55 protein-coding genes and 2 tRNA genes (1 of these 57 running past the window's edge) are annotated in these 55,810 nt (G+C 63.5%); 34 read left to right on the top strand and 23 right to left on the bottom strand.

Annotation, left to right across the window (positions count from 1 at the left end; genetic code table 11):
- The 4 genes from JVX98_RS21555 to JVX98_RS21540 form a co-directional block, all read left to right on the top strand.
- Window positions 1-759, top strand: partial view of a DNA polymerase III subunit gamma/tau gene (locus JVX98_RS21555; protein ID WP_205237367.1) — the 3' end only. Its footprint begins 1,110 nt before the window's first position; only the last 759 of its 1,869 coding nucleotides appear in the window; the start codon falls outside the window, past its left edge; its stop codon occupies window positions 757-759.
- A gap of 39 nt (window positions 760-798) precedes the next feature.
- Entirely contained in the window at window positions 799-1,122 is a 324-nt protein-coding gene (locus tag JVX98_RS21550; protein ID WP_205237366.1) for a YbaB/EbfC family nucleoid-associated protein, read from the top strand.
- A gap of 143 nt (window positions 1,123-1,265) precedes the next feature.
- Complete coding sequence (recR, locus tag JVX98_RS21545) at window positions 1,266-1,871, top strand: recombination mediator RecR (protein WP_029742358.1); 606 nt, start codon at window positions 1,266-1,268, stop codon at window positions 1,869-1,871.
- Window positions 1,872-1,881: 10 nt separating this feature from the next.
- On the top strand, window positions 1,882-3,177 hold the full coding sequence (locus JVX98_RS21540; protein ID WP_205237365.1) for a lytic murein transglycosylase: 1,296 nt from the start codon (window positions 1,882-1,884) through the stop codon (window positions 3,175-3,177).
- Window positions 3,178-3,292: 115 nt separating this feature from the next.
- Here the strand turns inward: JVX98_RS21540 and JVX98_RS21535 are convergent, their stop codons facing one another.
- Window positions 3,293-4,927 (bottom strand): MFS transporter, encoded by a 1,635-nt coding sequence (locus tag JVX98_RS21535; protein WP_205237364.1) that lies wholly within the window; start codon window positions 4,925-4,927, stop codon window positions 3,293-3,295.
- 273 nt (window positions 4,928-5,200) lie between these two features.
- Here JVX98_RS21535 and rimP point away from each other — a divergent pair, with 273 nt between their 5' ends.
- The 12 genes from rimP to JVX98_RS21475 all read left to right on the top strand — a co-directional run bounded on the left by rimP (window position 5,201) and on the right by JVX98_RS21475 (window position 19,304).
- Entirely contained in the window at window positions 5,201-5,821 is a 621-nt protein-coding gene (rimP, locus tag JVX98_RS21530) for a ribosome maturation factor RimP (protein ID WP_043611825.1), read from the top strand.
- Between the two features lie 45 nt (window positions 5,822-5,866).
- Window positions 5,867-7,486 (top strand): transcription termination factor NusA, encoded by a 1,620-nt coding sequence (gene nusA, locus JVX98_RS21525; protein WP_192448181.1) that lies wholly within the window; start codon window positions 5,867-5,869, stop codon window positions 7,484-7,486.
- Between the two features lie 5 nt (window positions 7,487-7,491).
- Window positions 7,492-8,199: an RNA-binding protein gene (locus tag JVX98_RS21520; RefSeq protein WP_043611830.1), complete on the top strand. Its 708-nt coding sequence runs from the start codon at window positions 7,492-7,494 to the stop codon at window positions 8,197-8,199.
- A 105-nt stretch (window positions 8,200-8,304) separates the two neighbouring features.
- Window positions 8,305-11,004 (top strand): translation initiation factor IF-2, encoded by a 2,700-nt coding sequence (gene infB / locus JVX98_RS21515; RefSeq protein WP_205237363.1) that lies wholly within the window; start codon window positions 8,305-8,307, stop codon window positions 11,002-11,004.
- Window positions 11,004-11,456, top strand: coding sequence for a hypothetical protein (locus tag JVX98_RS21510; protein ID WP_205237362.1), 453 nt, complete (start codon window positions 11,004-11,006; stop codon window positions 11,454-11,456). Before infB ends, JVX98_RS21510 begins: the two co-directional genes overlap by 1 nt.
- Window positions 11,457-11,536: 80 nt before the next feature.
- Complete coding sequence (gene rbfA, locus JVX98_RS21505) at window positions 11,537-11,941, top strand: 30S ribosome-binding factor RbfA (protein ID WP_043611838.1); 405 nt, start codon at window positions 11,537-11,539, stop codon at window positions 11,939-11,941.
- An 8-nt stretch (window positions 11,942-11,949) separates the two neighbouring features.
- The gene (truB, locus tag JVX98_RS21500; protein WP_034804752.1) at window positions 11,950-12,885 is read left to right on the top strand and encodes a tRNA pseudouridine(55) synthase TruB; all 936 of its coding nucleotides are present in this window, start codon (window positions 11,950-11,952) and stop codon (window positions 12,883-12,885) included.
- Window positions 12,886-13,068: 183 nt separating this feature from the next.
- Window positions 13,069-14,781, top strand: coding sequence for a sensor histidine kinase (locus tag JVX98_RS21495; protein ID WP_371826529.1), 1,713 nt, complete (start codon window positions 13,069-13,071; stop codon window positions 14,779-14,781).
- A 271-nt stretch (window positions 14,782-15,052) separates the two neighbouring features.
- Window positions 15,053-15,322, top strand: a complete 270-nt coding sequence (rpsO, locus tag JVX98_RS21490) for a 30S ribosomal protein S15 (RefSeq protein WP_029742369.1) — start codon at window positions 15,053-15,055, stop codon at window positions 15,320-15,322.
- Between the two features lie 356 nt (window positions 15,323-15,678).
- Window positions 15,679-17,829, top strand: a complete 2,151-nt coding sequence (pnp, locus tag JVX98_RS21485) for a polyribonucleotide nucleotidyltransferase (RefSeq protein WP_043611841.1) — start codon at window positions 15,679-15,681, stop codon at window positions 17,827-17,829.
- 81 nt (window positions 17,830-17,910) lie between these two features.
- On the top strand, window positions 17,911-18,927 hold the full coding sequence (locus JVX98_RS21480) for a class I SAM-dependent methyltransferase (protein ID WP_192448176.1): 1,017 nt from the start codon (window positions 17,911-17,913) through the stop codon (window positions 18,925-18,927).
- A gap of 155 nt (window positions 18,928-19,082) precedes the next feature.
- Complete coding sequence (locus JVX98_RS21475) at window positions 19,083-19,304, top strand: hypothetical protein (RefSeq protein WP_205237361.1); 222 nt, start codon at window positions 19,083-19,085, stop codon at window positions 19,302-19,304.
- Window positions 19,305-19,337: 33 nt separating this feature from the next.
- Here JVX98_RS21475 and JVX98_RS21470 read toward each other — a convergent pair whose 3' ends face one another.
- Complete coding sequence (locus tag JVX98_RS21470) at window positions 19,338-20,450, bottom strand: MFS transporter (RefSeq protein ID WP_371826573.1); 1,113 nt, start codon at window positions 20,448-20,450, stop codon at window positions 19,338-19,340.
- 100 nt (window positions 20,451-20,550) lie between these two features.
- The gene (locus JVX98_RS21465; RefSeq protein ID WP_205237359.1) at window positions 20,551-20,802 is read right to left on the bottom strand and encodes a DUF1127 domain-containing protein; all 252 of its coding nucleotides are present in this window, start codon (window positions 20,800-20,802) and stop codon (window positions 20,551-20,553) included.
- A gap of 139 nt (window positions 20,803-20,941) precedes the next feature.
- Between JVX98_RS21465 and JVX98_RS21460 the strand changes: the two genes are divergently transcribed.
- Entirely contained in the window at window positions 20,942-22,447 is a 1,506-nt protein-coding gene (locus tag JVX98_RS21460; RefSeq protein WP_205237358.1) for a winged helix-turn-helix domain-containing tetratricopeptide repeat protein, read from the top strand.
- 93 nt (window positions 22,448-22,540) lie between these two features.
- Here JVX98_RS21460 and fabI read toward each other — a convergent pair whose 3' ends face one another.
- From fabI to fabA, 3 genes are read right to left on the bottom strand one after another with little or no spacing between them, the layout of a single operon-like run.
- On the bottom strand, window positions 22,541-23,347 hold the full coding sequence (gene fabI, locus JVX98_RS21455; protein ID WP_043611851.1) for an enoyl-ACP reductase FabI: 807 nt from the start codon (window positions 23,345-23,347) through the stop codon (window positions 22,541-22,543).
- Window positions 23,348-23,351: 4 nt separating this feature from the next.
- Window positions 23,352-24,575 (bottom strand): beta-ketoacyl-ACP synthase I, encoded by a 1,224-nt coding sequence (fabB, locus tag JVX98_RS21450; protein ID WP_192448172.1) that lies wholly within the window; start codon window positions 24,573-24,575, stop codon window positions 23,352-23,354.
- Window positions 24,576-24,622: 47 nt separating this feature from the next.
- Window positions 24,623-25,138: a 3-hydroxyacyl-[acyl-carrier-protein] dehydratase FabA gene (fabA, locus tag JVX98_RS21445; RefSeq protein ID WP_043611857.1), complete on the bottom strand. Its 516-nt coding sequence runs from the start codon at window positions 25,136-25,138 to the stop codon at window positions 24,623-24,625.
- A gap of 321 nt (window positions 25,139-25,459) precedes the next feature.
- On the opposite strand from fabA, the gene irrA reads away from it, so the two are divergent.
- Window positions 25,460-25,882 carry an iron response transcriptional regulator IrrA gene (irrA, locus tag JVX98_RS21440; protein ID WP_043611882.1) on the top strand — a complete coding sequence of 141 codons (423 nt, stop codon included), beginning with the start codon at window positions 25,460-25,462 and terminating at the stop codon, window positions 25,880-25,882.
- A 45-nt stretch (window positions 25,883-25,927) separates the two neighbouring features.
- Here irrA and JVX98_RS21435 read toward each other — a convergent pair whose 3' ends face one another.
- The 3 genes from JVX98_RS21435 to JVX98_RS21425 all read right to left on the bottom strand — a co-directional run bounded on the left by JVX98_RS21435 (window position 25,928) and on the right by JVX98_RS21425 (window position 27,986).
- On the bottom strand, window positions 25,928-26,353 hold the full coding sequence (locus JVX98_RS21435) for a plastocyanin/azurin family copper-binding protein (RefSeq protein ID WP_205237357.1): 426 nt from the start codon (window positions 26,351-26,353) through the stop codon (window positions 25,928-25,930).
- A gap of 104 nt (window positions 26,354-26,457) precedes the next feature.
- Window positions 26,458-27,093, bottom strand: coding sequence for a trimeric intracellular cation channel family protein (locus tag JVX98_RS21430; RefSeq protein WP_077962782.1), 636 nt, complete (start codon window positions 27,091-27,093; stop codon window positions 26,458-26,460).
- A 107-nt stretch (window positions 27,094-27,200) separates the two neighbouring features.
- Window positions 27,201-27,986: a YdcF family protein gene (locus JVX98_RS21425; RefSeq protein WP_205237356.1), complete on the bottom strand. Its 786-nt coding sequence runs from the start codon at window positions 27,984-27,986 to the stop codon at window positions 27,201-27,203.
- A 59-nt stretch (window positions 27,987-28,045) separates the two neighbouring features.
- On the opposite strand from JVX98_RS21425, the gene JVX98_RS21420 reads away from it, so the two are divergent.
- The gene (locus JVX98_RS21420) at window positions 28,046-28,486 is read left to right on the top strand and encodes a hypothetical protein (protein ID WP_192448168.1); all 441 of its coding nucleotides are present in this window, start codon (window positions 28,046-28,048) and stop codon (window positions 28,484-28,486) included.
- 32 nt (window positions 28,487-28,518) lie between these two features.
- Here the strand turns inward: JVX98_RS21420 and JVX98_RS21415 are convergent.
- Window positions 28,519-28,594, bottom strand: a tRNA-Ala gene (locus tag JVX98_RS21415).
- A gap of 200 nt (window positions 28,595-28,794) precedes the next feature.
- Window positions 28,795-29,187 (bottom strand): TIGR02300 family protein, encoded by a 393-nt coding sequence (locus JVX98_RS21410; protein WP_043611865.1) that lies wholly within the window; start codon window positions 29,185-29,187, stop codon window positions 28,795-28,797.
- Window positions 29,188-29,485: 298 nt separating this feature from the next.
- Between JVX98_RS21410 and aroA the strand changes: the two genes are divergently transcribed.
- From aroA to rpsA, 4 genes are all read left to right on the top strand, one after another.
- On the top strand, window positions 29,486-30,832 hold the full coding sequence (aroA, locus tag JVX98_RS21405; RefSeq protein WP_205237355.1) for a 3-phosphoshikimate 1-carboxyvinyltransferase: 1,347 nt from the start codon (window positions 29,486-29,488) through the stop codon (window positions 30,830-30,832).
- A 23-nt stretch (window positions 30,833-30,855) separates the two neighbouring features.
- Window positions 30,856-31,662: a hypothetical protein gene (locus JVX98_RS21400; protein ID WP_205237354.1), complete on the top strand. Its 807-nt coding sequence runs from the start codon at window positions 30,856-30,858 to the stop codon at window positions 31,660-31,662.
- Window positions 31,659-32,297, top strand: coding sequence for a (d)CMP kinase (gene cmk / locus JVX98_RS21395; RefSeq protein WP_192448166.1), 639 nt, complete (start codon window positions 31,659-31,661; stop codon window positions 32,295-32,297). Before JVX98_RS21400 ends, cmk begins: the two co-directional genes overlap by 4 nt.
- Window positions 32,298-32,445: 148 nt before the next feature.
- Entirely contained in the window at window positions 32,446-34,170 is a 1,725-nt protein-coding gene (rpsA, locus tag JVX98_RS21390; RefSeq protein ID WP_082005877.1) for a 30S ribosomal protein S1, read from the top strand.
- A 133-nt stretch (window positions 34,171-34,303) separates the two neighbouring features.
- Here the strand turns inward: rpsA and JVX98_RS21385 are convergent, their stop codons facing one another.
- Window positions 34,304-35,893: a hypothetical protein gene (locus tag JVX98_RS21385; RefSeq protein ID WP_205237353.1), complete on the bottom strand. Its 1,590-nt coding sequence runs from the start codon at window positions 35,891-35,893 to the stop codon at window positions 34,304-34,306.
- Between the two features lie 341 nt (window positions 35,894-36,234).
- Between JVX98_RS21385 and JVX98_RS21380 the strand changes: the two genes are divergently transcribed.
- Window positions 36,235-36,576: a DUF6665 family protein gene (locus JVX98_RS21380; protein WP_205237352.1), complete on the top strand. Its 342-nt coding sequence runs from the start codon at window positions 36,235-36,237 to the stop codon at window positions 36,574-36,576.
- On the opposite strand, the gene JVX98_RS21375 is transcribed toward JVX98_RS21380, so the two are convergent.
- Window positions 36,565-37,323 (bottom strand): hypothetical protein, encoded by a 759-nt coding sequence (locus tag JVX98_RS21375; RefSeq protein WP_205237351.1) that lies wholly within the window; start codon window positions 37,321-37,323, stop codon window positions 36,565-36,567. The two genes, JVX98_RS21380 and JVX98_RS21375, sit on opposite strands and share 12 nt — an antisense overlap.
- A gap of 226 nt (window positions 37,324-37,549) precedes the next feature.
- Window positions 37,550-38,074 carry a BA14K family protein gene (locus tag JVX98_RS21370; RefSeq protein ID WP_205237350.1) on the bottom strand — a complete coding sequence of 175 codons (525 nt, stop codon included), beginning with the start codon at window positions 38,072-38,074 and terminating at the stop codon, window positions 37,550-37,552.
- 224 nt (window positions 38,075-38,298) lie between these two features.
- On the opposite strand from JVX98_RS21370, the gene JVX98_RS21365 reads away from it, so the two are divergent.
- The 3 genes from JVX98_RS21365 to JVX98_RS21355 all read left to right on the top strand — a co-directional run bounded on the left by JVX98_RS21365 (window position 38,299) and on the right by JVX98_RS21355 (window position 41,123).
- The gene (locus JVX98_RS21365) at window positions 38,299-39,726 is read left to right on the top strand and encodes a phosphomannomutase (protein ID WP_205239498.1); all 1,428 of its coding nucleotides are present in this window, start codon (window positions 38,299-38,301) and stop codon (window positions 39,724-39,726) included.
- Window positions 39,727-39,803: 77 nt separating this feature from the next.
- A tRNA-Leu gene (locus JVX98_RS21360) sits at window positions 39,804-39,890 on the top strand.
- A 279-nt stretch (window positions 39,891-40,169) separates the two neighbouring features.
- Complete coding sequence (locus tag JVX98_RS21355) at window positions 40,170-41,123, top strand: adenylate/guanylate cyclase domain-containing protein (RefSeq protein ID WP_192448161.1); 954 nt, start codon at window positions 40,170-40,172, stop codon at window positions 41,121-41,123.
- Window positions 41,124-41,126: 3 nt separating this feature from the next.
- On the opposite strand, the gene JVX98_RS21350 is transcribed toward JVX98_RS21355, so the two are convergent.
- From JVX98_RS21350 to JVX98_RS21340, 3 genes are all read right to left on the bottom strand, one after another.
- Entirely contained in the window at window positions 41,127-43,124 is a 1,998-nt protein-coding gene (locus JVX98_RS21350; RefSeq protein ID WP_205237349.1) for an adenylate/guanylate cyclase domain-containing protein, read from the bottom strand.
- A gap of 153 nt (window positions 43,125-43,277) precedes the next feature.
- Window positions 43,278-44,306, bottom strand: a complete 1,029-nt coding sequence (locus tag JVX98_RS21345; protein ID WP_205237348.1) for a hydroxyacid dehydrogenase — start codon at window positions 44,304-44,306, stop codon at window positions 43,278-43,280.
- A 213-nt stretch (window positions 44,307-44,519) separates the two neighbouring features.
- The gene (locus JVX98_RS21340; protein ID WP_192448158.1) at window positions 44,520-44,831 is read right to left on the bottom strand and encodes a hypothetical protein; all 312 of its coding nucleotides are present in this window, start codon (window positions 44,829-44,831) and stop codon (window positions 44,520-44,522) included.
- Between the two features lie 107 nt (window positions 44,832-44,938).
- On the opposite strand from JVX98_RS21340, the gene JVX98_RS21335 reads away from it, so the two are divergent.
- A complete protein-coding gene (locus JVX98_RS21335; protein ID WP_192448157.1) occupies window positions 44,939-45,565 on the top strand; it encodes a ribonuclease D in 627 nt (208 codons plus the stop codon).
- 14 nt (window positions 45,566-45,579) lie between these two features.
- Here JVX98_RS21335 and JVX98_RS21330 read toward each other — a convergent pair whose 3' ends face one another.
- Window positions 45,580-45,924: a YqaA family protein gene (locus JVX98_RS21330; RefSeq protein WP_205239497.1), complete on the bottom strand. Its 345-nt coding sequence runs from the start codon at window positions 45,922-45,924 to the stop codon at window positions 45,580-45,582.
- A gap of 83 nt (window positions 45,925-46,007) precedes the next feature.
- Window positions 46,008-46,289 (bottom strand): SelT/SelW/SelH family protein, encoded by a 282-nt coding sequence (locus tag JVX98_RS21325; RefSeq protein ID WP_205237347.1) that lies wholly within the window; start codon window positions 46,287-46,289, stop codon window positions 46,008-46,010.
- 213 nt (window positions 46,290-46,502) lie between these two features.
- Between JVX98_RS21325 and JVX98_RS21320 the strand changes: the two genes are divergently transcribed.
- Window positions 46,503-46,958 carry a DoxX family protein gene (locus JVX98_RS21320; RefSeq protein WP_029742404.1) on the top strand — a complete coding sequence of 152 codons (456 nt, stop codon included), beginning with the start codon at window positions 46,503-46,505 and terminating at the stop codon, window positions 46,956-46,958.
- 97 nt (window positions 46,959-47,055) lie between these two features.
- Here JVX98_RS21320 and rnk read toward each other — a convergent pair whose 3' ends face one another.
- A complete protein-coding gene (gene rnk, locus JVX98_RS21315; protein WP_205237346.1) occupies window positions 47,056-47,460 on the bottom strand; it encodes a nucleoside diphosphate kinase regulator in 405 nt (134 codons plus the stop codon).
- 354 nt (window positions 47,461-47,814) lie between these two features.
- Between rnk and JVX98_RS21310 the strand changes: the two genes are divergently transcribed.
- The 4 genes from JVX98_RS21310 to JVX98_RS21295 are packed head-to-tail and all read left to right on the top strand — an operon-like array spanning window position 47,815 to window position 50,144.
- Window positions 47,815-48,570 carry a type 1 glutamine amidotransferase gene (locus tag JVX98_RS21310; protein ID WP_192448332.1) on the top strand — a complete coding sequence of 252 codons (756 nt, stop codon included), beginning with the start codon at window positions 47,815-47,817 and terminating at the stop codon, window positions 48,568-48,570.
- Window positions 48,567-49,046, top strand: coding sequence for a GFA family protein (locus tag JVX98_RS21305; RefSeq protein ID WP_192448154.1), 480 nt, complete (start codon window positions 48,567-48,569; stop codon window positions 49,044-49,046). The genes JVX98_RS21310 and JVX98_RS21305 overlap by 4 nt, the downstream gene beginning before the upstream one ends.
- Window positions 49,043-49,606 carry a sugar O-acetyltransferase gene (locus JVX98_RS21300; protein ID WP_246764926.1) on the top strand — a complete coding sequence of 188 codons (564 nt, stop codon included), beginning with the start codon at window positions 49,043-49,045 and terminating at the stop codon, window positions 49,604-49,606. Before JVX98_RS21305 ends, JVX98_RS21300 begins: the two co-directional genes overlap by 4 nt.
- Before the next feature lie 25 nt (window positions 49,607-49,631).
- Window positions 49,632-50,144 carry a GNAT family N-acetyltransferase gene (locus JVX98_RS21295; RefSeq protein ID WP_246764925.1) on the top strand — a complete coding sequence of 171 codons (513 nt, stop codon included), beginning with the start codon at window positions 49,632-49,634 and terminating at the stop codon, window positions 50,142-50,144.
- Window positions 50,145-50,334: 190 nt separating this feature from the next.
- Here the strand turns inward: JVX98_RS21295 and JVX98_RS21290 are convergent, their stop codons facing one another.
- On the bottom strand, window positions 50,335-50,937 hold the full coding sequence (locus tag JVX98_RS21290) for a TetR/AcrR family transcriptional regulator (protein ID WP_246764924.1): 603 nt from the start codon (window positions 50,935-50,937) through the stop codon (window positions 50,335-50,337).
- 141 nt (window positions 50,938-51,078) lie between these two features.
- Between JVX98_RS21290 and JVX98_RS21285 the strand changes: the two genes are divergently transcribed.
- Window positions 51,079-52,545 carry an MFS transporter gene (locus JVX98_RS21285; RefSeq protein WP_205237344.1) on the top strand — a complete coding sequence of 489 codons (1,467 nt, stop codon included), beginning with the start codon at window positions 51,079-51,081 and terminating at the stop codon, window positions 52,543-52,545.
- A gap of 99 nt (window positions 52,546-52,644) precedes the next feature.
- Here JVX98_RS21285 and lepA read toward each other — a convergent pair whose 3' ends face one another.
- Together lepA and JVX98_RS21275 are read right to left on the bottom strand one after the other, a co-directional pair.
- Entirely contained in the window at window positions 52,645-54,471 is a 1,827-nt protein-coding gene (gene lepA, locus JVX98_RS21280; protein WP_371742535.1) for a translation elongation factor 4, read from the bottom strand.
- Between the two features lie 70 nt (window positions 54,472-54,541).
- Complete coding sequence (locus JVX98_RS21275; protein ID WP_205237343.1) at window positions 54,542-55,783, bottom strand: MFS transporter; 1,242 nt, start codon at window positions 55,781-55,783, stop codon at window positions 54,542-54,544.
- Window positions 55,784-55,810 lie beyond the last annotated feature (27 nt).

The following is a 55,810-nucleotide window of genomic DNA, read 5'->3' as shown; positions in this document are numbered from 1 at the left end:
ATGGTGCTGATCCGCCTGGCGCATGCGGCGCATCTGCCGGCGCCGGAAGAGGCTGCGCGGCGCTTGCTGGAGCTTTCCGGCAATGAAGGCGGCGGCGCTCGTCCTGGACCTTCGGGTGGAAGCGGCGGCGGCGCTCAGGCCCAGGCTTCCGTGTCCGTGTCGGCCCAGGCATCGCAGCCGATGCCGGTGCAACGCCCGACGAGCAATGGCGCGACCATGCTGCGCGCCGTGCCGGACGTAGCACCCCAGGCGGTTGCCGTCGGCCGCATCGAAGAACGCCCGATGGCGGCGCCTGCGGCCAAGCCGCAGCCGTCGGTGCCGGTCAATTCGATCGCCGACATCGCCGATCTCTGCGCCAAGAACCGCGACATCAAGCTGAAGACGCTCGTGCGCGGTTTCCTGCGGCTCGTGCGGATCGAGCCCGGTCGTCTCGACGTCAACGTCTCGGACGACGCGCCTAAGACCCTGCTTGGCGAAGTTGCGGTCAAGCTCAAGGAATGGACCGGTATCCACTGGATCGTCAGCTACAGCCGCGAGGCCGGCGAGCCGACACTGATCGAGGCGGAACAGCGGGCGCAGGAGCAGCGCGTCAACGACGCACGCCAGGATCCCGATGTCGCCGCCATTCTCGCCCGGTTCCCGGGCGCCAAGATCACCGACGTGCGCATTCGCGCCGTTGAAGAAGAGGTCGAGAGCCAGGCTCCGGCCACAGCCGAATCCGCCGACGGCGATATCGTCCCTGGCGACGACATCGAATAATCCCGTCTGCGAGCAGAAACAGAAGAACAGGAGACGACGATGCGCGACATCATGGGGATGATGGGCAAGGTCAAGGAAATGCAGGCCAAGATGGAGAAGATGCAGGCGGAAATCGCCGCACTCGAAGTCGACGGCACCTCCGGCGGTGGCCTCGTCATGGTTCGCCTCGACGGCAAGGGCACCCTCAAGAGCCTGAAGATCGATCCCTCGCTGTTCAAGGAAGACGACGTCGAGATCCTCGAAGACCTGATCGTCGCCGCCCACAAGGACGCCAAGGACAAGGCCGAGGCCGTGCAGGCGGAAAAGACCCGCGAGCTGACCGCCGGCCTGCCGATCCCGCCCGGCATGAAGCTGCCGTTCTGATCGCTTCCAGGCGTTAAGTTCAGGAAGCGGGCGGTCTTGCCGACCGCTTCCTTTGCATGCCGACGATGAGAGCCGCCGGATGCCGCGTTGACGGCGTTTCGAAGGCGATTCCGTTTCGGGCCGATATGGGCTAAAAGCGCCGCATGGCAAAACGAGTCACCGGCCCCGAAATCGAAAAACTCATCCAGCTCCTGGCGAAAGTCCCGGGGCTTGGGCCACGCTCCGCACGGCGTGCCGCCCTCCATCTCGTCAAGAAGAAGGACCAGTTGCTGGGTCCGCTCGCCGACGCGATGGGCGAAGCGCACCGCAAGGTCCGCATCTGCTCTTGCTGCGGCAATGTCGATACGATCGATCCCTGCACCGTCTGTTCCGACGAGCGTCGCGACCACTCCGTGCTCATCGTTGTCGAGGACGTCTCCGACCTCTGGGCGCTGGAGCGCGCCGGCGCGATGAACGCCGCCTATCACGTGCTCGGCGGCACGCTCTCGCCGCTCGACGGCGTCGGTCCCGACGACCTCAACATCAAGGGCCTGGTGCAACGCGTCGCCAATGGCGGTGTGCGCGAACTGATCATCGCCGTCAACGCCACCGTCGAGGGCCAGACCACGGCGCACTACATCACCGACCAGCTCGAAGGCATGGAGGTGAAGATCACCCGGCTTGCCCATGGCGTGCCCGTCGGTGGCGAGCTCGACTATCTCGACGAGGGCACGCTGGCAGCTGCCCTTCGTGCCCGCACGTCGATCTGAAGGGATGCCGATGCGTTTGAAGTCTCTGGTTCGTTCGCTGTTTTCCGGTCGTGCAGAGGGAGGCAATCTCCGTGCACACCTCCTCGCCGCCGTCGCAGCGTTCCTCGCTCTCAGCCTCCCCGCCCACGCCGCCACCAAGGCCGATGTGGAGGCGCAATTCCGCACCTGGTTGCAGAATGACCTGTGGCCGGAAGCGAAGAAGGCGGGCATTTCGGCGGGATCCTTCAAGGCGGCGTTTTCCGACGTGAAGCTCAACTGGGATCTGCCGGATCTGGCGCCCCCCGGCTTCCCGAAGCCGAAGGAGCAGAAGCAGAGCCAGGCGGAGTTTTCCTCGCCCGGAAACTACTTCTCGGAAAAGCGCCTGCAGGGGCTCGCCGGCACCGGCCGCAGCCTGGCGTCCACCCATGCCTCGACGCTCAAGAAGATCGAGCGCACCTATGGCGTACCGGCCCCGGTGATCGTGGCGATCTGGGGCAGGGAGTCCGGCTTCGGTCGCGCCAAGATCCCCTATCCGGTGGTCGATGTGCTGGCGACCAAAGCCTTCATGTCGACGCGGCCGGACCTCTTTCGCCGCGAGCTGATCGCGGCGCTGCACATTCTCGACAGCGGCGACGTCGACGAGGCGGCGATGCGCGGCTCCTGGGCCGGCGCGATGGGCCAGCCGCAGTTCATGCCGTCGAGCTTCCTGCAATACGCCGTCGATTTCGATGGCGACGGCCGCCGCGACATCTGGAATTCGGTGCCCGACAGTCTGGCGTCGATCGCCAATTATCTCGTCAAGAAGGGCTGGCAGCGCGAGCGTGACTGGGGCTTTGAGGTGTCGATCCCGGAAGCGGTCTCCTGTGCGCAGGAAGGCCCGGATCTCGCCCAACCCCTGTCGAATTGGGCGAACAAGGGCATTACCCGGATTTCCGGCAAGGCCTTCCCGTCGCACGAACTGTCGGCATCCTCGATGATGCTGGTGCCGGCCGGCCGGCACGGGCCGGAGTTCATCGTCACGCCGAACTTCTACGTGCTCAAGGAATACAACAACTCCGACCTCTACGCGCTGTTCATCGGCAACCTTGCCGACCGCATCGCCACCGGCGGCGGCGCCTTCCGCGGCACCTGGGGCGACGTCGGCAACATGCTGCGTTCGGACGTTCTCAAGATGCAGAAGGCGCTGGTTGCCAAGGGTTACGACGTCGGCAAGGTCGATGGCCTTCCCGGCTACAAGACGCGCCGCTCGCTCGGCGACTGGCAGGCAAAGAGCGGCCTTGCCGCCACCTGCTTCCCGGATGCCTCGCTGAAGGCGAAGCTGCGGTAAAGCCAATTGCAGCCGGAGGCGCCGGCGTGCCGATTGCCGAAACGAAAAAGGCCCCGGTGACGGGGCCTCTTTCGTCGCATGATCCCCATGTCGGCGCAAGAGCCGGCAACAGTACCTAATGCATGTCCACATTCACCTGTCGCTTGTAGCGCTCGTAATGCGTCGGGACGATCGTCTGGCGCTCGATCATCCGGTGCACCCGCGGTGGTGTCTTGCCGCTATGCAATGCCGTCAGCCGGTCGCCGACGGCGGCGTCGGCCTGGGTGCGGCGCTGGTTGTGGCGCACATATTCGACCCAGGTCGGCACGTGATAGGTCTCGGTCCAGGTGGTCGGGTTTTCGAGGTCGCGCATCAACGCCCAATGTCCCGCCCCGTCGCGAATGCGGATGCGCCGCCGTTCCGCCATCGTCGTCAGGAACTCCGGGATATCGTCGTCGGCGATCTCGTAGTCGATCATGATGACGATCGGGCCGCTGCGCGGCTTCAGGTCCAGTTCGAGCGGCGGCTCGTTGAAGCGGTTGAGCGGATCGAGGTTGAGCGAGGTGAACTCCGGCAAGGGCAGGCGGAAGCCGACCACGACCCCGGCGAACATCAGCAGACAGGAGCCCATCAACGCGTTGGCCGCGCCATATTGCTCGGCGGCCGTACCCCAGAGCCAGCTGCCGCCGGCAATGCCGCCGAAGGTCATGGTCTGGTAGAGCGACAGCGCCCGGCCGACCACCCAGCGCGGCGTCGAAAGCTGCACGGTGGTGTTGAACAACGACAGCGCCAGCACCCAACAGGCGCCGGAGATAAGCAGCACGAGACAGCTCAGCCAGGCATAGGTGCTCCAGGCCGTGATCGCGGCGCTGGCGGCAAAGCCGGTAAAGGCGATGCGCACGATCGCCTCGCTCGAAAGCTTCTCGCGCAGCCGGGCAGAGAGCAGCGCCCCGCCGATCGCGCCGAGGCCGAAGGCGCCGAGCATCAGGCCGTATGTGAGCGGCCCGCCCTGGACGAGGTCGCGGGCAACGAGCGGCAGAAGCGCGAGGATGGCGCTCGCCGAAAGGCCGAAGAGGAAGCCGCGCAAGAGCACCTTGCCGATGTTGGGCGACATCGCGACATAGCGCAGGCCAGCCGAAATGGCGCGACCCAGCGTCTCGCGCGGCAGCGTGTTCGTCGGCACCTCGCGACGCCAGCGCACCAGCGCAAAGAGGATGGCGAAATAGCTGAGCGTGTTGGCGAAGAAGGCCGCCGCCGCGCCGAGTGCCGCAACGATGGCACCGCCGATCGCCGGGCCGACGCTGCGGGTGATGTTGAAGCCCATGCTGTTGAGCGCGACCGCCGCCGGCAGGTCTTCGCGCGGAACTATGTCGCCGACCGATGCCTGCCAGGACGGGTTGTTGAGCGCCGTGCCGCAGCCGATGAGGAAGGTGAAGAGCAGGAGCAGCCAGGGTGTGATCAGCCCGACATAGGCAAAGATCGTCAAGAGTGCCGAGACGAAGAGCATGAAACACTGCGCCACCAGCATGATCCGCCGCCGGTCGAAATTGTCGGCAAGCGCGCCGGAGACGAGCGAAAAGAGCATGATCGGCAGTGAGGTGGAAGCCTGCACCAGCGCCACCATGTTCGCTGATGAGGAAATGGAGGTCATCAGCCAGGCGGCGCCGACCGATTGAATGAGGCCGCCGAAATTGGAGGCGAGGCTCGCGATCCAGATCGTGCGGAAGATGTCGTGCTTGAAGGGGGCAAGCGGCGAAATACGGGTGGGCACCTCGTCTTCTCTCTTCGTTTCTTGATTGTCGTCTCGAAGCGGTTCGTTACCTGTTATAGGCCGGGCAACGCGAAGTGCCACCCGCTGAAACTGACCTTGTTGGCGAAGATGCTCGCCGGCGGATCGTCCGGCGATTTGCGTCGGGCGGCCCAACGCCTTGCAATTTGCGGCGATGGGGCGTATATGAGCCTCAAATTCTTGATCGGTAGATGAAGAGTGGGCCCGTCAGGACCCGCTCTTTTTTATTAGCCGGTCCGATGAGGAGATGATCGTTTGTCCGATACGACAACGGCTGAAAATGCACATGAACCCCGCCTGATCACCGAAACCGGTCTCGACCAGCGCGTCGCCGACATCATCGAGCCGGTCATCGTGCCGATGGGTTACCAGCTCGTGCGCGTGCGCATGTCCGGCCAGAACGGCCTGACGCTGCAGATCATGGCCGAGCGCACCGACGGCACGATGACCGTCGAGGACTGCGAAGAGATCTCCAAGGCCATTTCGCCGGTTCTCGATGTGGAAGATCCGATCGACAAGGCGTATCATCTCGAAGTGTCGTCGCCGGGCATCGACCGCCCGATGGTGCGCAAGTCCGACTTCTTCCGCTGGCAGGGTCACCTGCTGAAATGCGAGACGTCGGTTTTGGTCGACGGCCGCAAGCGGTTCCGCGGCAAGATCGTTTCCGTCGATGACGACGGTTTCCGGCTCGAGCGCGACCAGGTTGCCTATGGCGAGGAGCCCGTCGTCGTTATCCCGTTCACCACGCTTTCCGAGGCGCGGCTGATCCTGACCGACGATCTGATCCGTGATGCGCTGACCGCCGACAAGAAGGCGAAGGCAGCACGCGCTGCGAATGAAAATTTCGAAGACGAAGATTCACCTATTGAGGAATAAGTCGGGCGGAGCGTGAAGCCCCCTGCAACCCAACGGAGACAAGACATGGCAGTCAGTGCTAACCGGCTCGAGCTTCTGCAGATCGCGGATGCTGTCGCGCGTGAAAAGGTGATCGACCGTGAGATCGTTCTGGCCGCGATGGCCGACGCGATCCAGAAGGCCGCCCGCTCGCGCTATGGGTCGGAATCGAACATCCGCGCCGACATCAACTCCAAGACCGGCGAAATCCGCCTGCAGCGTCTTCTGGAAGTGGTCGAGAAGGCTGACGATTACTCCACGCAGATCCCGCTCGAGCTTGCTCGCGATCGCAACCCGGATGCCAAACTCGGCGACTTCATCGCCGATCCGCTGCCGCCGATGGATTTTGGCCGCATCGCCGCCCAGTCGGCCAAGCAGGTCATCGTGCAGAAGGTTCGTGAAGCCGAGCGCGATCGCCAGTTCGACGAGTTCAAGGATCGCGTCGGCGAAATCGTCAACGGCACGGTCAAGCGCGTCGAATACGGCAACGTCATCGTCGACCTCGGTCGTGGCGAAGGCATCATCCGCCGCGACGAGATGATCCCGCGCGAAAACATGCGCTACGGCGACCGCGTCCGCGCCTTCGTCTACGACGTTCGCCGCGAACAGCGCGGCCCGCAGATCTTCCTGTCGCGTACCCATCCGCAGTTCATGGTGAAGCTCTTCACCATGGAAGTGCCTGAGATCTACGACGGCATCATCCAGATCAAGTCGGTTGCCCGTGATCCGGGTTCGCGCGCCAAGATCGCCGTTGTCTCCAACGATAGCTCGATCGATCCGGTCGGCGCCTGCGTCGGTATGCGCGGTTCGCGCGTTCAGGCCGTCGTCGGCGAACTGCAGGGCGAAAAGATCGACATCATTCCGTGGTCGCAGGACCCGGCATCGTTCATCGTCAACGCGCTGCAGCCGGCGGAAGTCGCCAAGGTCGTTCTCGACGAGGATGCAGAGCGCATCGAAGTGGTCGTTCCGGACGAGCAGCTGTCGCTCGCCATCGGCCGTCGCGGTCAGAACGTTCGCCTTGCCTCGCAGCTGACCGGCTGGGATATCGACATCCTCACCGAGCAGGAAGAGAGCGAGCGCCGCCAGAAGGAGTTCACCGAGCGCACCAACCTGTTCATGGACGCGCTCGACGTCGACGAAATGGTCGGCCAGGTTCTGGCTTCCGAAGGCTTTGCCGCCGTCGAGGAGCTCGCCTATGTCGATCTCGACGAAATCGCCTCGATTGACGGCTTCGACGACGAGACCGCGACCGAAATCCAGACCCGCGCCCGCGAGTTCCTGGAAAAGCTGGAAGCCGAACTGGATGCCAAGCGCAAGGAACTCGGCGTTGCCGACGAACTGCGCTCGATCGACGGCCTGACGAGCCAGATGCTCGTTGCGCTCGGCGAAGAAGGCATCAAGACGGTCGAAGACTTTGCCGGTTGCGCCGCGGACGATCTCGTCGGCTGGAGCGAACGCAAGGACGGCGAGACCAAGCGTTTCGAGGGCACCTTCTCGAAGTTCGAAGTTTCGCGCGCCGAAGCCGAAGCCATGATCGTTCAGGCCCGCCTTGCGGCTGGCTGGATCACGGAAGAGGACCTGGCAAGCGACGAGGTCGAAGGTGAAGAGCCGATCGACGTTGCCGAAGGCGCCGAGCAGGACGCTTAAGGGCGATGACCGTCTCTGATGAGGCCGACAGCCTGCCTTCGGACACCCTGCCTGTAGATGGGGGTCCGAAGGATCGCAGCGGCAGCACGCGGACCTGCATCGTCACCCGCGAAAGCGGATCGCCCGACGAGCTGATCCGCTTCGTGGCCGGACCCGACGGTCGCGTCGTTCCGGATCTGAAGCGTCAGCTTCCGGGGCGCGGCTGCTGGGTGAAGGCCGAGCGGGCGCTGATCGAGAAAGCGGTGGCGAAGAAGTTCTTCGCCCGCGCACTCAAGGCGGACGTCAAGGCTGACGCGACGCTCGCCGACGATGTCGACCGGCTGCTCGGTGAGCAGCTGGCCGGAATGATGAACTTGGCGCGCAAGGCGGCCCAGTTCATTTCCGGTGCGACGAAGACGGAGCAGGCCGTGCGCGGTCTGGCAGCGCTTGCCGTGTTCCACGCGGCCGATGCTGCCGCCGACGGCGTGCGCAAGATAGACCAGGCCCGCAAGGCGATGAGCTTCGTGGCCGACGACGAAACGGAAATACCTTCGTTCCGTCCCTTCACCGGGGCGGAAATGGAGGGCCTTTTAGGAAGTAATGCTTTTATCCATGCCGCAGCGCTTGCAGGGCAGGCGGGTGAGGGTGTAGTGAAGCGCGCAATCATGCTCGAAAAGTACCGAGGATCCGTCCCGGTCCGGGCCGAAGGCGGCGCTGGCAAGCCACAGCAATGACCCGAGTCACCGGCACAGTCTGGCATCGCGTACATTGTTTGAGACAATTTGGAAGACAGGGTCAGGTGATACGCATCCGGCCCTGATCGCTAGGAACGGAACGGAATGACCGACAACAACGACGACAAGACAGGCAGCGCAGCAGGCAAGAAGACGCTGACCCTGAAGCCCCACGGGGTTTCGCAGGGGACCGTGCGTCAGGACATGGGCCGTGGCCGCACCAAGGCGGTCGTGGTCGAAACCAAGAAACGCCCCTTCCATCGCCCTAAGGACGAGCGCCCGATCACGCCGGTTGCCGCGGCTCCCGCCGCACGCCCGGTCGAGCAGCGTCCGGCTCAGCCGCAGCCTTCCGGCCGCCCGGCCCCGCAGCCGCAGCAACACTCGACGCGCCAGGAAGCCAACCAGGCCAACCGGCCGCGTGTGGGTGTCGTTCTGAACCAGCTTTCAGCCGGTGAGATCGACGCACGCCGCCGTGCTCTGGCCGAAGCGCAGATCCGCGACGCCGAAGAAGCGGTCATCCGCGCCGAGAACGAAGCGCGCCGCAAGCGCGAGGAAGAAGCCCGTCTCCTTCAGGAGAAGGAAGAAGCCGCACGCCGCGCCGCTGAAGAAGCAGCCCGTCCGGCAGTCGAGCCCGAAGCAAAGGTCGAAGAGGTTGTCGAAGAGCGCCCCGCGGCAGCTCGCACACCCGCTTCCACCGAGCGTCGCGCCGACAGCCGCCCGCAGGCTGGACGGTCTGCGGAAGCTGCAACTGGACTTCCGACCCCGGCACCGGCCGGCGCTCTGCGCGGCCGCAAGGTCGACAACGAAAAGGATGAGGATCGTGGTCCGCGTCCTGGCGCAGGACCGGTTCGCGGCAAGGTCGTGCGTCCGGAGCCGGCAAAGGTTCCGGCCCGCCCGAAGGGTGACGATGGTCGCCGCCAGGGCAAGCTGACGCTGAGCACCGCGGGCGATGAGGATGCCGGCCAGCGCGCTCGCTCGCTGTCGGCCATGCGTCGTCGCCAGGAGAAGTTCAAGCGCAGCCAGATGCAGGAAACCCGCGAGAAGATTTCTCGCGAAGTCATCCTGCCCGAAACCATCACCATTCAGGAACTGTCGCAGCGCATGTCTGAACGCGCCGTCGATGTCATCAAGTACCTGATGAAGGAAGGTCAGATGATGAAGCCCGGCGATCTGATCGACGCCGACCTGGCTGAACTCATCGCTGGCGAATTCGGCCACACGGTCAAGCGCGTTTCGGAATCCGACGTCGAGGAAGGCATCTTCAACGTTTCGGACTCGGACGAAGAAATGGAGCCGCGTCCGCCGATCGTTACGATCATGGGACACGTCGACCACGGCAAGACTTCGCTGCTCGACGCCATCCGTCATGCCAACGTGGTTGCCGGCGAAGCCGGTGGCATCACCCAGCATATCGGCGCCTACCAGGTCGAGCAGAACGGCAACAAGATCACCTTCATCGACACCCCCGGCCACGCGGCGTTCACCGCCATGCGTGCCCGTGGTGCCCAGGCGACCGACATCGCGATCCTCGTGGTTGCGGCTGACGACAGCGTGATGCCGCAGACGATCGAATCGATCAACCACGCCAAGGCGGCGGGTGTTCCGATCATCGTGGCGATCAACAAGGTCGACAAGCCGACGGCAAACCCGCAGAAGGTTCGCACCGAACTGCTGCAGCACGAAGTCTTCGTCGAATCCATGGGCGGTGAAGTTCTCGACGTGGAAGTCTCCGCGAAGAACGGCACCAACCTCGACAAGCTTCTGGAAGCGATCCTGCTCCAGGCGGAAATTCTCGACCTGCGCGCCAATCCGAACCGGACGGCAGAAGGTACGGTGGTCGAAGCCGAGCTTGACCGTGGCCGTGGTGCGGTTGCGACCGTGCTCGTTCAGAAGGGCACGCTGCGTCCGGGCCAGATCATCGTCGCCGGTGATCAGTGGGGCCGTGTACGCGCGCTCGTCAACGACAAGGGCGAACACGTCAAGGAAGCTGGCCCGTCGATGCCGGTCGAGGTTCTCGGCCTGTCGGGTACGCCGGCTGCCGGTGACAAGTTCGCCGTCGTCGAAAACGAAAGCCGCGCTCGCGAGATCTCCGAATACCGCCAGCGTCTCGCCCGCGAGAAGCAGGTTGCCCGTCAGTCCGGCTCGCGCGGCTCGCTCGAGCAGATGATGACCCAGCTCCAGACCTCCGGGCTCAAGGAGTTCCCGCTGGTCATCAAGGGCGACGTGCAGGGCTCGATCGAAGCGATCGCCGGTGCGCTCGACAAGCTCGGAACCGACGAAGTGCGTGCACGCATCGTGCATTCGGGTGCCGGTGGTATCACCGAGTCCGATATCTCGCTCGCCGAGGCATCGAACGCCGCGATCATCGGCTTCAACGTCCGTGCAAACTCGCAGGCCCGTTCGGCCGCCGAGCGTGCCGGCATCGAGATCCGCTACTACAACATCATCTACGATCTGGTGGATGACGTGAAGGCGGCGATGTCGGGTCTGCTCTCGCCGGAGCGCCGCGAAACCTTCCTCGGCAACGCCGAGATCCTGGAGGTGTTCAACATCACCAAGGTCGGCAAGGTCGCGGGTTGCCGCGTCACCGAAGGCAAGGTCGAGCGTGGCGTCGGCGTCCGTCTGGTTCGCGACAACGTCGTTATCCACGAAGGCAAGCTCAAGACCCTCAAGCGCTTCAAGGACGAAGTCTCGGAAGTCAATGTCGGTCAGGAATGCGGCATGGCCTTCGAGAACTACGAAGACATCCGCGCCGGCGATACGATCGAGTGCTTCCGCGTCGAGCATATCACCCGGACGCTCTAATGGGGCTGAAAGCCCGGCAAATCTGCACAACGGCGGCCTTGGCCGCTGTTGTGTCGTTTTGGCGGACGCCGGCTTTCGCGGAAGTCTGCGACAAGATCTATCCCGGATGGGATGGGCAGAATTTCTCGGTTTTCAACGAGGTGGCCGCTTTTCTGACCAATTGGGTCGGCCTGGCGGCGCTTTTCTGTCTGTTGATCGGTTCAGTGGTTTTGCGCCTTCGGGCGCTGCTTTGGGTCGGGAGTCTTCTCGGCGGCCTCCTCCTGCTGATGGCCATCACATCCTGGGGAGATGCCGAGCACGGGGTATGGCAGTCGGCCATCAATGAGGGTTGCGCTCATCCGCAGTTCGAACTGATCCATCTGCTGTCCGCGCTCGTGTTGACCGCTACGGGCGTCTTTCTGGGGCTGCGTCAAAGAAAGCGGGCGCAGGCAATCAGGGCTACCCGTGCCTGAGGCAGGGACGCTATATTACGCTTAAGAATAAAACGGATTGCCGCCCTGGGCGGGCGCAATACCTTGGAAAGCCAACGACCATGACCAAAGCCACATCCTCTGCCCCTTCCCAGCGCATGCTGCGTGTCGGTGAACAGGTGCGTGCTGCGATCACGCAGGTTCTGCAGCGCGGCGAAGTTCGCGATCCCGTGATCGAGAAGACCGTCATCGCGATCTCGGAAGTGCGCATGTCGCCGGATCTGAAGATCGCCACCGCCTACGTGACTCCGCTCGGCGTACCCAACCATGACGAAGTCATCGACGCGCTGAACCGCAATGCCAAGTACATTCGGGGCCGCCTCGGCCCGCAGCTCAGGCAGATGAAATACATGCCCGACGTTCGTTTCCGCGACGATACGAGCTTCGACAACTACAAGAAGATCGATGAACTCCTGCGTTCGCCGGAAGTCAGCCGCGATCTCGACCAGACCGAAGACGAAGAATAGTAGATTTCATGTCCAAACCGCGTAAGCCCAAGGGCCGCCCGATCTCGGGCTGGCTGATCCTCGACAAGCCGCTCGACTTCGGCTCCACCGAAGCCGTCTCGAAGATCAAGTGGCTGTTCAAGGCCCAGAAGGCCGGCCACGCCGGCACCCTCGATCCGCTCGCCTCCGGCATGCTGCCGATTGCGCTCGGCGATGCGACGAAGACCGTCCCTTACGTGATGGATGGACGCAAGATCTACGAATTCACCGTCGCCTGGGGCGAGGAGCGCTCCACGGACGACCTCGAAGGCGAGGTCACCCATTCCTCGGCCGAGCGGCCGAACGAAGAGGCGATCCGCGCGCTTCTGCCGAAATACACAGGCGTCATCAGCCAGGTCCCGCCGCAGTTCTCGGCGATCAAGATCGATGGCGAGCGCGCCTATGATCTCGCCCGCGACGGCGAGACGGTCGAAATCCCGGCCCGTGAGGTCGAGGTACACCGGCTGACGCTGCTGGGTGCTGCACCCAATCTCGCCCATTTCGAAATCGAATGCGGCAAGGGCACCTATGTGCGCTCGCTCGCCCGCGACATGGGCCGCGATCTCGGGTGTTTCGGCCACATCGCGTCGCTGCGACGTACCTTCGTCGCCCCTTTCGGGGAAGAGGACATGGTGCCGCTTGCCGACCTGGTGGCTTTGGAAAAGATCGAGGACGACCAGGAACGTCTGGCGGCACTCGACGCCTATCTGATCGAGACCGGCGAAGCGCTTTCCAGCCTTCCGCACGTGCCTGTCAACGACGACCAGGCGCACCGTCTCAGAATGGGCAATCCCATCATCCTGCGCGGCCGCGACGCACCGCTGGCGACGCCCGAGGCCTATGCCACGGCGCGCGGCAAGCTGGTCGCTATCGGTGAGATCGCCGAGGGCGAATTCCGCCCCAAGCGTGTCTTCGCCGGAAGCTAAGCGCCCGGAACCATTTGCCTTTGCTTGATCCTTGACGCATGATCCCGGCATGGGTTCCCAGTCCATCCGAGGTGATTCCGTTTCCGTATCGCGTTTCGTTGCCGTTTGGCGGTTGCGCCATTTGCGGCGACGTGCGCCCAAGGCGTTGATGCCGCCGGCAGGGAACGGAAAGGGACGTTGCAGGTGACCGGTGTGACGGAGGAAGGAAAACGCAGGGCAAGCAATCGCCTGGCGGCGATGGTCGATCGCGCCCGCCATCGGCTGACCCGCCCGTTCAGTTTCTATCTGACGTCGCTGCTGCTGGTCGCCATCGTTCCGGCCTTCATCTTTTCGCTTGTTGTGCTGAAGCGCAGCGTCGATGCGCAGGAGCAGGTTATCACCTCGCTGCTGCAGGCCTCGACCGGATCGGTGACGCGCATCGTCGAGCGCGATATCGAGGGCATGCTGACGACGCTGAAGGTGCTTTCGACCTCGCGGGCGATCGAGGAAACCAATTTGCAGGCCTTTTACGAGAGAGCCTCGACAGCGCTGGCGCAGACCGATTCCTACCTGATCGTCATCGATCGCAAGCACGAGCAGCGGCTCAACACCCGCGTTCCCTTCGGCACCCAGCTCGGCAAGGGGTCCGATCCGGACTCCATCGAGCGCGCCTTCACCAACAACGGCGCGCCGCTCGTCTCCAATGTCTTCTTCGGCAAGACCGCCGGAAAATGGGTGTTCAACGTCTATCTGCCGGCAAAACTCTCGACCGGTGAGGAATACCTGCTGGCCTTGACGCAAAACGCCGAGAACATGGCCAAGGCCGTTAACCGTGATACGCTGACGCCTGGCTGGAACGCGGCCCTCGTCGACGGCGCGGGAAAGGTCATCATCTCCTCGGATGCGACGGTCAAGGCCGGCAAGCCGTTCTTTCTCGACAAGGTCCCAGCGATCAGCATCGGCGTTCGCAACATCAAGGAGAACGGCACGGAATATCGGGTGGCGACCGAATTCTCGGTGATCACCGGCTGGCGGATCATCGCCTGGGCCCCGCGCTCGATCGTCGATGCGCCCGCCGTCTGGTCGTTCCTGTGGCTTTCTCTCGGTGGCATCATCTTTGCCGGCATCGCGATCGCCGGTTCGCTGGCCATCGCGCGGCTCCTGTCGCAGGGTGTGAAGCTCGTGGCGCAGGATGCGCGCCGCCTTGGCGCCGGCGAGCGGATCGAGCCGCGCCCGCACATGATCGCCGAGGTCGAGCAGGTTTCGGCGGCACTGGCGCGGGCGGCAGCCGCGCGCACCAAGGCGGAGAGCGAAATCCGGTTCCTGATGCGCGAGGTGGCGCACCGCTCGAAGAACCAGCTGACGGTGATCCAGTCGATGTTGAACCAGTCGGTCTATTCGGCCGAGAGCGCCGCCGATTTCGCCGACAGTTTCCGCAAGCGCATCGCCGGGCTCGCCCGCTCCACCGACCTGATGATCGCCAATGCCGCCCAAGGGGTCGATTTTCGGGAACTGGCCCAGAACCAGCTGCAACCGTTCACGCCTGACGATCCGAGGCGGGTGATCCTGTCCGGCCCGCCTTTGCGGCTCGAGACCCAGATCGCCCAGACGCTCGGCATGGCTCTGCACGAACTCGCCACTAACGCCACCAAATACGGCGCGCTCGCCAATACCACCGGGGTCGTCAAGCTGAGCTGGTCGCTGGAGGATGAGGGCATCGCCATTCGCTGGCGGGAGGAGGGGGCCAATCTCGCAGGCAAGCCCTCAGATCCGATCCGCAAGGGTTTTGGCACGCTCGTGCTCGAACGCATGCTCGGCATGGCCCTGAATGCGGTGCTGGAGCGGACGATGCATGCCGACGGTATCGAGTGGCGGATCACAGTGCCGCGACAGGCCGGCGAAGACGACGCGCCATGACCGGCCGCCGGCGGGTTTTCTCCGCCGATCCGAGCCGCACACCTGCCGATCGCGGCCGGATAAAATCGCCCCCGATGGAGCCGGGCCCGACCGGTTATTGAGGCCATCCGCCGGCCTTCGCGAGCGCCGGTCCATGACCCTTTCCTTTTTCATCCAATTCGTTTATAGGCACGCCAGCAAAAGGCTAAATGCCCGTTGCATTCACGGCCGCAGCTGGACGACATCCCGGCTGACGGCGTCCCTAAATCCTCGAAATCGAAAGGATCATCCGATGTCGATTGCTGCAGAGCGTAAGGCTCAGCTCATCAAGGAATTTGCAACCGTTGAAGGCGACACCGGTTCTCCGGAAGTCCAGGTTGCTATCCTGACGGAACGGATCAACAACCTGACCGAACACTTCAAGGGCCACAAGAAGGATAACCATTCCCGCCGTGGTCTGCTCGCGATGGTTTCCAGCCGTCGTTCGCTCCTCGACTATCTGAAGAAGAAAGACGAAGCGCGCTACACCAAGCTGATCGGTGCCCTGGGCATCCGTCGCTAAGCGACTTATCCGGCGGGTCTTTGCGGCCCGCCGGCTTTTTTATGGAGCGTTGAACGCTCGACGATTAAACTCTCCAGCCGCATAGGAAACGTGGCTAAACGAGAGCGTCCAGCGAGCCGGATGGGCCGGTATCGCGGATCAACCGATGGCCCGTCATGGGGCAGGATTGCAGGATGCTTCGGCCCCTGCTTGCCGGAAACGCCGCTTCAAAGCGGGTGAATGGGCAAAGCGGAAACCAGCCGATTGAAGCGTGAAGCCTCCCGTTGTCTTGCCCGTGATGCGCCATTTCATGCGGCCCTTCGACCGCCCGCGCTGCAACAGCCGCGGAGAGGTCCGCCGCACACGAAGGACAGAACATGTTCGATACCCACAAGGTTGAAATCGAATGGGCTGGGCGTCCGCTCAAGCTCGAAACCGGTAAGGTCGCCCGTCAGGCTGACGGCGCCGTTCTCGCCACCTACGGCGAAACCGTCGTTCTCGCCACCGTCGTTTCGGCCAAGGCGCCGAAGCCGGGCCAGGACTTCTTCCCGCTGACCGTCAACTACCAGGAAAAGACCTACGCCGCCGGCAAGATCCCGGGTGGCTACTTCAAGCGCGAAGGCCGTCCGAGCGAAAACGAAACGCTTGTTTCGCGCCTGATCGACCGCCCGATCCGCCCGCTGTTCCCCGAGGGCTACAAGAACGACACCCAGGTCGTCGTCACGGTCATGCAGCATGACCTCGAAAACAACCCCGACGTCCTGTCGATGGTTGCCGCTTCTGCTGCGCTGACGCTGTCGGGTGTCCCGTTCATGGGCCCGATCGGCGGCGCGCGCGTCGGCTACATCAATGGCCAGTACGTGCTGAACCCGCATCTCGACGAGATGGACGAATCGACCCTCGACCTCGTCGTCGCCGGCACGCAGGAAGCGGTGCTGATGGTCGAATCGGAAGCCAAGGAACTGGCGGAAGACGTCATGCTCGGCGCCGTCGTATTCGGCCAGAAGGGTTTCCAGCCGGTCATCGACGCGATCATCAAGCTCGCTGAAGTTGCCGCCAAGGAGCCGCGCGACTTCCAGCCGGAAGATCATTCCGCGCTCGAAGCCGAAATGCTCGGCATGGCCGAAGCCGAACTGCGCGACGCCTACAAGATCACCGAGAAGGCTGCCCGCTACGCTGCCGTCGACGCCGTCAAGGCAAAGGTGAAGGCACACTTCTTCCCGGAAGGCGCCGAGCCGAAGCACACTGCCGAAGTCATCGGCGCCGTCTTCAAGCACCTGCAAGCCAAGATCGTTCGCTGGAACATCCTCGACACCAAGAGCCGCATCGACGGCCGCGATCTGGAAACCGTTCGGGCGATCGTTTCCGAAGTCGGCCTTCTGCCGCGCACCCACGGTTCGGCCCTGTTCACCCGCGGTGAGACGCAGGCGATCGTCGTTGCCACGCTCGGCACCGGCGAAGACGAACAGTACGTCGACAGCCTGACCGGCATGTACAAAGAACGCTTCATGCTGCACTACAACTTCCCGCCCTACTCGGTCGGCGAAACCGGTCGCATGGGCTCGCCGGGCCGTCGCGAAATCGGTCACGGCAAGCTCGCATGGCGCGCTATCCGCCCGATGCTGCCGGAAGCCGAGCAGTTCCCCTACACGCTGCGCGTCGTTTCCGAGATCACCGAATCGAACGGCTCGTCCTCGATGGCTACCGTCTGCGGCACCTCGCTCGCCCTCATGGACGCTGGCGTTCCGCTTGCAAAGCCGGTTGCCGGTATCGCCATGGGCCTGATCAAGGAAGATGAGCGCTTCGCCGTTCTCTCCGACATCCTCGGCGACGAAGACCACCTCGGCGACATGGACTTCAAGGTCGCTGGTACCGACGCCGGTATCACCTCGCTCCAGATGGACATCAAGATCGAGGGCATCACCGAAGAGATCATGGGCATCGCGCTCAACCAGGCCAAGGGCGGCCGTCTCCACATCCTCGGCGAAATGGCTAAGGCCATCTCCGAAAGCCGTGGCCAGCTCGGCGAATTCGCCCCGCGCATCGAAGTCATGAACATCCCGGTCGACAAGATCCGCGAAGTCATCGGTTCGGGCGGCAAGGTCATCCGCGAAATCGTCGAAAAGACCGGCGCCAAGATCAACATCGAAGACGATGGCACCGTGAAGATCGCCTCTTCGTCGGGCAAGGAAATCGAAGCGGCCCGCAAGTGGATCCACTCGATCGTTGCCGAGCCGGAAGTCGGCCAGATCTACGAAGGCACCGTTGTGAAGACCGCCGACTTCGGCGCCTTCGTCAACTTCTTCGGCGCCCGTGACGGCCTCGTCCACATCTCGCAGCTCGCTTCCGAGCGCGTCGCCAAGACGACCGACGTCGTCAAGGAAGGCGACAAGGTCTGGGTCAAGCTCATGGGCTTCGACGAGCGCGGCAAGGTTCGCCTGTCGATGAAGGTCGTCGACCAGGCCACCGGCAAGGAAATCGCTGCCGAGAAGTCCGAGAAGAAGGGCGACGGCGAAGCCGCTGAATAAGCGCGCTTCACCCGAATGCATTCGGGGCGCGGGGCGGTTCGCTCCGCGCCCCTTTCTTGTAAGAAGATGACGGATAGACCGATGAGCCGAGATTCGTTGAAGACCCTGTTTTACCCGTTCGACAGCGGCGTGATCGACCCGCCGGGCGCGGGCGAGCGCGTGCTGTTCCTTGGCGCGGAAGCGGGCTACAGGCTGCCCCAGGGCTTCGAGGCGTCGATCACTGCCGTACAGCCGCTGCGGCCGCTCTATCGCGCCCTGGAGGCCGCCCGTGCCGACGTGGCGCCTGAAATCACCGGCGAGGACTACGACGTCACGCTGATCCTGTGCGGCAAGCACAAGGGCGAGAACGAAGACCGGATCGCCGAGGCGCTGAAGCGCACGCGCGAAGGCGGCCTGATCGTCGTTGCCGGCGGCAAGGAAGATGGCATCCAGTCGCTGAAGAAGCGCATCGCCAAGTTCGAATGGGACGGCGACCATCTGCCGAAATACCACGGCGTCGCCTTCTGGTTCACCCGTCCGGAAGATGTCACCGACGCCGTACAGAAGCTCGCCAAGGTGCCGGTGCGCGTCGATGGCCTGTTCGAGGCATCGCCCGGCATGTTCTCGCATGACCGCATCGATGCCGGCTCCGAACTGCTGGCCTCGCGTCTGCCGATCGATTTCCACGGCCACGCCGCCGATTTCGGCGCCGGCTGGGGCTATCTCGCAGCCAAGCTCGCTGAAGCGTCGCCGGGCACCAAGGGGGTCGATCTCTTCGAGGCCGATCACGAGGCGCTCGAGGCGGCCCGCGTCAACATGATGGCGAACGCGCCGCGCATGCCGGCGCGCTTCTACTGGTTCGACCTGACGAGCGAAGAGCCGCGCGACAAGTACGACCTCATCGTCATGAACCCGCCCTTCCATGAGGGCCACGCGGCTGAGCCGGCGCTCGGCGTCGCCATCATCAAGACGGCGCTGAAGGCGCTGAAGCAGGGTGGCAAGCTGATGATGGTCGCCAATCGCGGCCTGCCCTATGAGCAGGTGCTGGCCGAAAATTCCAAGGAATATGGCGAGACCTGCCGCAACGCCCGTTTCAAGGTGCTCTGGGCCAAGCGCTAGGCCCAGTAGGGCCCATTTTGCACGAACCGAGAATGGAAAAGCCGGGCGGATGACCCGGCTTTTTTGCATCTGGCCGCACGCCAGACTTTGCCCGTTGCCTTCGCCGCAGATCCGGCTCACCATGTGCCCGGTTTTGCTGCCGGAGGATGAGATCCATGACGTCGGGAGTAAACAGGCCGCCCTTGAGCGAGGATGCGGCCGAAGCTATCGCCAAGGACATCAAGCAGGGCGAGGGACATGGCGCGACCTCCGAGGTGCCCATGTCGTTCCTGCAGAGCCTCTACCGTTCGCCGCTTGACCCGGCACGCCGAACCCATACGGGTTTCGTCGTAGTGGCGGTCATCGTGGCCTTGCTCGTGCTCTTCATCCTGGTTTGAGGCAGCCGGCAGAAAGCAGGCGGACCGGGTCCGTCAGCTGCGGCGTTCCTTGACGATCAACAGCCCAGCGAGGGCGGCGCAGAGCAGGCCGAGGGACAGCGGCAGGCCGTGGTGTCCGGTCACTTGCATGGCAAGTCCCGTTGCCGGCGAGCCGACCATGCCGCCAAGGCCCCAGGCGAAGGCAAAGGCGGCATTGCCGGCGATCAAGGCCCGACCGCCGAAGCGCTCGCCGAGCTGGATCAGCGACAGGGTATAGATCCCGAACGTCACCCCGCCCCAGACAAAAACGAGCGGCCAGATGAGCCAGCTGTCGAACAGCCATGGCAGCAGCAGGCACCCGGCCAGGGATGAAAGCACGCAGAACAGCATGGTCCGCCTCGATCCCCTGCGTTCGGAGAGCCGTCCGAGCAGGACCTGCAGCGACGCATTGCCGGCAATGAAGCAGGTGATGAGCGGCGCGACGCGCGCCTCGTCGCTGCCAAGCGCTGCGCCATAGACCGCAAGCAGCGAAAGCAGGGTCTGCTCGAAGGCCGCAGCCGTCGCGACCGCAAACAGCAGCAACGGCGCCAGCGCGAAAAAGCCGGCGACCGAAGTCGCCTCCCCATTCTGTGGCATCTCCGGCAGGCGCGACACCAAAGCGAGCAGGATCAGGCCGCAGGCGAGGAAAGCCACGATGCCGATCAGGAATGGGGACCAGCCGGCCGTTCCGACCAGACCGAGCGACAGCGGCCCGATGGCGAAGCCGGCCGAAACGACGGAGGAATAGAGACCCATGATGCGGCCCCGGCGGGACGCGGGCGTAATCGCCACCAGCCAGGTCTCGCTGATCACGGATAGCGGATTGGCGAAGACGCCCAGCAGAAAGCGCAGTGGCATCCAGGCCCAGACGTCGGCGGTCCAGGCAATGGCGGCAAGCGTGCTGGCGGCCAGCACCGAACACAGGACCGCGAGCCGGGCACCGCCCAGCCGCCGTGAAAGCATCGGGATCAGAGGCGCCGACAGGATGAACCCAAGCGGCGTCATGGCCGCCGACAGGCCGATGAGGGCAGGTTCCGTCCGCTGCCGCTCCAGGATGAAGCTGAGCAGCGGATAGGTGAGCCCCTGCGCCACCGCAAAGACGGTGACCGTCGCGATGATGCCCGCCATCGCCGCCCATGGGGTCCGATCTTCCCGGAGCGTTGTGATCGCCTCGCCAAGGAGCGGCGCCGGTGGTGGCTGCTGGTCCGATGTCATTGCGCGGGTCACCTTAAAGCACTTGCCAGAAGGGTCTGGCCAGCTCCTCCTCGACCTGGCGTCGCGTCAGGCCGATATCGTCGATCAGATGTGGATCGCCCTTGAGCTTTCGCTCGAGCTCGACGTGAAATTGGTTCCGTTCACGCCAGGCGGCGACCATCCGTCTCAGCGTCTCGACAGGGTAAAGCGAACGCGTCGGGCTCCCCCGCGTCTTTGGCGCCGCTGGCTGAGGGGAAACGATGGGAGAAAAGGGGGCGTTGTTCATGACAACCTCGCTATCGGCTTTGAGGGATCCGGAGATCCTCGATCTGAAGGAGGTTGGATTCTGCGAAATAGGATCGACGCCGTACTTAAGCCCTTCCAAAAAGTTCTCAAAAACTTCCAAACGGGCTATAGATCGCCGCATGCAGGATACGCGGTTTGCCTTTGGTCCATTCGTGCTTGATCCGGGTGCGGGAACGCTCCTGCGGAACGATGATCCGGTTGCAGTCGGGCATCGCGGCGTGAAGTTGCTTGCGGCGCTCGTGGAACGGCCAGGTGAAATCCTTGCCAAGACCGAGCTGATGGACGCCGCCTGGCCGGGCACGGCCGTCGAGGAAGGCAATCTCACCGTACAGATCGCACAGCTCAGGAAGCTGCTCGGCCGGGCTGCCGACGGCGGCGAGTGGATTTCAACGGTTCCGCGCATCGGCTACCGTTTCATGGGCAATATCGAGCGGTTGGCGGGCGGGCGAAAGCCGTTGCCGTTGCCGAGCCGGCCGTCGATCGCGGTGTTGCCCTTCGTCAATCTCAGCAACGATCCCGATCAGGATGCCTTTGCGGACGGGCTGACGGAAGACCTGATCACTGATCTCTCCCGGAGCGGTGGCCTGTTCGTCATCGCCCGCAACTCCACCTTTGCCTACAAGGGAAGGGCGATGGACGTGCGCGCGATCGCGGAAGACCTCGGCGTGCGCTACCTCTTGGAAGGAAGCGCACGGCGCGCCTCCGGACGCGTGCGCATCAATGCCCAGTTGGTCGATGCGCTGAGTGGAGAGCACCTGTGGGCCGAGCGCTTCGATCGCAATCTGAAAGACATCTTTGCCGTTCAGGACGAGGTGACGGCGAAGATCGTCGAGGCGCTGCTTGGCCGGCTGCGCACCCCGCCGTCACGCAATCGCCCTAGGAGCCTCGAGGCCTACGATCTCTGCGTGCGGGCGCGCAAGTTGATCGACGATTCGCCGCAGACCGCCCGGGAAGCGCATCTGATGCTCACCCGTGCCGTTTCGCTCGACCCTGATTATGCCGAGGCCTATCGCTGGCTCGCCATGAACCACTGGATGGGGTGGGTGCACTGGGGCGCGCCGATCGAGCCGACCCGCAGCATCGCTCTGGAATTGGCGCGCAAAGCCGTCGCGATCGATCCCAGCGACGCCGGCTGCCGCTGGGTGCTGGCCAACCTGCTTGCCTACGAGCGCAACTTCGCCGAGGCCGACGCCGAGTTTGCCAGGGCCATCGAGCTTGACCCGAACGAAGCCGACACCTGGGCGACATTGTCCGACATCACGGTGCTGGCGGGCCGGGTCGAGGAAGGGCTGGAACACATTCGCAAGGCGTTCCGGCTGAACCCCTATCCGGCAAGCTGGTACTATCTGACCCTCGGCCAGGCGCAGTATGCGGCCGGAGACTACGAAGCCGCGGTCGAGACTTTGCGCAAGGATGAGACCTACCGTACCAGCTCCCGTCGCTTCCTGGCGGCGAGCCTCGCGCAATTGGGGCGGTTCGACGAGGCGCGCGCCGAGGTCGACCTGTTCCTTGTCGCCAACCCGCATTTTACGACCGGTTTCTGGGCGACGACCGAGCCGTTTCGTGACGCAGCGACGCTGGCGCACTTCGTCGACGGCTTCCACAAGGCCGGCCTTCCGGGTTGATGTTTCTCGAGCCTTACCGACCCCAAAACAAGAAACCCCGGCGAGATGTCTCGCCGGGGTTTTCGATAGAAGCTGGGTCGTTCGCCGCTGCCGTTACTCGGCGTCGGCTGTCCTGAGCGCATCGAGTGCCGGCATCGACGTAATGTTGTAGCCGGAATCGACATAGTGGATTTCGCCGGTCACGCCGCGCGAAAGGTCCGAAAGAAGATAGAGGGCCGAACTGCCGACATCGTCGATCGTGACGGTACGGCGCAGCGGCGAGTTCTTCTGCTGCCAGGAGAGCATCGCCCGAGCGTCGGAAATACCGGCGCCGGCAAGCGTGCGGATCGGGCCTGCCGAAATCGCGTTGACGCGGATGCCGCGAACGCCGTAGTCGGCGGCCAGGTAGCGCACGGACGCTTCGAGTGCCGCCTTGGCGACACCCATGACGTTGTAGTTCGGCATGACGCGCATGGAGCCGCCATAGGTGAGTGTCAGCATCGAGCCGCCCTCATCCATCAGCTCGGCCGCGCGCTTGGCGATCTCGGTGAACGAGAAGCAGGAAATCACCATCGTGCGGCTGAAATTGTCGCGCGAGGTGTCGGCGTAGAGGCCCTTCAGCTCGTTCTTGTCCGAGAAGCCGATGGCATGGACAATGAAGTCGAGCTTGCCCCAGCGTTCCTTGATCGCATCGATGACGGCATCGACCGACGCAATGTCTTCGACATCGCAGGGAAGCAGGAAGTCGGAACCGAGTTCGGCCGCCAGCGGCTTGACGCGCTTGCCCAGCGCTTCGCCCTGATAGGTGAAGGCCAGCTCCGCGCCTTGCGCTGCAAGCGACTTGGCGATGCCCCAGGCAATAGAATGGTTGTTGGCCACACCCATGATGAGGCCACGCTTTCCAGTCATCAGTCCCGTCATGGTGTTATCCGTTGTAGCGCTGGAAGACGAGCGTTGCGTTGGTGCCGCCGAAGCCGAAGGAGTTCGAAAGAACCGTATCGATCTTGGCATTGTCGATGCGCTTGCGAACGATCGGAACGCCATCGAATTCCGGGTCGAGTTCGCTGATATGCGCGCTTTCGCCGATGAAGCCGGCCTGCATCATCAGCAGGCCATAGATCGATTCCTGTACGCCGGCCGCACCGAGCGAGTGGCCCGTGAGCGACTTGGTCGACTGGATGTGCGGAATCTTGCTGCCGAACACTTCGCGGATCGCGCCGATTTCCTTGCTGTCGCCAACCGGTGTCGATGTGCCGTGGGTGTTGATGTAGTCGACATCGCCCTTCACGGTCGAGAGCGCCTGACGCATGCAGCGGGCAGCACCTTCGCCCGACGGAGCCACCATGTCGTAGCCGTCGGAGGTCGCGCCGTAGCCGACGATTTCGGCGTAGATCTTCGCGCCGCGGGCCTTGGCGTGCTCCAGTTCTTCGAGAACGAGAACGCCTGCGCCACCGGCAATGACGAAGCCGTCGCGGTTGGCGTCATAGGCGCGCGAAGCCGTCGCCGGCGTTTCGTTGTACTTCGACGACATGGCGCCCATGGCGTCGAACAGGTTGGACATGGTCCAGTCGAGATCTTCGTGACCGCCGGCAAACATCACGTCCTGCTTGCCCCACTGGATCATCTCGGCAGCATTGCCGATGCAATGGGCCGAGGTCGAGCAGGCCGACGAGATCGAATAGTTGACGCCGTGGATCTGGAACCAGGTGGCAAGCGTCGCCGATGCGGTGGACGACATCGCCTTCGGAACGGCGAACGGGCCGATACGCTTGGGGCTGACGTTCTTGCGGGTGATGTCGGCCGCTTCGACGATCGTGCGGGTGGACGGTCCGCCCGAGCCCATGATGATGCCGGTGCGCTCGTTGCGGGCGATGACGGCTTCTTCCAGACCGGAGTCGGCGATTGCCTGCTTCATCGCCACGTGGTTCCAGGCGCCACCCTGCGACAGGAAGCGCATGGCACGGCGATCGACGAGTTCGGTCGGATCGAGCGACGGCGCGCCCCAGACCTGGCACTTGAAGCCGTTCTCGGCGAAATCGGGAGAAAACGTGATGCCCGACTTGGCATCGCGCAACGACGCCGTGACTTCGTCTGCATTGTTCCCGATCGAGGAAACGATGCCGAGGCCCGTGACAACAACCCGTCTCATGGTACTGACCTTTTCTTTATTTCGTTGGCTGCGGAAAGGCCTGGATCTTACTCGGCCTTATCCTTCGACAGGCCGACGCGGAGGTCGGTCGCCTGATAGATAGTTTCGCCATCGGCTTTCAGCCAGCCGTCGGCCGTGCCGAGCACGAGCCGTCCGCGCATGACGCGCTTGAAGTCGATGCCGTATTCGAGAAGCTTGGTGTGGGGACGCACCATGCCCTTGAACTTCACTTCGCCGGTGGAAAGCGCCATGCCGCGGCCGGGCTCGCCGAGCCAACCGAGGTAGAAGCCGGTCAGCTGCCACATGCCGTCGAGGCCGAGGCAGCCGGGCATGATCGGGTTGCCCTGGAAGTGGCAGGGAAAATACCAGTCGTCCGGCCGCACGTCGTATTCGGCGCGCAGGTAGCCCTTGTCGAAGGCTCCGCCGGTTTCGGAGATATCGGTGATGCGGTGGACCATCAGCATCGGCGGCAGCGGCAGCTGGGCATTGCCGGGGCCAAACAATTCTCCACGGCCGCAGGCCAGGATTTCCTCATAGTTGAAGCTGGATTGTCTGGTCGTCATGAATAGATGTTTCCCCGCGTAACAAATTGTGTTGTCCGACCTGCTTTAGAGCAAGTTTGGCTTGAAATGAAGCGTGGCGACCCGGATCTTGCGGTTTTCCGTCCGGTCTCCATCGCTTCAGATGACGATTTCACTCCGCCGTCGCTTACAGGATCAATGTGGGCGCGACCAGAGTTAATTGCCAGCATTCCCCGAGTTTGACCGGTTTTTCGGGCTTTGCAACGCCTGTCAGGGCTGGAATCTATTGAAAGGCGAGGACGTAAAAGTTATATCGCGGAGGAAGTATTGTGAATTTCGCCGGGATACATGGAACGACCCTTGATGACGAAAGCAACAGAAGTGAGTTCGGAAGAAAGGCTTCGCCACTCAGGCCTGCGTCCGACCCGTCAACGCGTTGCCCTCGCCGATCTGATCTTTGCCAAGGGTGATCGCCACCTGACCGTCGAAGAATTGCACGAAGAGGCCGTCATGGCCGGCGTGCCGGTGTCGCTGGCGACGGTCTACAACACGCTGCACCAGTTTACCGAGGCCGGCATGATCCGCGTGCTGGCGGTGGAAAGCGCCAAGACCTATTTCGACACCAACGTGTCGGACCATCATCACTTCTTCGTCGAGGGCCAGAACGAGGTTCTCGATATTCCGGTCAGCAACATCCACATCGACAATCTGCCGGAGCCGCCCGAGGGCATGGAGATCGCCCATGTCGACGTGGTCATCCGTCTGCGCCGCAAGAACGGCCGCTAATAGGGCGGCCACCGTGACGGTGGCCGCGATGGCGATCGATCGCCGCTATTCCGTCACCGTCAGATTGGCGCGCATGCCGGCCTCGTAGTGCCCTTTGATATTGCAAAGGAGCACATAGGTGCCCGGCGCGAGCTTGGCTTTCAGCTGGCCATCGGCTCCGGGCTTCAGCTCGGAAACCTCGCCGAGGCTCTTGAGCTGCTTTTCGTCGACGCGATGCTTGGCCGCGATGAGATTGATCTTCTGGTCGGCTGATTTCAGCTTCACCAGCACCATCTCGTGCTCTTCGGTCATGGCGTCGTTGTGCACCAGGAAGACCGTCTCTCCGGCCTTTATCGTCGACTGGTCGAGTGTCAGTGTCATCGGACCACCCGCTTCACCACCTTCGACGACCTTGACCGTCGTGGCGGCAAATGCCGGCGAGGCCATGCAAAGAAGGGCGAGTGCGGCAAGCTTGTTGTTGAGGAAGCGCATGCGGTATCCCTTTCGCTGGAGCCGCCCGGGTGGCGGCCGACACCGCATCAACTACGCTACCCGTGCTGTCCGGCGCCTGTCATAGGCAGGCGGGTGCCCAAGGCTCACATCACGTCGTCCGGGTCGCGGCCAGGCAATGCCTTGCCGGTCGGCAGCGTCCAACCGAACTTGAGCGCGCCGGCGCGTACGGCAAAGGCCGAGGCCACGCCGAGCGCCGAGGCGGCCACAAGCGGCAGTCCCACCATCGTCGCCAGCACATAGGCGCTGGCGCCGATCAGCGCTGCCGTCACGTAGACTTCCGGCCGCAGCAGCACCGAGGGTTCTCCGGCCAGCAGATCGCGAAGCACGCCGCCGAACGTCGCCGTCAGCATGCCGGTAACGAGCGCGACGCCCGGCGACCCCGTGGCCGCATAGCCTTTCGCCGCACCCATCACGCAATAGGCCGACAGGCCGATCGCGTCGAGCCAGACGAGGACCCGGTAGCGCGAATCGAAGAGATGGGCGGTGAAGAACAGGAGAACGGCGACGGTGGCGCAGACCAGCAGATAGGTCGGGTTCGTGACCCAGAAGACGGGCGTGGCGCCGAGCACGACGTCGCGCATCGTGCCGCCGCCGATGCCGGTGACCGAGGCCAGGAACAGATAGCCGATGATGTCGAGCTGCTTGCGCGACGCCGACAGCGCCCCGGTGGCGGCAAACACGGCCACGCCGGCATAGTCGAGGATTTCGAGGATCGGCATGGGCGCTCCGTTTCAGCCCGATTGGCTCTCGCAGATCATTAGCGCACCGCCAGGATGAAGTCAGGGGGCGAACTGCCATTTGCAGCAGTGGGGCACGTCATGGCTTCCTATTGCGGCAGCACGGCCTGGGTGCGGCCGAGCAGGTAATAGGCAACAAGCCCGGTCCATTCCTTGGCGGCCGTCGTCGTCAGCTGCGCGTTCAGCGAAGGCTGGGTGAAATCGAAGCCAAGCCGCACCTTGCCGTTGGTGCGGTAGTCGGTCGGCCAGGGCAGAACGTCGATGTCGTTGGCGCGGAAGAGCCCGACGGAGCGCGGCATGTGATACGCCGAGGTGACGAGCGCGCACTGTGAAAGTCCGTTTGCCGCCAGCAGGTCCTTGGTGTAGCGCGCGTTCTCGAAGGTGGTGCGCGAATCTTCCTCGCGGATCACCCGATCCGCGGCGATCCCGAAGATGTCGAAGAACGCCTTGGAGGCCAGCGCATCGCCCTCGTAGGCGCCGCTGATCGAGCCGTCGCCGCCGGAGACGAGGATACGCGTTTCGGGATAGCGCTTGGCGAGGCTCGCTGTCTCGATGAAGCGGTCTGCTGCCTGGTTGAGCTCCGTGCCGCCGCGGCTTGCCATCACTTCGTTTTCGAAGGCGCCGCCGAGCACAATGATGCAGGAAAGCGCTGTCGGCGGCGTCGGGCGCGCAAATCGATCCTCGAGCGCTTGCAGGGCGTAGGGGCCAGCGGTGGTGAACAGGCTGACGAAAAGAACCAACGCGCCCAGGCTGCCGAGAACGGCGCCGATGCGTCGCCAGCCGATGGCCGTCGCAAGCAGCCCGGCGATGACGGCGAGCAGCGAGAACGACAGCGGCTGCACAATGAGCCAGTAGATTTTCGAGATCAGAAACATGGCACCAGCTTCTGCGTTCAGCTGCTTAACAAATTATGAATGCATGGCGGCGCGGGCAGATGGTGCGCGCGAAACGGCTGTTCGTGTTCGCGCAAGCTAGCGCATGCATCCTGTTCATCCGAACGTTGCGTGGGCGGCTCCGGCCACCACTTTCATTTGAAGCCGAAAGGAGTATCATCCGCGAGATGACCACGATAGCCGGCTTCCGATCGCAGCTGTTTCGTGCCGCCAACGAGGTCCATGACCTCACCCCGGTGCAGGCACAGCGTTTGCTTGAAGGCGCAGTGGCGCTGATCCGCTGCATGCGCGAGCAGACGGGGATGGAACCGAACACCGAAGCGCCGGACGTGACCAACATCCTGCTGGACATTGCCGGTTCCATACCCAAACGGTCCGAGCGCGAAATCCGCAATGCTCTGCTCGAATCCGCCGACATCATCCGGTTGCTGACGATGATCCTGGATTCGCTGGACGAAATGGCCGCGAACGAAGGTCCCTGAGGACTGGGTACTGATCAATCGAAGGAAGATTTTGGTGGAGCTAAGCGGGATCGAACCGCTGACCTCTTGCATGCCATGCAAGCGCTCTCCCAGCTGAGCTATAGCCCCATATCGGGTTCCGGCTAGGCCGGTCCGGGAAGTTCGTCGAACTGTTGTGCTCGGCGAGTGGCGGCTTATTACTTCCCCTTTTTGAGGATGGCAAGCCGAAAAATGCGTGGCCTGTGGATTTATTTTTTGTCCGGGCCATTTTTCTCCCGTCCGGGCCACTTTGGCCGAGGACGGGAGCATTTCTTTGTCATTTGAAGCGCTTAGACGTCTTCTTCGTCGTCCGACACGCCGATGAGGTCGCTCATGTCGTCGTCGTCGTCTTCGTCGTCGGTCTGCAGGAAGGTGTCGTCATCGTCGTCGCCGTCGATTTCGACGTCGTCGTCGCCGAGATCCGGCAGGTCGTCGCCGCCGGCTGCCTCATCATCGGCATCCTCGAGCGAAACGAGTTCGACTTCGGTGTTCTCTGCATCGACTTCCGTTACGTCTTCTTCTTCTTCCTTCTCGAGCACCTTGGCGACCGAGGTTTCTTCGAAGAAGGACAGCGGATAGGACTTGCCGGTGTAGGGCGAAACGATCGGATCACTGTTCAGATCGTAGAATTTGCGCCCCGTTTCCGGGTCGATGCGCTTTGTTCCAAGTTCCGGTTTTGCCACAGTCAAAGCCTCTTGAATGGCCGGCCGAGCCGGCGCTTGCCGGAAAGCCGGCGGGTGGAAAGGGTATCAAGCTTATGATGATTAGCCGGTCCCCATAATCGTCTTGACCGCATCTGTCAAAGACAAATCGCCAAAGCCCCGGCGTTGCCGGCTTTCCGGCCCTTGCCGCCCCCTGTGGCGATCTCCGTGCGGCCGCGATTTGTGGAACACGCAGCAGGGGTTGTGATAGGAGTGCTGCGGAACGGGCGCGGTTGCGCCTTTCGCCAAGAGCGCCCTTTTTCGGGCCAGAGGATGCCGCATGTCTCATGGATCGGGCCCGAGACCCGCCACCGCCCGAAAGTCCGCCGATCTGCGCGGTTCGATCCGCATTCCCGGCGACAAGTCGATCTCGCACCGGGCGCTGATGCTGGGTGGGCTTGCTGGCGGCGAAACGCGCATTACGGGCCTTTTAGAAGGCGCGGACGTGCTGGCCACCGGCCGCGCGATGCAGGCCATGGGGGCCCGCATCCGCAAGGAGGGTAACACCTTTGTCGTCGATGGCGTCGGCAACGGCGCGCTGCTTGCACCAGAGGTGCCGCTCGATTTCGGCAATGCCGGCACGGGCTGCCGTCTGGTGATGGGGCTGGCGGGCGTCTATGACTTCGAAACGACATTCGTTGGCGACACCTCGCTCAGCCGCCGGCCGATGGCGCGGGTTCTCGACCCCTTGCGCGAAATGGGCGTGCAGGTGAGGGCGGCCGCAGGCGATCGCCTGCCGGTGACCCTTCGCGGGCCGAAGACGCCGACGCCGATCGCCTACCGGGTGCCGGTCGCCTCTGCCCAGGCGAAGTCGGCGGTGCTGCTCGCCGGTCTCAACGCGCCTGGCATCACCACCGTCATCGAACCGGTCATGACGCGCGATCACACGGAACGGATGCTGCAGGCTTTTGGCGCTGCACTCTCTGTCGAGACCGAGATCAGCGGCGTCCGTACGATCCGCCTCGAAGGTCGAGGTAAGCTTACCGGCCAGGAGATCGACGTGCCCGGCGATCCTTCGTCGGCGGCTTTCCCACTGGTCGCGGCCCTGATCGTTCCGGGCTCCGACATCACGATCACCAACGTGCTGATGAACCCGACGCGCACGGGCCTGATCCTGACGCTTCAGGAGATGGGCGGGGATATCGAGGTGATCGACAGCAGCCAGGTTGGCGGGGAAGACGTGGCGGATCTGCGCGTACGGCATTCCGAACTGAGCGGCGTCACGGTTCCTGAAGAGCGCGCCGCCTCGATGATCGACGAGTACCCGGCTCTCGCCATCGCCGCCGCATTTGCCGAGGGTGAGACCGTCATGGCCGGCCTCGACGAACTGCGGGTAAAGGAGTCCGATCGTCTCGCCGCCATCGCCGCAGGCCTGGCGCTCAATGGCGTCGAATGCGAGGAGGAGGCTTCTTCGCTGATGGTGCGCGGCCGTCGAGACGGCAAAGGGCTCGGAAACGCAGCCGGTGCATCGGTCAAGACCCATCTCGATCACCGCATCGCCATGAGCTTTCTGGTTCTTGGACTTGCAGCCGAACATCCGGTCACCGTCGATGACGTGTCGATGATCGCGACAAGCTTTCCTGGCTTCTTGGACCTGATGTCCGGCCTCGGCGCGAGGATCGCGTGAGTTCGACGACGCTGGCAGTGACAATGAGATGGCTGCTGACCCTTGCGGTCGTGGTGCTTCTGACCCTGCTGACGCAGATCGGCGGCGCCGTCTGGCTCGTCACGCGTGCGCTCTTGCGCCGAAGGAGGGCCGGCGTTGCCATGTTCCTCGCGCTCTTTCTCGGCCTCTATGCGGCGGGGACCGCGCTCAGCTATGCCGTTGCGCCGATCTTCGGCCGCGTGCCTCTGCCCTGTTTCGACGACGGCACGTCGCGGCTGAAGATGCAGTCACCGCTCTTCTGCGTCCTGAACCGCCAATATGTCGTTCCGGAACTGAAGGAAGCGGCGACCGCCCTGTCGCGCCATATGGATCAGGCGTTCCCCGAAACGACCACCTTGGCGCTCGACGCCAACTTTCCGTTCTTCGACGGTTTTCCGCTTTTCCCGCATCTCTCCCATTCGGATGGTCGGAAGCTCGATGTCGCATTCTTCTATCAGGATGCCGAGGGCAGCTATAAGGATAGGGCGACCCGCTCGCCGATCGGCTATTTCGCCTTCGAGCAACCGAGAGCGGAGAGCATTCTCCCATGCCGGGATCGCGAAGACCTCTTGACCTTGCGCTGGGACTTGGACTTCTTGCAGTCGCTGTGGCAGCCCTTGCCGCTGGAGGAAGACCGAACCGCAGAGGCGCTCCGCTGGCTCTCGGGCGAGGGGAGCGGTTTCGGCATCGAGAAGATTTTCGTGGAGCCGCATCTGGCGCAGCGACTTGGCGTCGAAGCGGAGTCCATTCGGTTTCAGGGTTGCCGGGCCGCCAGGCACGACGACCATATACATATGCAGGTTGGAAAATGACGTTCACCATCGCCATCGACGGACCGGCCGCAGCCGGCAAGGGCACGCTCTCGCGCCGCATCGCCGAGGAATACGGCTTCCATCATCTCGATACGGGGCTGACCTATCGCGCCACCGCCAAGGCACTGCTCGATGCCGGCCTATCGCTCGACGACGAGGCAGTCGCCGAGAAGGTGGCGCGCGAGGTCGAACTGGCAGGCCTCGATCGCTCGGTCCTTTCCGCCCACGCGATCGGCGAGGCGGCCTCGAAGATCGCCGTCATGCCGGCCGTGCGCCGGGCGCTGGTCGAGGCGCAGCAGGCTTTTTCGCTGCGCGAGCCCGGCACGGTGCTCGACGGCCGCGATATCGGCACGGTCGTCTGCCCGGATGCGCCGGTAAAACTCTATGTCACCGCCTCGCCGGAAGTGCGGGCCAAGCGCCGCTACGACGAGATCATCGGCAATGGCCAGCCGGCCGACTACCAGGCGATTTTCGAGGATGTGAAGAAGCGCGACGAGCGCGACATGGGGCGTGCCGACAGTCCTTTGCGTCCGGCCGAGGATGCGCACTTGCTTGATACGTCCGAAATGAGTATAGAGGCGGCGTTTCAGGCCGCGAAGACTTTGATCGAGGCGGCCCTGATCAAGAAGATCTGAAGAAGAGCCCATCCCAGACACTGTCAGGATCGCCCTTCTTGCATAAGCCTGAAATTCCGTCCACGCGCCGGATTGCTCCTTCAAATGGAGCGGACTGGGTTCAGGCCTGTTCAACACCAGCCCCCGGCGCATGTGCGTCTCGAATGAGATGCATGCAGGAGATTCCATGTCTGCTACCAACCCTACCCGTGACGATTTCGCAGCGCTTCTCGAAGAATCCTTCGCGAAGACCGATCTCGCCGAAGGCTATGTTGCCAAGGGCATCGTTACGGCCATCGAAAAGGACGTCGCCGTTGTCGACGTCGGTCTGAAGGTCGAAGGCCGCATCGCTCTGAAGGAATTCGGCGCGAAGGCCAAGGACGGCTCGCTCAAGGTCGGCGACGAAGTCGAAGTCTACGTTGAGCGCATCGAAAACGCGCTCGGCGAAGCTGTTCTGTCGCGCGAAAAGGCTCGCCGCGAAGAAAGCTGGATGCGCCTGGAAGTGAAGTTCGAAGCCGGCGAACGCGTCGAAGGCATCATCTTCAACCAGGTCAAGGGTGGCTTCACCGTCGATCTCGACGGCGCCGTTGCCTTCCTTCCGCGCTCGCAGGTCGACATCCGTCCGATTCGCGACGTCACCCCGCTGATGCACAACCCGCAGCCCTTCGAAATCCTCAAGATGGACAAGCGCCGCGGCAACATCGTCGTATCGCGTCGTACGGTTCTCGAAGAGTCCCGCGCCGAACAGCGTTCTGAAATCGTTCAGAACCTTGAAGAAGGCCAGGTTGTCGAAGGCGTCGTCAAGAACATCACCGATTACGGTGCGTTCGTCGACCTCGGCGGCATCGACGGTCTGCTCCATGTCACCGATATGGCATGGCGTCGCGTGAACCATCCGTCGGAGATCCTGAACATCGGCCAGCAGGTCAAGGTTCAGATCATCCGCATCAACCAGGAAACCCACCGCATCTCGCTCGGCATGAAGCAGCTCGAGTCGGATCCGTGGGATGGCATCGGTGCGAAGTACCCGGTCGGCAAGAAGATCTCCGGTACCGTCACGAACATCACCGACTACGGTGCGTTCGTCGAGCTGGAGCCGGGCATCGAAGGCCTGATCCACATCTCCGAAATGTCCTGGACCAAGAAGAACGTACACCCCGGCAAGATCCTGTCCACGAGCCAGGAAGTCGACGTTGTCGTTCTCGAAGTCGATCCGACCAAGCGTCGTATCTCGCTCGGCCTCAAGCAGACGCTCGAGAACCCGTGGCAGGCATTCGCGCACAGCCATCCGGCTGGCACCGAAGTTGAAGGCGAAGTCAAGAACAAGACCGAATTCGGCCTGTTCATCGGCCTCGACGGCGACGTTGACGGCATGGTTCACCTTTCCGACCTCGACTGGAACCGTCCGGGCGAGCAGGTCATCGAAGAGTTCAACAAGGGCGACGTCGTTCGCGCTGTTGTTCTCGACGTCGACGTCGAGAAGGAACGCATCTCGCTCGGTATCAAGCAGCTCGGCAAGGATGCAGTCGGCGACGCCGCTGCTTCGGGCGAACTGCGCAAGAACGCCGTTGTTTCGGCCGAAATCATCGCGATCAACGATGGTGGCATCGAAGTGAAGCTCGTCAACCACGAAGACATCACCTCGTTCATCCGCCGCGCTGACCTGTCGCGTGATCGTGACGAACAGCGTCCGGAGCGTTTCTCGGTTGGCCAGGTTGTCGACGCTCGCGTCACCAACTTCTCCAAGAAGGACCGCAAGATCCAGCTGTCGATCAAGGCTCTGGAAATCGCTGAAGAGAAGGAAGCCGTTGCTCAGTTCGGTTCGTCCGACTCGGGCGCTTCGCTCGGCGACATCCTCGGCGCGGCTCTGAAGAACCGCCAGAACAACGAGTAATCGTTGCCTGACATCTGAACTGAAAAACCCGCGGAGAGCGATCTCCGCGGGTTTTTCTTTGTAAGTCCGAAGTGTGAAATCGGCGCGCAGCTTCGGGCGCGGCCTGGTCCGAACCCAAGTCTGAGCCGGTGTCCTAACCGAGACCGCCGAGCCTGCGGTAAAGATCATAGGCGTCGGGCGTTTCCGGTGCCTCGTCCTCCGGCATGGCTTCGCCGGTCGGCTCTCCGTCTTCCGCATTTCCGTCGCTGCCCTCTTGTGCCGTTTCTTCCTCGCCCGTTGCCTCTTCGCCGGAGCCTCCAGGCATGCCGCGCGAATGGTCTTCGCCTTCCACCTCGCCCGCGTCCGTCGGATAGGGGATCATGGCGAAGGGGATGGCCTCACGCGGCAGGCCGTTTTCCACCAGCCTGGCGATCATCTGCTGCACCGTCTGTTCGTCCGTGGCGCGTTGCGGGCGAACGTCCGCGGGTGCGCGCGGCTGGACCGTCTCCTCGGAGCGATCATCCAGGAGCGACGGCAAGCTCGTGTCTGCGGCCGTTGCGGTATGCTGGCGGGCGGCGGCATCGGCGATGCGCGTGCCGGCGTCCTTGGCGGGCGTCTGGGATTGGGTGGCCGGTTCCTCAATCGGTTGCGCCGCCGATCCGGGATCGCCATCGGCCGCGCCAGTAGGCAAGGCCACGCTGTCGCGGATGAGCGTCTTGATCGCCTCGGAAAGCACGCGTGCCGGGCGCACCTCCGGATCGTTGCGGCCGGCGGCAGTGGTTCTGTGGCCGTCTTCCTCGTCGGCATCGGGCAGCGGTCCGTAGGTGCCGTCGGGATCCTCGCCTTCGATCGTTTCTGCCGCCTCTGTCCCATCGGCGCCGTGCGCGTCGAGCGGCGCTGCTGCAGTGTCTTCGGCCGGGGCTTCTATCTCTCCATGCCCGGTCTTCCCGGATTGCAGGGCTTCCTCGGCCTCAGCCATGGGGCCGGCCAGCGATGCGGCTTCCGCAATCTCGCCTTCGCCGGCAAGCAGGGAGGCAGCGCTGCCGATCGGCGTATCGCCTGACGAAGCGCTCTTCGCGCCGTTTGCGCGCGCGTCGCCTCGCTCCGAGGTCTTTTCGCTCCGGCCCTTCGACGACGCTTCGGTTCCGACCGTTTCCAGTTCCTCGCCCCGCGGCTCGGTCACATCGTTGCCGACGCCAAAGGTCTTGCGCAGCACGGCCTGTAGAAGGGCGACTTCACCGCCGAGCGGCGTGCGTGCGGCAGCCTGGCTCAACGGCAGCGCCGGCTGGAGCGAGGGGTTGCGCAGGATGACGTCACGCGCCTGCGCCGGCATGGGTGTCGCAGTGCCGCCCGGCGTGTTCGTGCCGTTGCGGATGGCCGGCAGCTCCGCCAGCAGGCCGACGCGGATTGAAAGATTGCGCCCACCGAGCTGCCGCTCCAAAAGAACCCGGTCGGACGTCGGCATGGATTCGAGGAAGGCGACCAGCCGCCGGACGAAATCGCGCCCACCTTCCTGCGGCAGTGGCGGGAATTTTAGGATGCGCGCCAGATCCTCCATCAGTCGCACCAGCGCGTCCTTCGAAAGGACCTCGCGACCGGACAGATGCCGTGTCAACGCATCGAGGATTTTCTGTATGGCTTCGCCACGCTGGCTGGCGGTCAACGGTGCTGCAGGCTGCAGCGTCCTTGCGGTCGTCTCTTCTGTGCTGGCCGCGGTTCGGGCCGCCTGGATGGGTATCAGCATTCTGGTCTCCATCTCGCTTGACCTCGGTTTGACCAATCGTCGTCGAGCGACGAAACGCGCTTGGGCGCGGTCCGAATTTTCAGCTTGCGCGCGACTTTCTGTTCATCACTTGCGGGTTGGCGCCTCATGCGCGTCGTGGCGAATGGCCAGACAGCCGCGGCTCGGCCGCGGATAGGAGAATCGGCATGATGGTTTGAGATTAGGAGAAAGAGGTTTATGAATTCTTAACCATGTTTCGACGCCCCCGCCTGTCGCGGTCCGGCTTGCGGACGGGTTGGCAAAGCCTATCTTTAAAGGAGCCTTTTTGCAGGCTCGTGCGTTGTCTGTGCCAGGAGTTTCGGATGACAGTCCGTCCCCCAAAAGCCCTAAGCCCGAGCTTCTCGACGGCTGGCGCCTTCAACGTGCTCGAATACGAATTGATGTCCGAGCGCGCCGACGCACTTGGCCGGCATGGCCTCAAGGTCGAAAAGGCGCTCGCCGCGCTTGCGGCGTTAAAGGGCGATGCATCGAGGGACCTGCGCGAGCGGGTCCTCGACGAGGCGGCCGATGCCGTCTGGGCTTTCCTCATTCAGCGAGAGATTTGCGGCCTGCGGGACAGCCGCGATGTGGTTCGTCGCTACGGCATACCCGAGGAGGTCATGGCGCGGCTCGGCATCGTGCGCCGGAAGCCGTCAGAGGCTTAGCGCAGCGAGCCTGTAGAGGCCGTTGTCGTCGAAGCGAAGCAAGGATGGTGCGCCCGCCGCGCGCTGGTCTGCGACATCTTCCATCTCGTCCTTGAACTGGAGCGCCCGCAACTTTTGTTCCTCTTCGTCCAGCGATAGCTTGTCGGCTCTGCGGGTCGGGTCGCTGCGCAGGCTGTCGAGCTGCGCTTCCTCGATCGACTGAGGCTCTGTCGCGCGCGCCAGGCGGTCGACGGCATTTGCGGCTTGAGCGGTGCTTTGCGGCCCCTTGTCGGCCGTTTCGCCAAGCGCGGCCTTCAGCAGGTCGTTTTCGCGGCCGGTTGGATTTTTGAGCGCCTGGATCAACTCGCTCAGAGAAATGCTGAGCTTGTGAAGCCCAAGCGCCTTCTCGACGCCGGCAATGGCGCCGGGGCTCATTTCCTTCAGCTGGTTCTCGATTTCCCTTGCAAAGGCCGCATCGGACTTGAACGTTTCGCGCTCGACGCCGAAGATCTTTCCGACCTCTCGGATGAGCACGGCGCGGTTGTTGCTGGCGTCGTTGCGGGCATGATCGAAGAAGTAGCCGTTGATCTTCTCGTTGGCCGCCTTTTGAGCGCCATCAGGCTTGACCTGCTCCCTCAGGAGCCTGTCGTCCTTTGTGCCCTTGGCCTTTTCCTCTTCCTCCGTCTGCCGCTTCTCGATGTCCCTGAGGATCGAGCCGACCAGATTGGTCGTCGCGGTGGCGGCAGATTGCTGGGTCGGAAGCAGCATGTTTCATCCTGGCAGCACGATGGATCGTTTCGAAACGGTAGGCCTTCGCGGTTAATGCCGGTTTAACTGGCGCTGCCGAGATGTTGGGACACGCGAGCCGGCGATGGCGCGCAAAGCTTCCGCCTCCCGCTGACGCGGGGCCAAAGGGGCGCAGGCGGCACGGCCCGGCCGGGCCTCGATCAGGGCGCTAGAGCGTTTCTTGCGCGTTCACGTGGACGCATCGGCCCTAGCGGTAAGGCGAATAGCAGACCTTGTAGGCGCCACCGTAGCTTAAGAACCGGTTGGTTGCCGGATTGTAGGAACGGTAGCGCGACAGGCACCAGCTGACGTGGGCGTTGCCGCCACCGACATAGCGATCGCGATAGTAGTAGTTGCCGCCGTAGTAACGGCGGGGATAGTCGCGATAGTAGCCGTAACGGGGATAGTAGCCGTAGCGGGGGTAGTAACCGCCGCCATAGTAACCGCCACCGTAGTAGCCGCCCGAGCCGAAATACAAGGTCAGGCCGGAGCCGCCATAATAAGGGCTACCCCATCCGCGTCTGTAGTAGGGGCCTCCCCAACCGCCGCGCCAGCCGTATCCGCCATATCCGCCGTAACGGCGGTGATAATACTGCACATTCTGGACGTCGCCTTGTGCCTTGATCTGAAGGTCGGGCGCCTGAAGCGGCATCGCCTGCACAGGTCCGACGGGGGTGATCAGGGAGGCGGCGGCCAAGCTGCAGCCGATAACGAAATTGCGAAATCCCGTCATTTTGTCCTCGCTTTCGGAAAGCACTGCCTTCCGGTTGTGTCCCTGTCTGTATTACGTTTTCTTTTCTTGGTTTATTCATGGCAACGGGCAAGGAGCGCGTAGCGGAGAGCCACCGGATTTCCGTCCATGCATCGTCTTGTCCAGAATGCGCCGGTCCGTGCCGCGCGTCACTGTAATATTTGCCCTGTCTTCTCGGGATCTGGGCAGCGGAGAATGCGATGCAGTTGAAGTTTGGTACCAGCGGCCTGCGTGGCCTCTCAGAGGAACTGAAGGGTGAGCCTTCGGCTCGCTACGCGACCGCGTTTGCGCGCTATCTTCTGACGTCCGGGCGCAGCCAGCCGGGTGAACCCATCGTGATCGCCCGCGATTTTCGCGATTCGAGCCCGGAGATCGCCGCGGTCTGCGCCTCGGCGCTTGCGCGCGAAGGGCTGCGCGTCTTCGATTGCGGCACGGTGCCGACGCCGGCGCTTGCGCTTTATGGCCGCGAATGCGGAGCCGCTGGCCTGATGATCACCGGCTCCCATATCCCGGCCGATCGCAACGGCATCAAGTTTTATCGGCCGGACGGCGAGATCGACAAGGAAGATGAAGTCGCCATCAGCCGGATTGCCGATGAAATCGCCGGGCAGGTCGCACCCGTCGCGGATCAGGGGATCGGTGAGGATCATGAGTCCCGCGCAGCCACGCGTTTCATGGAGCGGAACCGGCAGTTGTTGCCCGCCGGAGCGCTTGTCGGCCTCAAGGTCGGCGTCTACCAGCACAGCACCGTCGCCCGGGACCTTCTCGCCGAGCTGATCGCCTTCTTTGGCGCCGAGGTCGTCGCCCTTGGACGCTCGGAACACTTTATCCCGGTCGACACCGAAGCCGTGTCCGCTGAAACGATCGAACGGCTTCAGGAGTGGGCCCGCGAACACCGGCTCGACGCGATCGTATCGGCCGACGGTGACGGCGACCGACCGCTGGTCGCGGACGAGAACGGCGCGCCGTTGCGCGGCGATCTCCTCGGGTTGATTGCCTGCAGCTTCCTCGGTGCGACGCGGGCCGTTACGCCGGTCACGTCGAATTCGGGCCTGGAGCGCAGGGAAGGGCTCTCTGTGCTGCGCACCCGTGTCGGGTCGCCCTTCGTGATCGCCGGGATGCAGCAGGCCTTGGACGAAGGTTCGACCAAAGTCGCCGGCTTCGAGGCCAATGGCGGCACGCTGACCGCCAGCCCGTTCGTCGTCAACGGAGCACCCCTCCAGCCGCTGCCCACCCGCGACTGTGTCCTGCCGATCGTCGCTGCACTGGCCGCGGCGGCAGAGGCCAAGCTCTTGCTGTCGGCGATGGCCGCATCCTATCGCCTTCCCGTGGCGCTCAGCGACCGGCTCGAAAACTTTCCGGTCGAGACCAGCGCGCGGCTGATGGCCTATTTGCGCGGCGGTGACGAAAACCTCTCCGCATTTCTGGCGCCGATCGGCAAGGCGGCGGGTGTCAGCGATATTGACGGGCTGCGGGTGACACTCGACGACGGTCGCATCATTCACTTCCGCCCCTCCGGAAATGCGCCAGAGATGCGCTGCTATGTCGAGGCGGATACGGTCGAGGCGGCCGAGCGGCTGCTTTCGAGCGGTCTATCCACAATCCGGCATTGGGCAAAAACCACCTCGAACTGAGTTTTTTGTCCTTCGACACGAAAACTTCAAAAAGCCTGTTGACACTTCGACTCGAGCCTTTTACACACCCGCTCGTCGCCCAGATGGCGGAATTGGTAGACGCGCCAGCTTCAGGTGCTGGTACTCGAAAGGGTGTGGAGGTTCGAGTCCTCTTCTGGGCACCAAATTCCCAAGCCAAATCTTTGATTTGGTTTTGAAAAACCCCGGTTCGCCGGGGTTTTTTTCGTTTCTAGCCTCTGGCCGGACTCCGCGGCGATCTCCTGCCTTCCAATCCTCATTTTCGACCAGAATGGTTGCATGTCGGGATATTTTCGCGCGGTGCGCCTTGAAGCTTGGGTCGGCAGCATTGATATTCTATCGGCAATGAAACGGCAGGCTTTCCGAGCGAGGGCGGCGCCCATGTTATCGTCCGCCGGGGCGGCGGCTTTGAGGAGGACGAAGCGATGTCTGAGACACGTCGCAAGCTGACGACCATATTCTCCGCGGACGTCCAGGACTACACGCGGTTGATGCGCGCCGACGAGGAAGGCACGCTCGCCACGTTGAAGCGCCACCGCGATGCCATGGGACGGCTGATCGAGGCGCATGAGGGCCGTGTCGTCAACACCTGGGGCGATGGGCTGATCGCCGAGTTTCCGAGCGTCGTGGAAGCGCTGCGCACCGCTATCGACGTGCAGAACGAACTTGCCGGCTGCAACGAGAAATGTGCGGCGGACGAGCAGATGCTGTTTCGCATCGGCATCAATCTCGGCGACGTGATCGCCGAGGGCGACGACCTCTATGGTGACGGTGTCAACGTGGCAGCCAGGCTGCAGGCGTCCGCCCCGGCTGGCGGCATCGTCATCTCCAACACCGTGTACGACCAGGTGCGCAACAAGGTCGCCGTCGGTTTCGATTTTCTGGGACCCCTTGAGGTCAAGAACATCGATGGCGGTGTGCCGAGCTATGCCGTGCGCATCGGCACGGACGATCCCCGTCCGGCCTTTGCCGCCGAAACCTTCGGCCGTCGCGTTGAAGCCGCCGCTCCGGAAGCGGCCCAACCGCGCCCTGAGCCGGAACCCGTGGGCGTGATTGCGGCGATCAGGAGCGGATCGCTCCCGGTTCTCTGCATCGTCGCTGCAGGATTGGTCGCTCTCAACCTTTTGACCTGGAACGGAACCTTCTGGTCCGTCTGGCCGATGCTTGGCCTTGCCATCCTGGCCGGCCTTGCCTGGATCAAGGCCAACCCGTGGGTGGATCGCAGCATCGGCATGCTGGTGCTCTCGGGATTGGTGCTTCTCACCATTAATCTCTTGACCTGGCGCGGCGTCTTCTGGGCCGTCTGGCCGCTACTCGCCTTCGCCGTGGTCGGCGGCATCCGCTGGGTCACGCGGCAAGGCCGCAGCCTCGGCTCCTGACGCCTATCCGCGGCTTTCGGAGCCGGCCGGCGAACCGTCGCGCGTCGTCGACTCGTCATCGAGGGCTTTCGGCTCGGCGCCCAGCACTTCGTAGATCTCCAGCGCCGACGCTCGGCCCTTGGCTTGTGCTGTGCCAAGCGGCCGGAAGTGGATCGTGCCACCCGTATGGGCGACGACCGCGCCGCTCGCCATGATCGTCGTGCCGTAGTTCTTGTTCATGCCCTCGAGGCGCGAGGCGACGTTCACCGTGTCGCCCATGGCGGTATATTGCAACCGCTCCTTGGCGCCGACATTGCCGACGACGGCGGTGCCGGTGTGGATGCCGAAGCGCGTGCGGAACTCCGGCAGTCCCTTCTTGCGCTGTGCTTCGTTGAAGATGCTGAGGCGCTGCTGGACCGCGAGCGCGCACCGACAGGCATTCTCCGCGTGTTTGTCGTCCGGTGCAGGCGCGTTCCACATGGCGAAGACCGAATCGCCGAGGAACTGGATGATCGTGCCGTCGTGCTCGCCGACCGTCTCGCTGAAGATGTCGAAATACTCCGACAGCATCGCCACCACCTCCTCGGGCGAATGCCGTTCGCTGAGCGTGGTGAAATCGTAGATGTCGGTGAAGAGCGCGGTGACTTCCTGGCGCCAGGCGGCACGGCCGCTAAAATGTCCGGATTCGATGCCCTTGCGCACCAGCTCCTTCGGCACATAGAGCGCAAAGGTGAAGATTGCGTCGCGGGCTCGGTTCATGGCGCCGCCGAGCGTCGAGATTTCGCTGACATGCGAGGAAACGTCGATCGGGGTGGTGAAGTCGAGGTCCTGCAGCCGGTTGGCGCTGGCGGTCAGCTGGTTGAGCCCCTTGGTGATCAGATGCGCCAGCACCAGCGAGGCGAGCACCGCCAAGGCTACCACGGCCCCGGAAATCGCCAACCCCTGAACGAGCGTCTTGTTGGCGTCCGCCATCAGTTCGTCGAGCGGGGCGGCCACCACGGCCCGGTTGCCGGAGAGAAGCAGCGCGGATTCGAGCGGCATCACCATGACCAGATAGGTGCGGTCACCGACCTGCACGAAATCGGCCTTGCCGGGCGCTGGCGGATGCTGGCGGATGCTCTGGATCAACGGGTCGCTGTCGGCCTGCACGATCGGAGCGTCCTTGTCCTTGGCCGCCATGATACGCCGCATCATCACCCTGTCGGAGTGGATGATCGGCCGGCCGACGGCATCGAGGATGAAAGAGACCGAACCTGCAGTCAGCCGCTCGCGGGCGAGGAAGTCGGTGATCGTATCGAGCACGACATCGGCGCCGATGACGATCTGCGGATTGCCGCGATGCGCCTGCGAGATGGTCATGCCCAGCGTTTCGGTGGTGGCGCTTTCATAGGGCCCGGTCGAGACCGCGGCCTTGCCGTTGACTGCTGCGCGGTACCAGGGCCGGGTGCGCGGGTCGAAGCTCGATGGTGGCAGCCGCCGTTCGGAGAACTGCGTGCCGTCCTTGTCGAGGAAGAGAACGCGCTGGAGCGGCTTGCCGTTCGAATCCCGTTCCATCGAGCGCACCGCAATGGCGGCACCACGGGGCGCGTCGAGCGCCATGCGCCAGGCAACCTGCTTGAGGTCGACGACCTGAAAGAAAGCGCCATTGGGATAGCCGACATAGACCCCATCGATGTGCGGCGAGCGGGTGATGCCTTCGCGAAGCACCGCCACCTTGTCGTTCATGCGCTCAGGCGGGGGCACGAGGAAGGAATTGGCGACGGAGGAGACAAGATTGACGAGGGCGGACGTGTCGCCCGAGAGCACGCCCAGCCGGTCGACAAGGCGGTTCATGAAGCCGCGCATGTTGGCTTCGGCGTCGGCGATCGCGGCGTTGCGCGAGCGATGGTAGTCGAGCCCGACAAGCGTCGCGGAAACGACGATCAGCATGGCGACCATGACGAGGCTGAACAGCGATCGCAGCGAACTGTTCCAGCCATCGCGTGTCTTGCCTTGTCGAGCGCCGGGCGCCGTGTCTACCATCGCGTTTCTCTGAATCCGTAACGATGCCTCGGTGACGACCTTAACGTGCAAGGTCGGTCGCATGTGCAAGAAAAGTTAAATGCGAATCCCATAAAACACGTTAACCGGCGGGATGCACGATCCCGCCGAGATCAGCAGCGGAAAATCGATGTCTCAGTTCACCGTTACGGGCTTCGAGCGCATGCGCGCGACGGTTTCGCGTTCGGCGCGCTTGCAGCGCATCGGCGGCAGGCCGCGATCCATCAGGTCCATGTCCTCGAGCACCATCTCGCCCATCTTCTTGAAGGCGCTGTCGAGCGCGCCGGCGCGATGGGCCGAACGCAGGAAGCCCGGCAGGCGGCGAACAGGATGGTCGAGCGGCAGGGGCTCCTGCGGAAAGACGTCGCTCGCCGCCACGATATGGCCGCGTTCGACCGCGGCGATCAGCGCATCGAAATCGACGACGCCGGCACGGCTGAGCAGAATGAAGGCAGCACCGGGACGCATTCGAGCATACGCCTTCTCGCCAAGGAAGCCTTCATTCTCGCTGGTCACGGAAGCGACGACGAAGACGAAGTCGCTCTCGCCAAGCACGGTGTCGAGCGATGCCGGTTCGACGCCGTTGTCCCGCAGGATCGAAGCCGGCATCCAGGGGTCAAAGACGCGGATCTTCGCCCGGAAACCGGAGAGTACGCGGTTCAAGGCCTTGCCGAGATCGCCAAAGCCGATGATGCCGATCTCGGCGCCGGAGAGAAGGCGTGCCGAGCGGTTGCCGTCGCCGCCCCAAAGTTCGCGCCCCTCGCGGAAAGCAAGGTCGGCGTCGACGACGCCGCGGGCGATATTGAGCGCCATGGCGAGGCCGAGTTCCGCCACCGGCTCGGCAAAGACCTGTCCGGTCGTCACCACATGGATGCCGCGCTCGAACAGCACCTCATAGGGCATGTTGTTGATCAGGTTGCTTTCGACGTTGAGGATCGCTTTCAGCTGGCCCATGCGCTGCAGGGTGGCGTGGTCGAGTGGCGGCTGGCCGATGATATAGTGAGCGTTGCCGAGTACCTCGTCGCCAAGGCTTGCGATATCCTCCGGATCCGCTTCGACAATGCGGTAGCGGCGATGCAGGTCCTTGAGGGCTTCCGGTGTGAAGATGAGATCGAGCGTGCGTGGTGCGGGTACACTGATGGCAAGCGGCCGGTTGTCGGGCATGGTTCCTCCCACTGCCTGTTTCCTTTGATCATGTCGATCGGAGGATAAGAACATGCAGGAGTTCAAAGTGCTACAGCGACCTTTGCGCGGATGCCGGGCGCTGCAGACGGAGGATGCGCCCGTCTAGCCGAGGCGAGGAACAAATCCCCCGCTTGCCAACTGGCGGCGGTCTTGGTGATTGCCTTCGGACGAGCAGGCTTGCCCAGTTTTTGCTTAGTAACCGAGGCCACGCTTCTGCCGATAGAGCGACGGCGGCAGGTCGCTGCCCTGGAACACCGGCCCGTCGCCACGGCGGCAATTGTAGATCGTGTCGTAGACGGGACCGCCGCGGGCCGACGATTCGAACGGATAGTTGCGGTCGACAAAGGTCTGCTCGCAGACGGTTTGGTCGCCACCGCCGTTCAACGGATCCATCTGTCGCACGCCCGGCAGGTCCCGATAGGTCTGTGCGGGCGCCGGCACGGCCGTCAGCCCGATCGCCAGTGCGAGCGTGGAAAGAGCGAGGGCGGGTTGAAAAGACGTCATCGTCAGGACTTTCAAAGGGCATCCGGCGGGCGGAACGTGACAACGGTATCGCCGACGCCAAACTTGCGCTATAGGCCACGTCACTGCGTTTGATCTGGGGATTTTCGATGGCGAATGCAATACGGTTCCATGAAGGCGATATTTCCGCAGCCGACGCCGACCGCTATCGAGGCGCAATCGCGATCGACACGGAAACGCTCGGCCTCATCCCCCGTCGTGATCGTCTTTGCGTGGTGCAGCTGTCATCGGGCGACGGAACGGCTGACGTGATCCGCATCGCCTCCGGCCAGAAGGAGGCGCCGAACCTCGTCGCCATGCTTGCCGATCCGGCCCGCCAGAAGATCTTCCATTTCGGCCGCTTCGACATTGCCGTCCTCTTCCATACCTTCGGGGTGACGACGACGCCGGTCTTCTGCACCAAGATCGCCTCGCGGCTGGCCCGCACCTACACAGATCGCCACGGCCTCAAGGACAACCTCAAGGAAATGCTCGACGTCGACATTTCCAAGCAGCAGCAATCGTCCGACTGGGCAGCAGAGACCCTGTCTCAGGCGCAGCTCGAATATGCCGCCTCCGACGTGCTGCACCTGCATGCGCTGCGCGACAAGCTGACGGCGCGCCTCATCCGCGATGGTCGCATGGAGCATGCCGATGCCTGCTTCGCGTTCCTGCCGACGCGCTCCAAGCTCGACCTGCTCGGCTGGGACGAGACGGATATCTTCGCCCACAGCTGAGCTGCGTTGGGCGGCTACGGCGTCAGGTAAAGGACGACCGCATAACGCGCGGCCTTGCCGATGGTGACGAACAGCAGGAACAGCGGCAGCTTCATGCGCAGCAATCCGGCGACCAGCGTCAGTGGGTCGCCGATGACCGGCAGCCAGGAAAGAAGCAGCACCGGCTGGCCGTAGCGGGCAAAGAGCGCCTCTGCCTTTTGCCGGTTGCCCGGCGAAACCGGAAACCAGCGGCGTCCCTCGAAGCGGATCAGGAAACGCCCGAGCGCAAAATTGACGACGGCACCGAGCACGTTGCCTGACGTCGCGGCGATGAAAAGGGCAGGGCGGCTCGTTTCGCCGTGCAGGGCGGCGGCGACGATCGCGGCTTCCGACATGCCGAAAAGCAGTGTTGCCGACAGGAGTGCCGCGGAAAAGACGCCGGCAAGAATTCCGAAATCCAGGATCAGCTCCTGTCCGTATGGCCGAGATCGCGCTCCGGCTCGATGATGTCGCGGATGCGCTGCTTCAGTTCCTTGGGGCCGGGAAAACCGCCGTCCCGCTTACGCTCCCAGATGAGCGCGTCATCGACGCGGATCTCGAAGTTGCCGCCGGTGCCGGGAATGAGCGCCACTTCGCCGAGCGACTGCCCGAAGGTCTGCAGCAGTTCCTGCGCGATCCAGCCGGCGCGCAGCAGCCAGTTGCACTGGGTGCAGTAGAGGATGGTGATGCGCGGCTTCTGGTCCATCGGTGTCTCGGATGTGCTTCGGGCGGCGACCATAGCGGTCGCCTCAGTTGGAAACAACTGCGATCCGGGAGCTCATGCTCACGCTGTGCTCACATGATTGTCAACCAATTTAGTCATGTTTTTATCGGCGGATAGCTTGCTTTGCGTGGGCGTCGCGGCGAGACAATGCGGCATTGCACAAATTGTCGCACCAACCGCCGGAGAGGCTCCTTAATGACCGACGTCACCGTTTCCAGTTCCCGCCCGCGCGCCATCCTGCCGGCGCTGGAAAAGATCTATCTGCCGCTCAATACATCCGCCGAAACGCTGTTGCGTGTGCTCGCCGGCGCTCTGCTCGCGGTTCACGGTTTTGGCAAGATCACCAATCCCTTCGGCGCGATCGGCATGGTCGAGGGCCTCGGGTTCTATCCGGGCGTCTTCTGGTCGCCGCTTCTCGCCGCGACCGAGTTCTTCGGCGGCATTCTGATCGCGATCGGTCTGTTGACGCGCCCCGCCGCCTTTGCCGGCATGATCGTTCTGCTCGTCACCGTCTACTTCCACGGCATCGTCCAGGGTGAGGGGCTCTTCGGCGCGGAGAAGTCGATTCTCTGGGCAGCGATCCTGTTCTTCTTCGCCATCCGCGGCGCCAACAGCCAGTCTGTCGACGCCAAGCTCGGCAAGCAGTTCTGATCGAACGAACGACGGTCGGACAAACGGGGAGGCGGTGAAAAACCGGCCTCCCCGTTTTCGTCTGGCTGGCAGCGAGGCTTCCGCCGTCGCTGATCGCTCAGGCGCTTTCCTTGGCCGTAACGCTGCGAATGGTCATCCGGTGTACCTTGCCCGACCGGTCCTGCCAGTCGATCGACTGGCCGACGGAGAGCCCGATCAGCGCCGCGCCGACAGGTGTCAGCACCGAGATGCGGCCGGCCTCGATATCGGCCTCGCCGGGATAGACGAGCGTCACCTGCTTGGCAAAACCGTTGTCGGCCTCGAAGGCGACGGTGGAGCCCATCTGCACGCTATCGGCGGGCAGCGCGCCGGGCGTGCCGACGCGGGCGCGGTCGAGTTCGGAGAGCAGTGCCTCGGCCACATCAGGCATGCGCTCGAGCGCGGAGGAGGCGAGCGCCGTCAGCCGCTTGTGGTCTTCGGCGTTGATGATGATCGGGGGAAGTTTCTTGCGGGTTGCCGCCATGATGGGACCTGACACGTTCAATCGAAGCGCACGACAGGGCGCAATCGAATAGGTTTTCTGGAGATTAGGCGCTCGTTCAGCCGCGCTCGGAAATTTCTTCTGCCGACGCGAAAGGCTCCCCTGACCCGGAGAGCGCAAGCGTCCGGGCTGGGGTCAGGTTCCTGCGATCGGGCACACCCGGAAGCAGCAATGAGAAGAAATCATCGGCATCATCATGCCCCAAGGGTCGGAAAGTTCGCTCCCGAAGTCAAGGCCCGCATGGACCCGTCGGCATCATCGCATCGCCATGTGGCCTCTTGAACAGTGGCCGCGCTCGTGGTCAATCTCCACGGTCGATGCAAAGGGAATGCGATGATGCGGGTGCTGGTGGTTGAAAACATGGCGAAGACCGAGCTTGGCCAGGTCGGCACGGCGCTTCGCGAGGCAAAGGCCGAGATCGAGATCTGCCGCGCCTATCTTGGCGAGGCCGTTCCCGAAACACAGGAAGGCTACGACGCGCTTGTGGTGCTCGGCGGCGAGCAGAGCGCACTCGACGACGCCGCCTATCCCTATCTGCCTGAGCTTGCCGCGCTGATGCGCCGCTTCGGTGACAGCGGCCGTTCCGTGCTCGGGATCTGCCTCGGCAGCCAGCTTCTCGCCCGCGCCTATGGGGGCCGGAACCTGCTGGGCGAGGCCAAGGAATTCGGCTGGTGTGAGGTGCAGGTGCGCGGCGAAGGTGCCGAGGACCCGGTCCTTTCCAGCGTTGGCGAGCGCTTCCCGATCTTCCAGTGGCATGGCGACACTTTCACGCTGCCCGAAGGGGCGGTCCATCTCGCCGAAAACGCCGTTACCCGGCATCAGGCCTTCCGCATCGGCCGTGCCGCCTACGGCACCCAGTTCCATTTCGAGGCGGACACGCACCTCGTCGAAGACTGGAACCGCGCCTTCCCGGACACGATCAAGCGGCTCGATCCCACCTGGCTTGCGCGCTACCATGAACACGCCGCGCGCCACGGCCGGCAGGCGGATACCGCGGGCCTGGCTCTTGCCCGGGCCTGGGTCGCGACGATCATCCGCCAGCAGGGCAGCGCGGCAAATGAGGAACCGGCGTTGGAGGAGATTAGCGGATGAGCGAGGCACGAAACGGCGGCTGCTTCTGCGGCAGGATCCGCTATCGGTTGAAGGCAGCGCCGATGTTCGTCAATTGCTGCCATTGCAGCGATTGCCAGCGCCAGGTCGGCAGCGCCTTCGTCGTCAACGGCGTGATCGAGCGTGACAACATCGAACTTACCGGAGGCGAGCCGGTCGTCGTGACGCTTCCGACGGACAGCGGTCGCCCGCATGACGTCTACCGTTGCGCCGAATGCCAGACGGCGCTCTGGAGCGACTACGGCCGGCGCGGCTGGCTTTCCTTCGTCCGGATCGCAAGCCTTGACCACCCGTCGAACTTCCCGCCGGACGCGCATATCTTCACCCGCTCCAAGGTTCAGTGGCTGTCGCTCGAGGGCGGCGCGCCGGCCTTCGAGGTCTACTACGACATGAAGACCATGTGGCCGCCGGAAAGCCTGGCACGGCGCGCGGCCGCGGAAGCGAAGGCAAAAGCGTGACAGCCAGCGAACGCGACAAGATGGCAGCCGGAGAATGGTACTCCTGCCTCGTCGACGAACTCGAGGCGCTGCGGATGACGGCGCGTATTGCTGTCCATCAGCACAACACCATGCCGCCGGCGGAGCGTGGAAACATGGCGTCGGCGCTGCGGGAGCTGTTCGGTGCCGTTGCCGATGACGTCTTCATCGAGGCGCCGTTCCATTGCTCTTACGGCATCAACATCCACCTTGGCGGCCGCGTCTATCTCAATGCCGGCTGCACGATCCTCGACAGCGGCCGCGTGGCGATCGGGGCGGGGACGATGCTGGGGCCGAACGTGCAGATCTATTGCGCCGAGCACCACAGGGATGCCGTGCTTCGCGGCCAAGGCCTCGAAGTCGCCAAGCCGGTGACGATTGGTGCCGATGTTTGGATCGGCGGCGGCGCGATCATTCTCGGCGGTGTCACGATCGGGGATGGCGCGATCGTCGGTGCGGGCTCGGTGGTGACGAAGGACGTGGCGGCCGGCGCCGTGGTCGCCGGCAACCCGGCGCGGCCGCTCCGCGGCGTGTCTACGTAACGCGATTCAGGAGGAATGATTTTTGATGACGAATGAGATGAAGACGATCCATGTGCGCCCGGCGCGGCCAGAGGATGCACCTGCGTTGTGCGCTTTCCTCAACGAGATCATCGCGATCGGTGGCACCACCGCCCATCAGACGCCGTTCACGCCCGAGAGCTTCGTGGCGCATTATCTCGCCGGCCCGGGCTTCGTCAGTTGTTTCGTCGCCGAAGACGAGGCGGGTGAGCCTTGCGCCTTCCAGGCGCTTGACCAGTGGGACGGCATACCGCAGGATTGGGCCGACATCGGCACGTTTTCGCGCCCCGACAACAAGGTGCCCGGCGCCGGCACGGCGCTCTTTAATGCCACTTGCGACTTCGCCCGCTCGATCGGCCTGAAAGCCCTCAACGCCACCATCCGTGCGGACAACGTCAGCGGGCTCAGCTATTACGGCAAAATGGGTTTCGTCGACTACAAGGTCGACAAGGCGGTGCCGCTGAAGGACGGGCAGTTGGTGGATCGCATTTCGAAGCGGTACGTGCTTGAGGACGGATGAGGCGAGCACTGCCGCTCTGGCAGCGCCACCCTCCCGGTCTTCATCGCCGGGCCTGAAGTTCAGTCCGGAGAGGCAGCTGACATCATAGGGTGGATCGGTCTTGAGGAGATCGGCCCACGCCTTGGTGAGAGGCGTCGGCGATAAAAGAGCGCCGACGCTCGCAAAGGGCACCTCTTGAAAGCGTGCCGCTCTAACGGCTGCTTCTGTTCACCATGGCAATGATCGTCTCGTAAAGCTCGTCCTGAGCCTCGTCGGCGGTGATTTCGCCCGTCGCTGCAGCGTGGGACAAGCCATCGGCTGCACCGAGCATTGCCCAGAAACCGGCCTGTGCGATGCCCCTCTGCCCGATGAACGGGCCCAGCACCTTTCGGCACTTTTCGATATAGACCAGCTGATAGTCCCGTTTGACGGCCGCAAGCTCGGGCGAGCCGGCGAGGGCCGCCAGCACGCCGGGCATCTCGCGGCCCTGCGTGAGCACGCAGTCGACATAGGAGGCGGCAATCGTCCTGACTGTCGCTTCCAGCGTTGGGTCGCTCGCGGCAATGGCAGCGTCCATCACCACCGTCTGGCGCACATCAAAATCCTGGTACAGCGCGGCGAGCAGTCCGTTGCGTGTTCCGAAATGATCATAGACGACCGGCTTGGCGACGGCCGCTTCCTCGGCCAGGCGCGGCAGCGTCAGCACATCGGTCCCTTCCTCGCGCACGAGCCTCCAGGCGACGTCCAGCAGCTGGCGTAGCCGCTGCTCGCGGGTGAGGCGAACGCGTTTGGCGGTGACCGTGTCTCTTTCCATGGTGCTTGACATCATTATATACCAAAAGTAACTTACCTTAAGTATATAGAAGATATCTCCCAACCGCAACCATCCGCCTCCTCACGGGCGGCGGCCCAAGCGGCATGCCGACGCGTGCCGTTTGCAAAGGATTAGTGCCCAATGACTGACGTCTCACTCCCTCACTCCCAAGGCCGAAGCGCATGGCTCGGCCTCATCGCCGTGCTGCCACTGGTCCTCATCGTGGCCATGGATGGCTCCATCCTCTATCTCGCCATGCCGCGCGTGACCTCGGCTCTCTTACCCACCGCCGACCAGGCGCTCTGGATCCTCGATATCTACGGTTTCGTCGTCGGTTCGCTGCTGATTGCCTTCGGCAATATCGGCGATCGTTACGGCCGATTGAGGCTGATCATGATCGGCGCGGTGATCTTCGGTGCTGGATCTCTTGGTGCCGCCTTTTCGCAGTCGCCCATGGTGCTGATCGCCTCGCGGGCACTGATGGGGCTCGGCGGCGCGACATTGCTGCCCTCGGGGCTCGCAATCGTCAGTGCGCTGTTTCCGGATCCGCGACTGCGGGCGCAGGCGATCGGCATCTTCGCTGCCACCTTTGCGGCCGGCTTCGCCATCGGTCCGGTGATCGGCGGCATCCTTTTGCAGCGGCTCGAGTGGGGCGTGGTGTTCCTGATCAACGTTCCCGTCGTGCTCGGCTTCCTGGTCGCCGCACCCATTCTGCTTCGCGAGGTGCGCTCCACGACCTATGGCCGCATTGACCTGCCAAGCCTTGTCCTGTCCTTTGCCGGTATCCTGCTCACCACCTATTCGCTGAAGACCGCGGCCGCCTACGGCTTCACGCCGCTCCAGACGCTCTCCGGGATCGTCGGCGTCCTCGCCATCGCGTTGTTTCTTCGCAGGCAAACGCGGATCGCCTATCCGCTGCTCGACCTCGGCCTGTTCCGGGACCGCATCTTTTCCATCGCCATTCTCACCGGCCTCCTGCCGCTGGTCGTCTGGTCGGCGGTCGGTTACCTCTCGGGCATCTATCTGCAATCGGTTCTGGGCTTCGATGTTTTTACCGCGGCACTTTTGACCTTGCCGGGCGCTGTCGTGCTGATGGCGACCTGCGTCGGGACGGCGCGCATCGTCGATGCGGTCGGCCGCAAAAGGGCGCTTGTCGCCACGCATCTCCTGATCGCAGCCGGCCTCTCCCTGCTGCTTTTCACGAGCACCGAAGCGGGCGTGGCAGCGCTCATCGCCTCGACGGTGGTTGCGGGCATCGGCTACGGCCTCTCCTTCAGCCTCGTCGCCGAGATCGCCGTGTCGGCCGTGCCTGCTGAACGCGCCGGTGCCGCGGGCTCGATCGCCGAAACCAGCAACGAACTCGGCAACGCGCTTGGCATCACGCTGCTCGGCTCACTGGCCGCCCTCAGCTTCCGCCTGCTCGGCCCCGGCGTCGCCGGCACGCTCAACGAAACCCTTGATAAGCCGGACCTTGCTTCCGAAGCGGTGCTGCAGGCCAAGGACGCCTTCCTCACCGGCCTCCACATCGCAGCCGGCGTCGGCGCATTGTCGCTGCTCGCATTGGGTATCATTGCCTGGCTCTGGCTGCCGAAGAAGCTGCCGGAATAGGTTTGGCGAGGTAACGGGCAGCTGCGACTGGTGGCCACAAACCAAAAAGGGCGACCCGAGGGCCGCCCTTTCAAACGTAGAAACATGTGGCGCTACCGCTTATTCGTCGCCCATCTTGAGGGCGGCGATGAAGGCTTCCTGTGGGATTTCCACCTTGCCGAACTGGCGCATGCGCTTCTTGCCGGCCTTCTGCTTTTCGAGCAGCTTGCGCTTGCGGGTGGCGTCGCCGCCGTAGCACTTGGCAGTCACGTCCTTGCGCAGCGCCGAGATGGTTTCGCGGGCAATCACGTTGCCGCCGATGGCCGCCTGGATCGGGATCTTAAACATGTGCTTCGGGATCAGCTCCTTGAGCTTCTCGCACATTTCGCGGCCGCGCTTTTCGGCTGCCATCCGGTGCACCATCATCGACAGCGCGTCGACCGGCTCGCCGTTGACGAGGATCGACATCTTCACAAGGTTGCCTTCCTTGTGGTCGGTGATCTGGTAGTCGAACGAGGCATAACCCTTGGAGATCGACTTCAAGCGGTCGTAGAAATCGAACACGACTTCGTTGAGCGGCAGGTCGTAGGTCAGCATCGCGCGGGTGCCGACATAGGTCAGCTCGATCTGGATGCCGCGGCGGTCCTGGCAAAGCTTCAGGATGCCGCCGAGATAATCGTCGGGCGTCAGGATCGTCGCGCGGATCCACGGCTCATGGATCTCGGCGATCTTGACGACGTCGGGCATGTCGGCCGGGTTGTGCAACTCGCGTTCCGAGCCGTCGGTCATGAACAGCTTGTAGACGACCGAAGGCGCGGTCGCGATCAGGTCGAGGTCGAACTCGCGCTCGAGACGCTCCTGGATGATTTCGAGGTGCAGCAGGCCGAGGAAGCCGCAGCGGAAGCCGAAGCCGAGTGCCGCCGACGATTCCATTTCGAACGAGAACGAGGCGTCGTTGAGGCGCAGCTTGCCCATCGCCGAGCGCAGGTCTTCGAAGTCGGCGGCATCGACCGGGAAGAGACCACAGAACACCACCGGCTGCGCCGGCTTGAAGCCCGGCAGTGCGGTTGCGGTCGGGCGCTTATCCTCGGTGATGGTATCGCCGACGCGGGTGTCGGCCACTTCCTTGATCGAAGCGGTGATGAAGCCGATCTCGCCTGGGCCGAGCGCATCCATCGCGACCATCTTCGGCGTTAGCACGCCGACACGTTCGATCGTGTACTTGGCGTCGGTACCCATCATGCGGATGGTCATGCCCTTCTTCAGCGTGCCGTCGATGATGCGCACCAAAACCATGACGCCGAGATAGGTGTCGTACCAGCTGTCGACCAGAAGGGCCTTGAGCGGTGCCGCATCGCCGCCGTCGCTCTTCGGCGCCGGCAGCTTGGTGACGATCGCTTCGAGCACGTCGGGGATGCCGAGGCCGGTCTTGGCGGAAATCAGCACGGCGTCGGACGCGTCGATGCCGATCACTTCCTCGATCTGCTCCTTGATGCGGTCCGGTTCGGCCGCCGGCAGGTCGATCTTGTTGAGCACGGTGACGAGTTCGTGGTTGTTGTCGATCGCCTGGTAGACGTTGGCGAGCGTCTGGGCTTCCACGCCCTGGGACGCGTCGACGACAAGCAGCGAGCCTTCGCAAGCCGACAGCGAGCGCGAGACTTCGTAGGCGAAGTCGACGTGGCCAGGGGTGTCGATCAGGTTCAGCACATAGGTTTCGCCATCATTGGCCTTGTAGTGCAGGCGCACCGTCTGGGCCTTGATGGTGATGCCGCGCTCACGCTCGATATCCATGCTGTCGAGCACCTGCTCGGACATCTCGCGCTCGGCGAGGCCGCCGGTGGACTGGATCAGCCGGTCGGCAAGCGTCGACTTGCCGTGGTCGATGTGGGCCACGATCGAGAAGTTGCGGATATGCGAAAGGGGCGTCTTCGAAGATGTTGTGCTCATGGGCCGCATATAGCAGTGCCTTCAACTGCCGCAAAGCGGGAAATGAAGGCTTCGTTCACTATAAATCAGGCTATTCGGCACTCGCCTCCGCATCGACGAGCGCGCCGGCATTGGGCACCTGCGCACTCCTGATCTCGAAGCTCTCGCGCTCGGCCGCCGGCACCTCATCGCGTTTGCGCAACCTGAGCAGCACGAAGAAGGCATAAAGGGCGGCAACGACCATCGCCGCATAGATGAACGTGCGCTGCCCGAACACCGGTGTCAGCAGCGTTACCAGCATCGGCACGACGGTTGCGGCGATCGACCAGGCGACCAGCATGGTGCTGGCAAGCGGCACGAAATCGGCCGGATCCGTGCGGTCGTTGGCGTGCGCATTGGCGATCGAATAGACGGTCTCGACCGCACCGGCAAAGAGCGCAAAGACCAGCATGAGCAGGAGCAGATTGCTGAAGGAGGCCGACAGCGCGAAAAAGCCGGCAGCAAGGATCAGCAGGCACGTGCCGATCAGCACCAGGCGCCGGTCGATCCGGTCCGACAGCGTCCCCATCGGATACTGGATGGCGATGAGGCCGAACTGCATGACGAACATCAGGTTGGCGACGTCGCCCTGGCTGACATTGTTGGCGGCCGCATAGATCGGCGTGAAGCCTTGCACCACCATCGAAAGGCCGCCGGCGGCGAGTACGCCGATGAAGGCGACGGGGGAATTGCGCCAGACCATCGGGATGTCGATGCTGACCTTGGCCGGCTCCGGCGGTGTCGGCAGGCGCGTAAGCCCGATCGGCAGAAGGGCAAGGGCGGTGAAGAAGATCGTGATGAGCGGCGGCAGGTTGCCATCGGCCGGGATCTGCCCGAACAGCCAGGCGCCGGTGCCGAGCCCGATGACATAGGCCATGTAGAACAGCGCCATCGCCTTGCCGCGCCAGTGGTTTTCGCTCGCATGGTTGAGCCAGCTCTGGGCGATGATGAAATTGGTGTTGCCGGATGCGCCATAGAGGCCGCGCGCAAGCACCCACAGCAGCGGATGCATGCCGAGCGCGATCGTCAGGGCCGAGAGGATGACGAGCGCCATCGAGCAGGAAAAGGCGCGCGCATGGCCGACGCGGCGGATCATCGGCCCAGCGATGACGCAGCCGATCAGTCCGCCAAAGGCAATCATCGTGACAGCAGCCCCCGGCACCCAGTCCGGTGCGTCCGAGCGCGTCAGCGCGAAGGGCACATAGGCGAGCATCATGCCGTTGCCGATCGCGACCGCCGTCATCGAGGCGACGATGCTGGCGATCGAGGTCAGCGAGGAGGGCTGCTTGGTCATGTCCAACCTGTCGATGGAGGCCGCCCG

Source organism: Ensifer sp. PDNC004, from assembly GCF_016919405.1.
Taxonomy (GTDB): Bacteria; Pseudomonadota; Alphaproteobacteria; order Rhizobiales; family Rhizobiaceae; genus Ensifer.
This window is presented reverse-complemented; position numbering and strand designations above follow the sequence as displayed.

Coding starts and splice junctions, on each gene's coding strand:
- JVX98_RS21550 (WP_205237366.1), top strand. CDS start 799: ATGCGCGACATCATGGGGATGATGGGCAAGGTCAAGGAAATGCAGGCC.
- recR (WP_029742358.1), top strand. CDS start 1,266: ATGGCAAAACGAGTCACCGGCCCCGAAATCGAAAAACTCATCCAGCTC.
- JVX98_RS21540 (WP_205237365.1), top strand. CDS start 1,882: ATGCGTTTGAAGTCTCTGGTTCGTTCGCTGTTTTCCGGTCGTGCAGAG.
- nusA (WP_192448181.1), top strand. CDS start 5,867: ATGGCAGTCAGTGCTAACCGGCTCGAGCTTCTGCAGATCGCGGATGCT.
- JVX98_RS21520 (WP_043611830.1), top strand. CDS start 7,492: ATGACCGTCTCTGATGAGGCCGACAGCCTGCCTTCGGACACCCTGCCT.
- infB (WP_205237363.1), top strand. CDS start 8,305: ATGACCGACAACAACGACGACAAGACAGGCAGCGCAGCAGGCAAGAAG.
- JVX98_RS21510 (WP_205237362.1), top strand. CDS start 11,004: ATGGGGCTGAAAGCCCGGCAAATCTGCACAACGGCGGCCTTGGCCGCT.
- rbfA (WP_043611838.1), top strand. CDS start 11,537: ATGACCAAAGCCACATCCTCTGCCCCTTCCCAGCGCATGCTGCGTGTC.
- truB (WP_034804752.1), top strand. CDS start 11,950: ATGTCCAAACCGCGTAAGCCCAAGGGCCGCCCGATCTCGGGCTGGCTG.
- rpsO (WP_029742369.1), top strand. CDS start 15,053: ATGTCGATTGCTGCAGAGCGTAAGGCTCAGCTCATCAAGGAATTTGCA.
- pnp (WP_043611841.1), top strand. CDS start 15,679: ATGTTCGATACCCACAAGGTTGAAATCGAATGGGCTGGGCGTCCGCTC.
- JVX98_RS21480 (WP_192448176.1), top strand. CDS start 17,911: ATGAGCCGAGATTCGTTGAAGACCCTGTTTTACCCGTTCGACAGCGGC.
- JVX98_RS21475 (WP_205237361.1), top strand. CDS start 19,083: ATGACGTCGGGAGTAAACAGGCCGCCCTTGAGCGAGGATGCGGCCGAA.
- JVX98_RS21470 (WP_371826573.1), bottom strand. CDS start 20,450: ATGGCGGGCATCATCGCGACGGTCACCGTCTTTGCGGTGGCGCAGGGG.
- JVX98_RS21465 (WP_205237359.1), bottom strand. CDS start 20,802: ATGAACAACGCCCCCTTTTCTCCCATCGTTTCCCCTCAGCCAGCGGCG.
- JVX98_RS21460 (WP_205237358.1), top strand. CDS start 20,942: ATGCAGGATACGCGGTTTGCCTTTGGTCCATTCGTGCTTGATCCGGGT.
- fabI (WP_043611851.1), bottom strand. CDS start 23,347: ATGACGGGACTGATGACTGGAAAGCGTGGCCTCATCATGGGTGTGGCC.
- fabB (WP_192448172.1), bottom strand. CDS start 24,575: ATGAGACGGGTTGTTGTCACGGGCCTCGGCATCGTTTCCTCGATCGGG.
- fabA (WP_043611857.1), bottom strand. CDS start 25,138: ATGACGACCAGACAATCCAGCTTCAACTATGAGGAAATCCTGGCCTGC.
- irrA (WP_043611882.1), top strand. CDS start 25,460: ATGACGAAAGCAACAGAAGTGAGTTCGGAAGAAAGGCTTCGCCACTCA.
- JVX98_RS21435 (WP_205237357.1), bottom strand. CDS start 26,353: ATGCGCTTCCTCAACAACAAGCTTGCCGCACTCGCCCTTCTTTGCATG.
- JVX98_RS21430 (WP_077962782.1), bottom strand. CDS start 27,093: ATGCCGATCCTCGAAATCCTCGACTATGCCGGCGTGGCCGTGTTTGCC.
- JVX98_RS21425 (WP_205237356.1), bottom strand. CDS start 27,986: ATGTTTCTGATCTCGAAAATCTACTGGCTCATTGTGCAGCCGCTGTCG.
- JVX98_RS21420 (WP_192448168.1), top strand. CDS start 28,046: ATGGTGCGCGCGAAACGGCTGTTCGTGTTCGCGCAAGCTAGCGCATGC.
- aroA (WP_205237355.1), top strand. CDS start 29,486: ATGTCTCATGGATCGGGCCCGAGACCCGCCACCGCCCGAAAGTCCGCC.
- JVX98_RS21400 (WP_205237354.1), top strand. CDS start 30,856: ATGAGATGGCTGCTGACCCTTGCGGTCGTGGTGCTTCTGACCCTGCTG.
- cmk (WP_192448166.1), top strand. CDS start 31,659: ATGACGTTCACCATCGCCATCGACGGACCGGCCGCAGCCGGCAAGGGC.
- rpsA (WP_082005877.1), top strand. CDS start 32,446: ATGCATGCAGGAGATTCCATGTCTGCTACCAACCCTACCCGTGACGAT.
- JVX98_RS21385 (WP_205237353.1), bottom strand. CDS start 35,893: ATGCTGATACCCATCCAGGCGGCCCGAACCGCGGCCAGCACAGAAGAG.
- JVX98_RS21380 (WP_205237352.1), top strand. CDS start 36,235: ATGACAGTCCGTCCCCCAAAAGCCCTAAGCCCGAGCTTCTCGACGGCT.
- JVX98_RS21375 (WP_205237351.1), bottom strand. CDS start 37,323: ATGCTGCTTCCGACCCAGCAATCTGCCGCCACCGCGACGACCAATCTG.
- JVX98_RS21370 (WP_205237350.1), bottom strand. CDS start 38,074: ATGACGGGATTTCGCAATTTCGTTATCGGCTGCAGCTTGGCCGCCGCC.
- JVX98_RS21355 (WP_192448161.1), top strand. CDS start 40,170: ATGTCTGAGACACGTCGCAAGCTGACGACCATATTCTCCGCGGACGTC.
- JVX98_RS21350 (WP_205237349.1), bottom strand. CDS start 43,124: ATGGTAGACACGGCGCCCGGCGCTCGACAAGGCAAGACACGCGATGGC.
- JVX98_RS21345 (WP_205237348.1), bottom strand. CDS start 44,306: ATGCCCGACAACCGGCCGCTTGCCATCAGTGTACCCGCACCACGCACG.
- JVX98_RS21340 (WP_192448158.1), bottom strand. CDS start 44,831: ATGACGTCTTTTCAACCCGCCCTCGCTCTTTCCACGCTCGCACTGGCG.
- JVX98_RS21335 (WP_192448157.1), top strand. CDS start 44,939: ATGGCGAATGCAATACGGTTCCATGAAGGCGATATTTCCGCAGCCGAC.
- JVX98_RS21325 (WP_205237347.1), bottom strand. CDS start 46,289: ATGGACCAGAAGCCGCGCATCACCATCCTCTACTGCACCCAGTGCAAC.
- JVX98_RS21320 (WP_029742404.1), top strand. CDS start 46,503: ATGACCGACGTCACCGTTTCCAGTTCCCGCCCGCGCGCCATCCTGCCG.
- rnk (WP_205237346.1), bottom strand. CDS start 47,460: ATGGCGGCAACCCGCAAGAAACTTCCCCCGATCATCATCAACGCCGAA.
- JVX98_RS21310 (WP_192448332.1), top strand. CDS start 47,815: ATGCGGGTGCTGGTGGTTGAAAACATGGCGAAGACCGAGCTTGGCCAG.
- JVX98_RS21305 (WP_192448154.1), top strand. CDS start 48,567: ATGAGCGAGGCACGAAACGGCGGCTGCTTCTGCGGCAGGATCCGCTAT.
- JVX98_RS21295 (WP_246764925.1), top strand. CDS start 49,632: ATGACGAATGAGATGAAGACGATCCATGTGCGCCCGGCGCGGCCAGAG.
- JVX98_RS21290 (WP_246764924.1), bottom strand. CDS start 50,937: ATGGAAAGAGACACGGTCACCGCCAAACGCGTTCGCCTCACCCGCGAG.
- JVX98_RS21285 (WP_205237344.1), top strand. CDS start 51,079: ATGACTGACGTCTCACTCCCTCACTCCCAAGGCCGAAGCGCATGGCTC.
- lepA (WP_371742535.1), bottom strand. CDS start 54,471: ATGAGCACAACATCTTCGAAGACGCCCCTTTCGCATATCCGCAACTTC.
- JVX98_RS21275 (WP_205237343.1), bottom strand. CDS start 55,783: ATGACCAAGCAGCCCTCCTCGCTGACCTCGATCGCCAGCATCGTCGCC.